Origin of the sequence: Massilia hydrophila, from assembly GCF_020208145.1 — a bacterium.
GTDB classification, from domain to species: Bacteria; Pseudomonadota; Gammaproteobacteria; order Burkholderiales; family Burkholderiaceae_D; genus Telluria; species Telluria hydrophila.
Window position 1 is genome coordinate 56,896 of sequence record NZ_JAHYBX010000008.1, and the last position, 56,445, is coordinate 113,340.

General features: G+C 67.5%; 53 protein-coding genes (2 of these 53 cut by a window edge). 24 read left to right on the plus strand and 29 right to left on the minus strand.

Annotation, left to right across the window (positions count from 1 at the left end; all coding sequences use genetic code 11):
- The 3 genes in view from nadA to LE190_RS17115 are tightly spaced (each overlapping or abutting the next) and all read left to right on the plus strand, a layout consistent with a single transcriptional unit that may run on beyond the window.
- On the plus strand, window positions 1-760 hold the 3' portion of the coding sequence (gene nadA / locus LE190_RS17105; protein WP_225239837.1) for a quinolinate synthase NadA. 389 nt of this gene lie to the left of the window's left edge; the window shows 760 of its 1,149 coding nt (coding positions 390-1,149); the start codon falls outside the window, past its left edge; its stop codon occupies window positions 758-760.
- Window positions 757-1,662, plus strand: a complete 906-nt coding sequence (gene nadC / locus LE190_RS17110; protein ID WP_225239838.1) for a carboxylating nicotinate-nucleotide diphosphorylase — start codon at window positions 757-759, stop codon at window positions 1,660-1,662. The genes nadA and nadC overlap by 4 nt, the downstream gene beginning before the upstream one ends.
- Complete coding sequence (locus LE190_RS17115) at window positions 1,659-1,982, plus strand: hypothetical protein (protein WP_225239839.1); 324 nt, start codon at window positions 1,659-1,661, stop codon at window positions 1,980-1,982. Before nadC ends, LE190_RS17115 begins: the two co-directional genes overlap by 4 nt.
- Before the next feature lie 40 nt (window positions 1,983-2,022).
- On the opposite strand, the gene LE190_RS17120 is transcribed toward LE190_RS17115, so the two are convergent.
- The 4 genes from LE190_RS17120 to nadB form a co-directional block, all read right to left on the minus strand.
- The gene (locus LE190_RS17120) at window positions 2,023-3,069 is read right to left on the minus strand and encodes an alpha/beta fold hydrolase (protein WP_225239840.1); all 1,047 of its coding nucleotides are present in this window, start codon (window positions 3,067-3,069) and stop codon (window positions 2,023-2,025) included.
- Window positions 3,066-3,959 (minus strand): NAD-dependent protein deacetylase, encoded by an 894-nt coding sequence (locus LE190_RS17125; RefSeq protein WP_225239841.1) that lies wholly within the window; start codon window positions 3,957-3,959, stop codon window positions 3,066-3,068. The genes LE190_RS17120 and LE190_RS17125 overlap by 4 nt, the downstream gene beginning before the upstream one ends.
- Window positions 3,960-4,046: 87 nt before the next feature.
- Window positions 4,047-4,946, minus strand: coding sequence for a DMT family transporter (locus tag LE190_RS17130; RefSeq protein ID WP_225239842.1), 900 nt, complete (start codon window positions 4,944-4,946; stop codon window positions 4,047-4,049).
- Between the two features lie 43 nt (window positions 4,947-4,989).
- A complete protein-coding gene (gene nadB / locus LE190_RS17135) occupies window positions 4,990-6,621 on the minus strand; it encodes an L-aspartate oxidase (RefSeq protein ID WP_225239843.1) in 1,632 nt (543 codons plus the stop codon).
- 170 nt (window positions 6,622-6,791) lie between these two features.
- Here nadB and LE190_RS17140 point away from each other — a divergent pair, with 170 nt between their 5' ends.
- Both LE190_RS17140 and pnuC read left to right on the plus strand, forming a co-directional pair.
- A complete protein-coding gene (locus LE190_RS17140; RefSeq protein WP_225239844.1) occupies window positions 6,792-7,307 on the plus strand; it encodes a pyridoxamine 5'-phosphate oxidase family protein in 516 nt (171 codons plus the stop codon).
- Window positions 7,308-7,393: 86 nt separating this feature from the next.
- On the plus strand, window positions 7,394-8,014 hold the full coding sequence (gene pnuC, locus LE190_RS17145) for a nicotinamide riboside transporter PnuC (RefSeq protein WP_225239845.1): 621 nt from the start codon (window positions 7,394-7,396) through the stop codon (window positions 8,012-8,014).
- Between the two features lie 28 nt (window positions 8,015-8,042).
- On the opposite strand, the gene LE190_RS17150 is transcribed toward pnuC, so the two are convergent.
- Both LE190_RS17150 and LE190_RS17155 read right to left on the minus strand, forming a co-directional pair.
- Window positions 8,043-8,417 (minus strand): hypothetical protein, encoded by a 375-nt coding sequence (locus LE190_RS17150; protein WP_225239846.1) that lies wholly within the window; start codon window positions 8,415-8,417, stop codon window positions 8,043-8,045.
- Between the two features lie 99 nt (window positions 8,418-8,516).
- Complete coding sequence (locus tag LE190_RS17155) at window positions 8,517-8,984, minus strand: DUF411 domain-containing protein (protein ID WP_439847498.1); 468 nt, start codon at window positions 8,982-8,984, stop codon at window positions 8,517-8,519.
- 106 nt (window positions 8,985-9,090) lie between these two features.
- On the opposite strand from LE190_RS17155, the gene LE190_RS17160 reads away from it, so the two are divergent.
- Window positions 9,091-10,251: a tyrosine-type recombinase/integrase gene (locus tag LE190_RS17160; protein WP_225239847.1), complete on the plus strand. Its 1,161-nt coding sequence runs from the start codon at window positions 9,091-9,093 to the stop codon at window positions 10,249-10,251.
- A gap of 21 nt (window positions 10,252-10,272) precedes the next feature.
- Here LE190_RS17160 and LE190_RS17165 read toward each other — a convergent pair whose 3' ends face one another.
- Both LE190_RS17165 and LE190_RS17170 read right to left on the minus strand, forming a co-directional pair.
- Window positions 10,273-10,551, minus strand: a complete 279-nt coding sequence (locus LE190_RS17165) for a hypothetical protein (RefSeq protein ID WP_225239848.1) — start codon at window positions 10,549-10,551, stop codon at window positions 10,273-10,275.
- A 102-nt stretch (window positions 10,552-10,653) separates the two neighbouring features.
- A complete protein-coding gene (locus LE190_RS17170; RefSeq protein ID WP_225239849.1) occupies window positions 10,654-12,201 on the minus strand; it encodes a hypothetical protein in 1,548 nt (515 codons plus the stop codon).
- Window positions 12,202-12,977: 776 nt separating this feature from the next.
- Between LE190_RS17170 and LE190_RS17175 the strand changes: the two genes are divergently transcribed.
- Window positions 12,978-13,406 carry a hypothetical protein gene (locus LE190_RS17175; RefSeq protein ID WP_225239850.1) on the plus strand — a complete coding sequence of 143 codons (429 nt, stop codon included), beginning with the start codon at window positions 12,978-12,980 and terminating at the stop codon, window positions 13,404-13,406.
- A 196-nt stretch (window positions 13,407-13,602) separates the two neighbouring features.
- Here LE190_RS17175 and LE190_RS17180 read toward each other — a convergent pair whose 3' ends face one another.
- Window positions 13,603-14,109 (minus strand): YybH family protein, encoded by a 507-nt coding sequence (locus LE190_RS17180; protein WP_225239851.1) that lies wholly within the window; start codon window positions 14,107-14,109, stop codon window positions 13,603-13,605.
- Between the two features lie 270 nt (window positions 14,110-14,379).
- Between LE190_RS17180 and LE190_RS17185 the strand changes: the two genes are divergently transcribed.
- The 5 genes from LE190_RS17185 (at window position 14,380) to LE190_RS17205 (ending at window position 29,020) form a co-directional block, all read left to right on the plus strand.
- Window positions 14,380-16,278 carry an AI-2E family transporter gene (locus LE190_RS17185; RefSeq protein WP_225239852.1) on the plus strand — a complete coding sequence of 633 codons (1,899 nt, stop codon included), beginning with the start codon at window positions 14,380-14,382 and terminating at the stop codon, window positions 16,276-16,278.
- Window positions 16,279-16,434: 156 nt separating this feature from the next.
- Complete coding sequence (locus tag LE190_RS17190) at window positions 16,435-17,394, plus strand: chemotaxis protein (protein WP_225239853.1); 960 nt, start codon at window positions 16,435-16,437, stop codon at window positions 17,392-17,394.
- A gap of 182 nt (window positions 17,395-17,576) precedes the next feature.
- Entirely contained in the window at window positions 17,577-17,774 is a 198-nt protein-coding gene (locus LE190_RS17195) for a hypothetical protein (RefSeq protein ID WP_225239854.1), read from the plus strand.
- Window positions 17,775-18,098: 324 nt separating this feature from the next.
- Window positions 18,099-26,930, plus strand: coding sequence for an Ig-like domain-containing protein (locus tag LE190_RS17200; RefSeq protein ID WP_225239855.1), 8,832 nt, complete (start codon window positions 18,099-18,101; stop codon window positions 26,928-26,930).
- 119 nt (window positions 26,931-27,049) lie between these two features.
- Window positions 27,050-29,020: a peptidase U32 family protein gene (locus LE190_RS17205; protein WP_225239856.1), complete on the plus strand. Its 1,971-nt coding sequence runs from the start codon at window positions 27,050-27,052 to the stop codon at window positions 29,018-29,020.
- Window positions 29,021-29,099: 79 nt separating this feature from the next.
- Here the strand turns inward: LE190_RS17205 and LE190_RS17210 are convergent, their stop codons facing one another.
- The 13 genes from LE190_RS17210 to mltG all read right to left on the minus strand — a co-directional run bounded on the left by LE190_RS17210 (window position 29,100) and on the right by mltG (window position 38,906).
- Window positions 29,100-30,092 carry a Bug family tripartite tricarboxylate transporter substrate binding protein gene (locus LE190_RS17210; protein ID WP_225239857.1) on the minus strand — a complete coding sequence of 331 codons (993 nt, stop codon included), beginning with the start codon at window positions 30,090-30,092 and terminating at the stop codon, window positions 29,100-29,102.
- Between the two features lie 116 nt (window positions 30,093-30,208).
- Window positions 30,209-30,808 (minus strand): NAD(P)H:quinone oxidoreductase, encoded by a 600-nt coding sequence (wrbA, locus tag LE190_RS17215; protein WP_225239858.1) that lies wholly within the window; start codon window positions 30,806-30,808, stop codon window positions 30,209-30,211.
- Window positions 30,809-30,895: 87 nt separating this feature from the next.
- Window positions 30,896-31,795 carry a lipid A hydroxylase LpxO gene (lpxO, locus tag LE190_RS17220; protein WP_225239859.1) on the minus strand — a complete coding sequence of 300 codons (900 nt, stop codon included), beginning with the start codon at window positions 31,793-31,795 and terminating at the stop codon, window positions 30,896-30,898.
- Between the two features lie 162 nt (window positions 31,796-31,957).
- The gene (locus tag LE190_RS17225; protein ID WP_225239860.1) at window positions 31,958-32,185 is read right to left on the minus strand and encodes a DUF6139 family protein; all 228 of its coding nucleotides are present in this window, start codon (window positions 32,183-32,185) and stop codon (window positions 31,958-31,960) included.
- Between the two features lie 128 nt (window positions 32,186-32,313).
- Complete coding sequence (locus LE190_RS17230) at window positions 32,314-32,514, minus strand: hypothetical protein (RefSeq protein ID WP_225239861.1); 201 nt, start codon at window positions 32,512-32,514, stop codon at window positions 32,314-32,316.
- Window positions 32,515-32,770: 256 nt separating this feature from the next.
- Window positions 32,771-33,685, minus strand: coding sequence for a class I SAM-dependent methyltransferase (locus tag LE190_RS17235; RefSeq protein ID WP_224945991.1), 915 nt, complete (start codon window positions 33,683-33,685; stop codon window positions 32,771-32,773).
- Window positions 33,686-33,804: 119 nt separating this feature from the next.
- A complete protein-coding gene (locus tag LE190_RS17240; protein WP_225239862.1) occupies window positions 33,805-34,482 on the minus strand; it encodes an ankyrin repeat domain-containing protein in 678 nt (225 codons plus the stop codon).
- A gap of 4 nt (window positions 34,483-34,486) precedes the next feature.
- Complete coding sequence (locus tag LE190_RS17245; RefSeq protein WP_225239863.1) at window positions 34,487-35,269, minus strand: TatD family hydrolase; 783 nt, start codon at window positions 35,267-35,269, stop codon at window positions 34,487-34,489.
- Window positions 35,270-35,300: 31 nt separating this feature from the next.
- Window positions 35,301-35,819: a GNAT family N-acetyltransferase gene (locus LE190_RS17250; RefSeq protein ID WP_225239864.1), complete on the minus strand. Its 519-nt coding sequence runs from the start codon at window positions 35,817-35,819 to the stop codon at window positions 35,301-35,303.
- A 43-nt stretch (window positions 35,820-35,862) separates the two neighbouring features.
- Window positions 35,863-36,231, minus strand: coding sequence for a PilZ domain-containing protein (locus tag LE190_RS17255; RefSeq protein ID WP_374041157.1), 369 nt, complete (start codon window positions 36,229-36,231; stop codon window positions 35,863-35,865).
- A 19-nt stretch (window positions 36,232-36,250) separates the two neighbouring features.
- Entirely contained in the window at window positions 36,251-37,279 is a 1,029-nt protein-coding gene (locus LE190_RS17260) for a DNA polymerase III subunit delta' (protein WP_225239959.1), read from the minus strand.
- 2 nt (window positions 37,280-37,281) lie between these two features.
- Window positions 37,282-37,911, minus strand: coding sequence for a dTMP kinase (tmk, locus tag LE190_RS17265; protein ID WP_225239865.1), 630 nt, complete (start codon window positions 37,909-37,911; stop codon window positions 37,282-37,284).
- Window positions 37,908-38,906 carry an endolytic transglycosylase MltG gene (mltG, locus tag LE190_RS17270; RefSeq protein ID WP_225239866.1) on the minus strand — a complete coding sequence of 333 codons (999 nt, stop codon included), beginning with the start codon at window positions 38,904-38,906 and terminating at the stop codon, window positions 37,908-37,910. The genes tmk and mltG overlap by 4 nt, the downstream gene beginning before the upstream one ends.
- Window positions 38,907-39,016: 110 nt before the next feature.
- Here mltG and ygfZ point away from each other — a divergent pair, with 110 nt between their 5' ends.
- Genes ygfZ through LE190_RS17285 form a run of 3 tightly spaced genes read left to right on the plus strand, consistent with a single transcriptional unit; the run spans window position 39,017 to window position 41,155 of the window.
- Entirely contained in the window at window positions 39,017-40,111 is a 1,095-nt protein-coding gene (gene ygfZ, locus LE190_RS17275) for a CAF17-like 4Fe-4S cluster assembly/insertion protein YgfZ (RefSeq protein WP_225239867.1), read from the plus strand.
- Window positions 40,112-40,123: 12 nt separating this feature from the next.
- Window positions 40,124-40,402 carry a DUF4936 family protein gene (locus LE190_RS17280; protein ID WP_225239868.1) on the plus strand — a complete coding sequence of 93 codons (279 nt, stop codon included), beginning with the start codon at window positions 40,124-40,126 and terminating at the stop codon, window positions 40,400-40,402.
- 3 nt (window positions 40,403-40,405) lie between these two features.
- Entirely contained in the window at window positions 40,406-41,155 is a 750-nt protein-coding gene (locus LE190_RS17285) for an NRDE family protein (protein ID WP_225239869.1), read from the plus strand.
- A gap of 27 nt (window positions 41,156-41,182) precedes the next feature.
- On the opposite strand, the gene LE190_RS17290 is transcribed toward LE190_RS17285, so the two are convergent.
- The 3 genes from LE190_RS17290 to LE190_RS17300 form a co-directional block, all read right to left on the minus strand.
- Window positions 41,183-42,094 carry an SDR family oxidoreductase gene (locus tag LE190_RS17290; RefSeq protein WP_225239870.1) on the minus strand — a complete coding sequence of 304 codons (912 nt, stop codon included), beginning with the start codon at window positions 42,092-42,094 and terminating at the stop codon, window positions 41,183-41,185.
- 30 nt (window positions 42,095-42,124) lie between these two features.
- Window positions 42,125-42,907, minus strand: coding sequence for an SDR family oxidoreductase (locus LE190_RS17295; RefSeq protein ID WP_225239871.1), 783 nt, complete (start codon window positions 42,905-42,907; stop codon window positions 42,125-42,127).
- Between the two features lie 62 nt (window positions 42,908-42,969).
- On the minus strand, window positions 42,970-43,272 hold the full coding sequence (locus tag LE190_RS17300; protein ID WP_224946003.1) for a Dabb family protein: 303 nt from the start codon (window positions 43,270-43,272) through the stop codon (window positions 42,970-42,972).
- Between the two features lie 307 nt (window positions 43,273-43,579).
- Between LE190_RS17300 and LE190_RS17305 the strand changes: the two genes are divergently transcribed.
- Entirely contained in the window at window positions 43,580-45,280 is a 1,701-nt protein-coding gene (locus tag LE190_RS17305) for an MFS transporter (protein WP_225239872.1), read from the plus strand.
- A 58-nt stretch (window positions 45,281-45,338) separates the two neighbouring features.
- Here LE190_RS17305 and LE190_RS17310 read toward each other — a convergent pair whose 3' ends face one another.
- The 3 genes from LE190_RS17310 to LE190_RS17320 form a co-directional block, all read right to left on the minus strand.
- Window positions 45,339-45,593, minus strand: coding sequence for a hypothetical protein (locus LE190_RS17310; RefSeq protein WP_225239873.1), 255 nt, complete (start codon window positions 45,591-45,593; stop codon window positions 45,339-45,341).
- Window positions 45,594-45,687: 94 nt separating this feature from the next.
- Window positions 45,688-46,266 (minus strand): DUF2939 domain-containing protein, encoded by a 579-nt coding sequence (locus tag LE190_RS17315; protein ID WP_225239874.1) that lies wholly within the window; start codon window positions 46,264-46,266, stop codon window positions 45,688-45,690.
- Entirely contained in the window at window positions 46,263-48,350 is a 2,088-nt protein-coding gene (locus LE190_RS17320) for a 3-hydroxyacyl-CoA dehydrogenase NAD-binding domain-containing protein (protein WP_225239875.1), read from the minus strand. Before LE190_RS17320 ends, LE190_RS17315 begins: the two co-directional genes overlap by 4 nt.
- Window positions 48,351-48,506: 156 nt before the next feature.
- Here LE190_RS17320 and LE190_RS17325 point away from each other — a divergent pair, with 156 nt between their 5' ends.
- Both LE190_RS17325 and LE190_RS17330 read left to right on the plus strand, forming a co-directional pair.
- On the plus strand, window positions 48,507-49,262 hold the full coding sequence (locus tag LE190_RS17325; protein ID WP_225239876.1) for a hypothetical protein: 756 nt from the start codon (window positions 48,507-48,509) through the stop codon (window positions 49,260-49,262).
- A gap of 218 nt (window positions 49,263-49,480) precedes the next feature.
- Window positions 49,481-50,086 (plus strand): PEP-CTERM sorting domain-containing protein, encoded by a 606-nt coding sequence (locus LE190_RS17330; protein ID WP_225239877.1) that lies wholly within the window; start codon window positions 49,481-49,483, stop codon window positions 50,084-50,086.
- 70 nt (window positions 50,087-50,156) lie between these two features.
- On the opposite strand, the gene LE190_RS17335 is transcribed toward LE190_RS17330, so the two are convergent.
- The gene (locus tag LE190_RS17335; protein ID WP_307734721.1) at window positions 50,157-51,821 is read right to left on the minus strand and encodes a 3-(methylthio)propionyl-CoA ligase; all 1,665 of its coding nucleotides are present in this window, start codon (window positions 51,819-51,821) and stop codon (window positions 50,157-50,159) included.
- A gap of 139 nt (window positions 51,822-51,960) precedes the next feature.
- On the opposite strand from LE190_RS17335, the gene LE190_RS17340 reads away from it, so the two are divergent.
- The 6 genes from LE190_RS17340 to LE190_RS17365 all read left to right on the plus strand — a co-directional run.
- Complete coding sequence (locus tag LE190_RS17340; protein WP_225239878.1) at window positions 51,961-53,475, plus strand: protein adenylyltransferase SelO; 1,515 nt, start codon at window positions 51,961-51,963, stop codon at window positions 53,473-53,475.
- Between the two features lie 19 nt (window positions 53,476-53,494).
- Complete coding sequence (gene msrB, locus LE190_RS17345; RefSeq protein ID WP_225239879.1) at window positions 53,495-53,911, plus strand: peptide-methionine (R)-S-oxide reductase MsrB; 417 nt, start codon at window positions 53,495-53,497, stop codon at window positions 53,909-53,911.
- Between the two features lie 11 nt (window positions 53,912-53,922).
- A complete protein-coding gene (locus LE190_RS17350; RefSeq protein WP_225239961.1) occupies window positions 53,923-54,564 on the plus strand; it encodes a septation protein A in 642 nt (213 codons plus the stop codon).
- Window positions 54,554-54,832, plus strand: coding sequence for a BolA family protein (locus tag LE190_RS17355; RefSeq protein WP_225239880.1), 279 nt, complete (start codon window positions 54,554-54,556; stop codon window positions 54,830-54,832). Before LE190_RS17350 ends, LE190_RS17355 begins: the two co-directional genes overlap by 11 nt.
- Before the next feature lie 127 nt (window positions 54,833-54,959).
- A complete protein-coding gene (locus tag LE190_RS17360; RefSeq protein ID WP_225239881.1) occupies window positions 54,960-55,739 on the plus strand; it encodes a peptidylprolyl isomerase in 780 nt (259 codons plus the stop codon).
- 81 nt (window positions 55,740-55,820) lie between these two features.
- Window positions 55,821-56,445, plus strand: partial view of a peptidylprolyl isomerase gene (locus LE190_RS17365; protein ID WP_225239882.1) — the 5' portion only. 167 nt of this gene lie beyond the right edge of the window; 625 of the gene's 792 nt are visible here — the first part of the coding sequence; its start codon is at window positions 55,821-55,823; its stop codon lies beyond the right edge, outside the window.

Here is a 56,445-nt window from a genome sequence, read left to right on the forward strand (position 1 = left end):
GCTGGACCTGGGCTGCCCGGCCGATGATTTCGCCGCCTTCTGCGACCAGCACCCTGACCGCACCGTTGTGGTGTACGCGAACACCTCCGCCGCGGTGAAGGCGCGCGCCGACTGGATGGTGACCTCGTCGATCGGCCTCGACATCGTCAGGCACCTGCATGCGCAGGGCAAGAAGATCCTGTGGGCGCCCGACCGCCACCTGGGCGCCTACATCCAGAAGCAGACCGGTGCCGACATGCTGCTGTGGCAGGGCTCCTGCCTGGTGCACGACGAATTCAAGGGCGTCGAACTCGACCTGCTCAAGCTTGAATATCCGGAGGCGAAGGTGCTGGTGCACCCGGAGTCCCCGGCTTCCGTGGTGGCCCAGGCCGATGTGGTCGGCTCTACCACCCAGCTGATCGACGCCGCGGTGAAGCTGCCGGCGACGACCTTCATCGTCGCCACCGACAACGGCATCCTGCACAAGATGCGCGCGGCGGCGCCGGGCAAACACTTCATCGAGGCCCCCACCGCCGGCAACAGCGCCACCTGCAAGAGCTGCGCGCACTGCCCGTGGATGGCCATGAACGGCCTGAAGAACCTGGCCGAGGTGCTCGAAACGGGCGCCAACGAGGTCCAGGTCGATCCGGAGATCGGCCGCCAGGCCAAGCGCGCGATCGACCGCATGCTCGATTTCGCCGCCGCCAAGAAGGCGCAGGCCCTGCCGAGCGGAGCGCTCGAGCAGAACACGCAACTGTTCAATGGAGTCGGCCCCGCATGACGACCCTGCGTAATCCATTCATTTCCGAAGAACAGTTTGATGAAAAACTGCAATCGGCCTTCGAAGCCAACATCCTGGCCGCGCTTTTGGAGGACGTCGGCAGCGGCGACCTGACCGGCATGCTGGTACCCGTCGCCCCGCGGATTCAGGCACGGGTGATCGTGCGCGAAGAAGCCGTGCTGTGCGGCGCGCCCTGGTTCGAAGGCGTGATGCTGGCCGTCGACCAGGATATCACCATCGACTGGCACTATGCCGAAGGCGACACGATGGCCCGGGATTCGGCGGTCTGCACCATCGAAGGCAACCCGCGCTCGCTGCTTACCGCCGAGCGTGCAGCCCTGAATTTCATGCAGCTGCTGTCAGGCGTGGCAAGCGCCACCCGCAAGTACGTCGAGCTCATTGCCGGCACCAGGGCGGCGATCCTGGATACCCGCAAGACGCTGCCGGGCCTGCGCCTGGCGCAGAAGTATGCGGTGCGCGTCGGCGGCGGCAAGAACCAGCGCATGGCCTTGTACGACGGCATCCTGATCAAGGAAAACCATATCGCGGCAGCGGGCGGCGTCACCCGGGCCCTGCAGGCTGCCGAGGCGCTGGAATCGGGCGTGCCGGTGCAGATCGAGGTCGAGACCATCGCCCAGCTGGAAGAAGCACTGGCCGCCGGCGTGAAATCGGTTCTGCTGGATAACTTCGACCTCGGCATGATGCGTGACGCGGTCAAGGTCAACGCTGGCCGGGCGCTGCTGGAAGCCTCGGGCGGCATCAACATGGACACGGTGCGCGCGATCGCCGAAACCGGCGTGGACCGCATCTCGGTCGGCAGCCTTACCAAGGACGTGCGCGCGACGGATTATTCGCTGCGCATCGTAGGTGCGGTCGGCGCGGTGGACGGGGAGGCGGCATGATGGACTGGAGCCGACTGCGCATCTCGACCGGTGCGCGCATCCTCTGGCTCGTCTTCGGCATGGTGCTGGGCTTGCCCACGCTGGCCAACGGCATGAACACCAACAGCACCGCCGACCTGTGCTTCGGCATCGGCATGGTGCTGGTCGGGGTGCGCGGCTTCCTGCGCCCGGTCATGTTCGGCAAGGCCGTGCGCATGGAAATGGACCCGCGCACAGCGCAGGTGTCGATCGGGTCGCCGATGCTGCATGGCGGCCTGTCGCTGGTGATCTTCGTGGCGCTGGTCGCGGGGATCGTCATCAAGTACGTGCTCAAGGGGTGAACACGTACCCGGTCGCCGGGGAGACGCCCGGCACGGCCGGCTAGACGCCACTCTCGCTCGCCCTGGCCAGCGCCTCCGCTTCCGGCGTTGGCAAGTGCATCGGTTCTCCGGCCTGGGTGGCGATCGTGCCGATCGCCGCCATCACCTTGTCGAGCTCCGCATAGTGGCTCATGTGCCCCACGCCGGGCACCAGTTCGAGCTGGCTCATGGCCAGCCGCTCGCTGAGCCGCTCCGAATTGTGTCCTGCGTCGACGATCTTGTCCTGGGTGCCGGCTACGATCACCGACGGCACTTTCAGCTCCGCATACCGCTTCGACAACGAGGCCGCCGAGGGAATCATGAGCGCGGTCTCGGCCGCCGAGGCGCGCAGCTGTTTGGGCCGCAGGGCCATCCAGACCGGGAAGGCGTCGAAGCGCCGGTCGACCGGCTTCGGCGAGAAGGTACGCTTGGCCATGCCCGGCCACAGCGCCCGTGTGATCAGTGGCGACACCGTGTAGCGCAGCACATCGCCGATCAGCGGCACGGCCGGCTGGGTCAGCGTGGCCACGTCCAGGCGGATGCTCGGATAGTAGTAGCCCGACAGCAGCACCAGGCCGCGCACGAAGTCAGGCTGCTGCAGCCCCATCGCGAGCGCCACCATCGTGCCCCAGGAGTGGCCAAGCACGATGCCGGATTCGACGCCGATCTGGGTGAGGGCGCGGTGCAGCAAAGCGGCCTGCTTGTCCGGGGTCCAGAGCGTGCTGCGCGGGCGTTCGCTGTAGCCGAAGCCCGGCCGATCGAAGGCGATGACGCGATAGTGCTGCGCCGCCCGCTGCAGCAGGCCGCTGGTCTCGAAGTCTTTCGAGTACACGCCGTTCCCGTGCAGGAGCACGAGCGTGGGGCCACTGCCGCGTTCCAGGTAGTGCAGGCGCACGCCGTCGACCTCGACGAACTTGCCCTCGGGCGGATTGTCGCGTTCGGCCTGCCTTGTCCTGGCGCGGACGTAGAAGAACGACGCGGCGAGGCCGATGCCGGCCACGACGGCCCCGATGGGCCAGCCGCCGGCGCGGCGCGATGCGATTGCGGTATTTCGGTAGCGCTTGTTCACAAAATCCCCCTGTGGTCGAGTAATGGTGGTGCCTCCTCCAGCTCCTCCACATGGAGCAGGTCGGCAGCGCGCGGCAGCAGCCGTTCGGCCGACTCTTCTATTTTCAGCTGCATCAGGTGGTCGGCGCGGGTGCGTCCGAGATTGACGGCCGCGATCGGCTTGCCGCTTTCGTGCGCCATGCGGCAGAAGCGGAAACCCGAGTACACCATCAGCGACGACCCGATCACCAGCAGGGCGTCGGCCGCCTCCATCTGCGCCAGCGCGCGCGCGGTGCGCGGCGCCGGAATGCCATCGCCGAAGAATACGACATCGGGCGCAAGCGCGCCGCCGCATTGGACACAGAACGGCAGGTGGAAGTCCTCCAGCGCATCCGGTTCGATCGCGGCATCGCCGTCCGGCAGCGGCGCGGCAAGGACATCCGCGAGGTCCGGATTGACGTCGGCCAGCAGGGTCTGCACGACGGCGCGCGCGAACTGCGCCTTGCAATGCATGCAGACCACGCTGTGCACATTGCCGTGCAGTTCGAGGACGGCTTGGCTGCCGGCCTGCTGGTGCAGCCCGTCCACGTTCTGGGTGAGCAGGTGGGCAAAACGGCCGTTCCTTTCCAGCCGCGCCAGCGCCCGATGTCCGTCGTTCGGCCTGGCCCCGGCCATGATCGGCCAGCCCACCATGCTGCGCGCCCAGTAGCGCCGCTGGATCTCGACCGAGCGCCGGAACTCCGGTCCCTGGATCGGCTCGCGCCCGCGCCGGGTGCCGTCGCGGTCGCGGTAATCGGGAATGCCGGAGGCCGTGGACAGGCCGGCGCCGGTCAGCACCAGCGCGCGCGGATACCGCTCCAGGAATTCCGCCAGCGCCTCGGCCCGGTCGTGAACGGTCGCTACTGCTGCCATCTTGCGAGATCCTCCATGGGCTGGGATCCTAGCATCCGCCTTGCGCGGACGGAAACACGATTCCCTGGCTAAAGTTTCGTGGAGGGCCTAGCGCGCGGAGACCGCGATGCCGCCGACGATCATGCCGAAGGCCAGCACGTGGTAGAGATGGGGCGGCTCGCCGAGGAAAGCCGAGGACAGCAGCGCCGTGAACAGCGGTGTCAGGTTGATGAAGAAAGCGCCGATGCTGGGACCGGCGCGCTGCACGCCGGCGCCCCAGCAGCGCATCGCCAGGATCGCCGGGCCGATCGCGACGTACAGCAGGGCGGCCGCCAGCGGCCAGCTCCAGTCGATGGCGGCGCCGCCCAGCGCCCATTCGCCGCCGGCCAGGGCGGCCGACCATAGCACCCCGTAGCCGACCTGGGCCACCAGGAATGCCGCCCAGTCCGCCCGCAGTCCCGGCACATCCTTTTGCTGCATCAGCATCCAGCTGTAGAAGGACCACGCGATGGTGGCCAGGATCATGTAAAGATCGCCTGCCACCAGGCGCAGCTGCAGCAGGCCGTGCAGGTCGCCGCGGCATAGCACCACCAGCACGCCCGCGATCGACAGCACGGCGCCCACGATCTGCTTGCGCTTGACCGGCACTCCATAGAACAGCCGCCCGACCAGCAGCATCCAGACCGGTACGCCCGACGCGACCAGGGTCACGTTGATCGGGGTAGAGCTTTGCAGGGCCAGGTATTGCAGCGAGTTGTACAGGCCCACGCCCAGCAGGCCGAGCATGGCATAGCGGCGCCAGTTGGCCAGCACGCCGCTGCCGCGCCTGAACGCGGCCTGGCCGAGCGGCACCAGGACCAGCAGGGCGATCGTCCAGCGGATCAGGTTGAGCGTCATCGGCGGCACGGCGTCGCGCACCAGGCGACCGACGATGGCGTTGCCCGCCCACAGCACCGGGGGGACGGTCAGGAGCAGGATGGTCGAGGGCGTGAGGACGGGGCGATTCATGGCATGGCAGCCGGCCCGCGTGCGCAGGCCGGCCCTGTGAGGCTCAGCGGCGTTCCGGCGTCAGCACGCTCGGCAGCGCCTTGGGGAGGGTGTCCGGGAAGTCGCGCGAATAGTGCAGGCCACGGCTTTCGTGGCGCGACAGCGCGCTGTTGACGATCAGGGACGCCACCTCGACCAGGTTGCGCAGTTCCAGCAGGTCGTGCGTGATGCGGAAGTTGCGGTAGTACTCGTCGATTTCTTCCTTGAGCAGCTTGATGCGGTGCTGGGCGCGCTCCAGGCGCTTGGTGGTGCGCACGATGCCGACGTAGTTCCACATGAAGCGGCGCAGTTCGTCCCAGTTGTGGGCGATGACGACTTCTTCGTCCGCATTGGTCACGCGCGACTCGTCCCAGGGCGGCAGGGCAGGGTTCGCGACCGGCGGCGCCGCCGCGATCTGGTGCGCGCAGGCGCGCCCGATCACCACGCACTCCAGCAGCGAATTGCTGGCCAGGCGGTTGGCGCCGTGCAGGCCGGTGCAGGCCGTCTCGCCGACGGCGTACAGGCCGGGGATGTCGGTGCGCCCGGCCAGGTCGGTGACGATGCCGCCGCAGGTGAAGTGCACCGCCGGCACCACGGGAATCGGCTGCTTCGTGATGTCGATCCCGAGCTCCATGCAGCGCGCATGGATGGTGGGGAAGTGCTCCTTGAGGAAGTCTGGATCCTGGTGGCTGATGTCGAGGTGGACGTAGTCCAGGCCGCGCTTCTTCATCTCGAAGTCGATCGCGCGCGCCACCACGTCGCGCGGCGCCAGCTCGCCACGCTCGTCGTGGGCCGGCATGAAGCGGGTGCCGGCCGCCGGTCCCGCCTCGGGCGGCAGTTTCAGCAGGCCGCCTTCGCCGCGGATCGCCTCGGTGATCAGGAAAGACTTGGCGTAGGGGTGGTACAGGCAGGTCGGGTGGAACTGGATGAACTCCATGTTCGACACCCGGCAGCCGGCGCGCCAGGCCATCGCGATACCGTCGCCGGTGGCGGTGTCGGGGTTGGTGGTGTACAGGTAGACCTTGCCGGCGCCGCCGGTGGCCAGCACGGTGTGCTCGGCCTCGAAGGTGAGCACCTGGCCATTGCGCTCATCCTGCACGTACAGTCCGTAGCAGCGCGGCTGGCCCACCAGGTGCGGGATGCCGCCATGCAGCGCGCCCTTGCCGGCCAGCTTGTCGGAGGTGATCAGGTCGATCGCGCAGTGGTGCTCGAACAGCGCGATGTTCGGATGCGCGCGTACTTTCTGCTCCAGCGTGACCTGCACCGCGTGGCCGGTGGCGTCGGCCGCGTGGATGATACGGCGCTGGCTGTGGCCGCCCTCGCGGGTCAGGTGGAAACCAAGTTCGGCCGAGGCGTCGCGGGTAAACGGCACGCCCTGTTCGATCAGCCATTCGATGGCGGCGCGGCCGTTCTCGACGATGTAGCGGGTGGCCGCTTCCTCGCACAGGCCGGCGCCCGCCACCAGGGTATCCGTGATGTGCTGGTCGTGGCTGTCGCCGGAATCGAGGACGGCGGCGATGCCGCCCTGGGCCCAGTTGCTCGCGCCGTCGAGCAGCTCGCGCTTGGAGATGATCGCAACCTTGCGCGTCTGCGCCAGGTGCAGGGCCACCGACAGGCCGGCCAGCCCGCTGCCGACAATAGCGACGTCAAATTTCATGGCAAAGTCAGTTGTACAAAGGTATCACTATAGACGATTTGCCACCCCGGCGTCAGGCCGGCGGCCGCCGGGCACCGTCCGCGACAAGGCCGGGACAGTGTACGCGGCCGCACGGATGGGCCGGGCCGAGCGGGCTAGCATCGCGTTTCAACCAACCAGCGAGGTATGCCATGACAGCACTCACCACCCCATCCATGAACGACCAGGCGCACGCGGCGGCCCTGCAGGACAAGATCGGCTCGATGCGCTTCGCCATGTTCACCACGCGCGACGCGAACGGACACCTGGTCAGCCAGCCGATGACCCGGCAGGAGGTCGATAACGACGGCGGGCTGTGGTTCTATACCCGCAGCACCACCGAGCTGTGGGACAACATCGCCCACCAGCCGGAAGTGAACGTCAGCTTTGCCGACAACGACAACAGCACCTATGTGTCGGTCAGCGGCGCGGCCGAGCGCGTGGTCGACCGCGCCCGCATCCGGGAGCTGTGGAATCCGATGGTCCAGGCCTGGTTCCCCGCCGGCCCGGAAGACGAGCACGTGGTGCTGGTGCGGGTGATGCCGCATGCGGCCGAATACTGGGACTCGAACGACAGCAAGATGGTGCGCCTGTTCGCCATGGCGAAGGCGGCGGTCACCGGCTCGACGCCGGACGTCGACGCCGAGCACGGCAACATCCGCATGTGATCGCGGGAAGCCAGCGACGGCCGCGCTTGCCGCCGGCCGCCCGCTGGCTTACATTGCTCCCTACTCAACAGTCATCCGGGAGCCGCATGACCCCGCTCGAAATCGCCGCCAACGCCTGCGTCGCCGTCTCCATCTTCCTTGCCGGCCGCAACAGCATCCATACCTGGTGGACCGGCATCGCCGGCTGCACCCTGTTCGGCCTGCTGTTCGCCGAGCACCGCCTGTATGCGGACGTGCTGCTGCAAGTCTTCTTTGTGGGCACCAGCGTGCTGGGCTGGTGGCGTTGGGCGCGCGGGAAGGCCGGCGCGCCGTTGCCAGTGACCCATGCCAGGCCGCGCACCCTGGCCTGGATGGTGCCGGCCGGGGTCGCCGCGAGCGCCGCCTACGGCGCGCTGCTGTTCTACAGCACCGACGCCTACGCGCCCTTCGTCGATTCCGCGGTGCTGGTGTTCAGCGTGATCGCGCAGCTCCTGATGATGGGACGTCGCATCGAAAGCTGGCCGGTCTGGCTGCTGGTGAACACGATCGCCGTGCCGCTCTACGCCAGTCGCGGGCTGTACCTGACCGCGCTGCTGTACGCGGCTTTCTGGGTGAACGCGATCGTGTCCTGGCGCTGGTGGCAAAAGCTGGCGCGGCGGCAGGCTGCAAGGGGCGCGCCAGCCACCACGGGCGCGGGCAGCGTGGAGCCGGCCCGGGTGGAATCCTGACGCGGCTGCCAAAGGCTCAGGCGCGGGCTCAGGCGGGCGGCAGGTCGGCCGCGTCCTGGTTGCCGCCGGTCTCCGGCGTCGCGAGTCCGGTGCCGGTGGGACTCGCCTGCTGCGCATGGGTGTCCTGCGGACCGCGTGCCGCGTGCGTCATCGCGCTATCGGCCGGCGCCCGTGGGTTGCCGGCCGCGTCTTCGCTCCTGTCCGGCACCGCCGGGCGCCCGTCCGGGGCGTTGCGCGTCGCGCCGGCCTGGTTGCGGCTCAATCCATCGCCGCCACTGCCTCCGGTCTCTTCCTGGGTTTCGTGGGTGGGCGTGGCGCCGCGCTGTCCGCTGGCCGCGCCGCCGACGCCGAGGGTCGTGGAAGGGTCCTGCCCCCGGTCCTGCACATTGATTGGATGGCTCATCTTGCGCTCCCTGCTTGCTGGACGCCCATTATGCGGCGGCGGGGCAGCGCGCGGCGCGCGGCCCGGAACGGCCGCGGCCGCGGCCGCGGCCGCGTCCATTCAGCGATACGCCTGGTACACGCTGGCCTTGCCGCCATCCTTGACCAGCAGTACGTCGTAGGGATCCTTGCGCGCGCCTTCCATCCCGGGCGAACCCGCCGGCATCGCCGGCACCGCCAGGCCACGCGCTTTCGGACGCTCGCGCAGCATGCGCCTGATCTCGCGCGCCGGCACATGGCCTTCGAGCGCATAGCCGCCGACCCGTCCCGTATGACAAGACCCGTACTGCTGCGGGATGCCGAACTTCTCGCGGTAGTCCGACGGATTGGCGACGTCCTGCGCCTTGACGCGGAAGCCTTCGGCTTCGAGATGCCTGACCCATTCCTTGCAACAGCCGCAGCTGGAGGTCTTGTAGACCTCGATCACGGGCGGCGTCGCTGGCTGGGCTGCGCCGGCATACAGAGGCAAGGACAGCGCAAGGGCGGCGCCCGCGCGAGCCAGGGAGAGGAAGTGGTACGGCATGGACATCGTCGCTCCTGAAAGCAGGGGAAGAACCGCTATTATGCCGTAGCGCCCCTTGGTGGGCACGCGGCCGGCTGTTATACTGTATATAAGCACAGTATCCATCGCCGCCATGCCCAGTTTCCATCCGATCGACCTCGACCCATTGCCGCAGGATTCGCCGCTGCGCCTGGCCGCCAGCGCGCGTGGCGCCGTGTTTCGCGGCATCGCCGACGAACCGGTCACCGATGCCGCCTCGGATGCCGAACTGGCGCGCGAATACATCGGGCAGGGCGAGCTGAGCCCGAAATCGGTCGCCAACACCCAGAAGGAGCTGTACCGCTTCCTCACCTGGTGCCGCGAAGAGGCGCGCAAGCGCTTCCAGCAGCTGACCGTGGCCGACCTGAACGCCTACAAGGAGTTCATCCGCAATCCGCCGCCGGAATGGGTCTCGGCCACCAAGTGGCCGCGCGCCGATCCACGCTACCGGCCTTTCTCCGGGCCGCTCTCGGACGCCAGCCGGCGCCAGGCCATGATTGCCGTCAAGGGCCTGCTGGGCTATGCCGAGCAGACCGGCTACCTGCGGCGCAATCCGGCGCGCCTGGTGCGCAACGTGCGCGCCGCGCAAGGCAGCCGCATCACGCGCTACCTGAGCCCGCAGGCGATCGCCCATGCGCTGGAGGCGGTGGCGGCGCGGGTGGCAGAGACGCCCGCGGCGATCCGCCAGCGCGAGCGCGACCGCTTCCTGCTGGTCGCTTTCGCCCAGACGGGGGCGCGCCTGAACGAGATCGTCGGCGCCAGCATGGGATCGATCTACAGCGAGGGCGATGGCCGCTGGTGGCTGGACGTGATGGGCAAGGGCGCCAGGCCACGCCGCCTGCCGGTACCGCCGGCGATGCTGGCCGCGCTGCGCGACTACCGCCTGGCCTTCGGATTGCCGCCGCAGGCCGGCCGCGCCGACCGCATGCCGCTGGTCCTGTCCAGCCGGCGCGAGGAGCCGGTACGCATCACGGACGAAGCCGCGTCGGAAGCCCTGAAAGCGGTGTTCATGGCGGCTGCCGGGCGCGCCGCCAGCCAGGGCGACCACGACAGCGCCGCCGCGCTGCGCCTGGCCTCGACCCACTGGCTGCGCCACAGCATGCTGACCAACCACGCCAACAGCGGCGTGCAGCTCAAGACGCTGCAGGACACGGCCGGCCACGCGAACATCGCCACCACGGCCGCCTACCTGCACAAGCGCGACCATGAACGCCACGACGAGATCGTCGGTTCCGGCGCGCGCCTGCTACCCTGAGCAGGCGCGGCCGCTTGCGTCTCAGATCGGCAGTTCGGAGCTGCCGCCGGTCGAGCTGCCGAAGTTCTGCAGGTCGTCCAGCGACAGGCGGCGTTCGTTGAGCGCCGCCACGATGGCTTGCAACTGCTGTGGATCCGGATGCAGGTAGACGATGCGCTGCTCGAGTTCGTTGTCCCAGTACTTGGTGTAGGGGACATCGGTTTCCGCCATCACCCGGGCGTCGAAGCTGCCATCCATCATTTCGCCTACCAGCGTGACCCTGGCCGTGTCCGGCGTCGTGTTCTTGACCGTGATGCCCATGCTCGTCCTTTCGCGTGATCAGTTCGCATGCTGCATTCTGGACCACGGAGGCGGGCGGATGCAAACGGCTGGCCGTCATCCGTGCGCACCCGCGCCACCGTTTTATCGCGGCGCGCCCATGCGCAGTGCGCCGCGGGTGCAGACGGGCGGGCCGTCGAGGAAGGTCCAGCCGCCCGGATAGCCGCCGCTGGTGCGCGCGAGCGCGACCTCGCCCCCGGGGCCGCACAGGGTTTCGTGCGCGGCGCGGCTCGTTGCGCTGAAGACGATCTTCACCGGCGCGGCCGGCGAAGGATAGGCCGCCACCACGTCGCCATGCGCGGCGCCGTCTTCTCCGAGCGTACGTTCGATGAAGATCTCGGGCTCCGGTTCGTACCAGCCCGGCAAGGTGGCCAGCACAAAGCGCGCCGCCGGGCTGAACTCGACGTGGGTGTAGCTGCGCGCGTACTTCACCATGCCGGCCTGGGCCAGCAGGATCGCGGCCACCATCGCCAGCGGCCAGCGCGGCAGGCGCTGCAGGTAGACCAGGGCCAGGTAGAACAGCGGCATGCCGCCCCACATCGCATAGCGCATCATGCCGGACGCGCCGGAATTCCAGTTGACCGTGGCCAGCGAGGGAATCGCCATCGCCACGCTGAACAGGATGGTGGCCAGCGCATGCGGCAGCCAGCGCAGGCGTGGCCGGTCGCGCATCGTGGCCAGATGCAGCGCGACCAGCAGCATCGCCACCGGCAGGCCGACGATGGCGCCCTGGTTCAGGTCGAAGAAGAAGGACAGCAGCCGGGCCGGCGTCATCAGCGGCGGATAGGTGGAGAAATGCGCGATCACGCTCGGCATGCCGAACAGCGCCTGGTTGAACAGCACCGGAACGGCCGCCAGCGCCGCCACCAGCACCGATGCCAGCAGCATGGGCAGTCGGAACATCGTGCGCAGCGCGGCGCGCGCGGACAAGCCGTCGTGCGCGTACAGATAGGCGGCGCGAATGAGCGGTGCGAACAGCGCGAACAGCAGCAGCGGCGGATTCTGCATGGCCGCCACGCCGGCCAGCACGGCGCCCGGGAAGGGCCGGCCGGCAAGGCTCAACAGCAGCGCCGAGAGCAGGGCGCAGGCACTGAAGAATTCGGGACTCGACCAGTTCGAATACAGCAGCCCCCCGGAAAGCAGGAAGAATACGGTACCGAACATCGCGCGCGGCGCCGAGTCCGTAAAGCGGAACAGGGCCACCGCCAGGATCGCCAGCGCCGCCAGGTTCACCACCTGGAAGGCCTTGAACGGCTTGCCGCCGACGGCTTCGATCAGCTTGAAGGGCAGGGCGGCCAGGGCCGGATAGGCGAAGAAGTGGATGGCGTAGTAGCCACCGTCGCTGCCGCGGATGAAGCCGGGGAAGGGGTGCGGATCGCCGCGCTGCATGCCGCTGCGCAGCTTATCGTGCACGGCTACGAAGCCGGGTTCGGGCGACAGGGCGGCGGAGCGCTCGAGATCGGCCAGGGTGAAAGCGGGGCTGCCATGGCTGGCGAGGGCGATCGTCATCAACGCGTATTCCTGGAAGTCGCCGCTCTTCGATGGGCGAGTCAGCAGCAGGGCGGCAAGCGACAACAGGGCAATGAACAAGGCCAGGCGGCCCGCGGGGCGGACCGGGAGGAAACGCTGCATGGAGGTGCGCTGCATGGGAATGATGAGGCAGAGCTGCCGGAGGCGAAAGCGGGCCACATGGCCAGGCCGGGCGCTGCGGGATCCTTGTGACGGTAACGAAAACGGGGCAGATTCTAACTTGCTATCTCTACAATAGGAATGTTTCCGGTATGCTTATCGGCTTGCGGCACGCACTGGCGGCACGCAGCATGCTGGATGGGAGATCTCGCTGTCCGGCTGCTTCACTGTTCCACGTCTGCGCGCGAGCAGGAATTTGCTAATTTGAGCATATTCCTGGCATGCCCGTTCCATCTTTCAATCGACATTAGCATATATAATGTCGAGTGAGTGTATGTCGGATCATGTCCCCGGAAGAGGCTAGCCATCCTGGTCTCGGCACAACCGACGCCTTGCGTCACCACTTGCGTCGATCGCGGAGAGCCGTCTACCGCCGACATGGCTCGCGATATCCGGCGCTGCCAACAACACCCACCAGCCGCGGCACTACGGCAGATTCCACACCGCCGTCCATCACGGCGACCGTGCACCGGCAAAGAGCGGCAAAAACACGACGCTGCCAGCACGCTACGCCAGACCCTGGGCGCCAGCACAGCGTGCAGGAATCTCGCTCGCCAGGCAAGCGCCGCCAGGCACGTGCCAGCCCTGGCGCCGCTTCAGTTCACCCGCTGCGCCTGGCCTGCGCGCAGCGGCCGGGCCCGGTTCCGGCCGCAAGTATCGGATAGATTGCGTGCGTCCACGGCGAGCTACAATCGTGCGTTCTGTTCACGGAGGCCTTCATGCGCTTGAATCGCATCATCTTGTTGTTGCCAGCATGCCTGGTCCTCGCAGCTTGCGTGAACTGGTTTCCGAGTGTGAGCGTCGCTTATCGCGGGAACGGCGACGAGCGGATCCTCGCGTTCATGCGCGGGATGTACATGTCCTCGGAAGAAGGCGTTGCCCGCTACCTGCGGCGCGAGCTCGAACATGGATTGCAGCCCGGCCAGGGCATCGACCGGGATTATCTGGCGCGGCGTGGCGCCATCTGTGCCGAAGGAGCGCCACAGGTGTGCCGCTTCAACGGCGTCGCCGACGAACACTTCCGTGGAATGCCGAAGGAGAACGCCCGGCGCGCACGGCGCATTACCGCGATCGAGGCGCGTGTCATCCTGGAACAGCCGGTTCGCATCGAGGTCGCCAAGACGTATCGCCATCCGGACGAGGAGTGACCCGGTTTGCAGGGATTGCGCGCGCATCTCCGGAAGAACAGGGCTTGCGCGCTACCCATCCAGACAGCGTATTTAACATAATATAGATTATGCGCACTTCGGCCATCCAAGCCAAATCTGGCTGATCGCTGTACACAACAACGGGATCACTCCTGTTTTTCCACGGGCGGACAAAAAGCTCTTGCCAGGCCTGGCATCAGGCCGCAGGCTCTACCGCCGCTTCCGGCACCTGCACCGGCGCTGGCGGCTTGGCCAGCGGCCGCTGCGGCGGTCCCATGCGCTGGTTTGCGTTCTCGATGTCCGCGGCGATCAGCCAGCGTCCATCCACCCGGCGCAGCACCAGCACGAACTTGCCGAAGTCCTGCCTCGACTGCGCCGGTCCATAGGCGCCCACCATGTAGGCCAGGTCGCCGGACACGCGGTACTCGAGCGCGCGCAAGGTGGTCGGCTGTCCGCCACCACCGGCATAGGCCCGGCGGATGCTGTCGGTCCCGCGCGCCGGCGCTTGCCCGCTCGGCAGCGCATAGCCATCCGGCGCGAACAGCGCGGCCAGCCCGGCGGCATCGTTGGCGGCCCAGGCACGTTCGTAGGCGCGCAGCAGCTGGTCCACGTCGGCCGGCAGCGTGACCGAAGGCGGCTCCTGGGCGATGGCAGGCGCCGCGAATACGGCGGCAATGAGCGGTATGGCGAACAGCTTGAGCATGGGTGGCCCCCGGCGGTGATGTGCGAATGCCGCCGATTCTAGCCAAGGCCGACGGCCCCGGCTACAGGAATCGGGTATGCATCGGGTGCGACGGCGCTCCACCCATATTTAATGAAATGTCTTCGAGTACAAGTTTTTGGTACACCGTCTGCCTCCCTGATGCGTTGATGGTCCACCGCGGGAGCAAGCCACCTTATCCATCACTTGGCGAAGCCGGCGTTTTCCTTTATACATACCCAGTTTCCATCCGCCGAGCCCACGACAGCCTGCATGAACGCCCTGCCCCCTTCCCTGCGCCTGACGGCCAACACCGTCGTCAGCGCCACCTGCGTCGTCGCCCTGCTGTATTTCGGACGTGAAGTACTCGAGCCGCTCGCGCTGGCCATGATCCTGAGCCTGGTGCTGGCGCCCCTGGTGCGCAGCATGACCCGGGCCGGGCTCGCGCGCATGCCCGCGGTGCTGCTGTCGGTGGCCCTGGTCGCCACCTGCGTGGGCGGGGTCGGCGCGGTGCTGTTCGACCAGCTGGTGACCATCACCCGCGACCTGCCGCAGTACCGGGCCGCGATCAAGACCAAGGTGGCCAAGGTGCGCGAAGTGGTGGAACGCCCGATCACCCGCCTCGAAGCCGAACTGAGCGCAGTGGCGCCCACGCCGGCCACCGAGGCGGCGCGCATCCGGCGCGGCAGCCTGGTGCTCACGCCGAACCAGCCGCTGCCGGTCGAGGTGCGCACGCCGCGGACCATGAAGGACACCCTGGGCCGGGTCATCAACCTGGTCTGGGGCCCGCTCGGCGAGGCCGGCGTGGTGCTGATCCTGCTGGTCTTCATCCTGCTCGAACAGGGGTCGCTGCGCGACCGCCTGGTACGCCTGGCCGGCCAGGCCGAGGTCAGCCGCACCATCCGCACGCTGGGCGACGCCGCCCAGGGCGTGTCGCGCTTTTTCTTTTCGCAGTTCATCGTGAACAGCGCCTTCGGGCTGGTGATCGGACTGTCGCTGTGGCTGGCCGGGGTGCCGCACGCCGTGCTGTGGGGCGTGCTGAGCGGGGTGCTGCGCTTCGTGCCCTACCTGGGCGTGCTGCTGGCGGGCGCCATCATCGCCGTGTTCGTGGCCGCGATCGACCCTGGCTGGACGCTGGCGCTTACCTGCATGAGCCTGTTCCTCGCCTTCGAGCTGGTGCTGGCCAACTTCATCGAGCCGAAAGTCTACGGGCACAGCTCCGGGCTGTCGCCGCTGGCGGTGATCGTCTCGGCCCTGTTCTGGGGCGCGCTGTGGGGGCCGGTCGGCCTGCTGCTGTCCACCCCGCTTACCCTGTGCCTGGTGGTGGCCGGACGCCACCTGCGCGCGCTGGCGCCGATCACCATCCTGCTTGGCGACGCGCCCAACATGTCGGACGCCGAGCGCTTCCACCAGCGCGTGCTGGCCGGCGAGGCCGACGAACTAACCAAGGATGCGCGCACCTACGTGCGCCGCTACAGTTTCGCGCGCTATTGCGACCACGTGCTGCTGCCCGGCCTGCGCATGGCGGTGTCCGACCTTGGCACCGGGGCCATCGACAAGGCTCAGGAAGCGCGGATGCGCCAAGTGATCGCGAACATCGCCGACACGGTGGCGAGCGCGGCCGACAGCAGCGCGCGCGGACGGCGCAAGGCCGTGCCGCTGCTGGATGCGAATATCGGCGCCCATCTGCGCCAGATGCGCGAGGCGCGTTTCGGCCGCTGGCAGGGCTCGCTCGACGTACCGGTCGGCTCGATCGTGCTGTGCGCCGGTCTGCCGTCCGAGCGCGACGAGTTCCTGACCGAGCTGCTGGTGCGCGCCCTGCGCGAAGGCGACGTCGATGCGCGCAGCCTGGTGATCGGTGCACCGCTGGCGCGCCCCGATACCGGCGCCGAGCTGGTGTCGACCGTGTTCATTACCTATCCGCGCCAGGACAACTTCGAGGCCTGGCGCACCGCCGTGGCCGAACTGCGTGCGGATCTGCCGGAAGCCCTGATGGTGACCGTGCTGCTGCCCTACGACGAGCAACTGCCCAAGCGCGCGCTGGTGGAAGCCTACGTCGACATGATCCTGCGCTCCTTCGAGGAAGGCCTGGCCTTCGTGGCGCCTGACCGCAGCGGCGCGGTGCGCACCGCGGCGCCGCCCGCGGTCGCCGCCAGCGACGCCCTGCGTTAATTACAGACGCGGGCGCTGCCACAATTTGTTGTTTTCCAGCGCTTGCGGCTGAGAAATCGCAGGGTTTTCATGGAGTCTTTACGTTTTGCGATGGATCGCACGTAAAATGCTTTCCCGTAGGCATGATTCTTTCACTTTGCATCCATAACGGCAGATATGAAATCGGTTCAACAAGAAGTCGACGAGCGCAGTAACCTCACCAGCAACAACAAGTTCGAGCTCCTGCTGTTCCGCCTCGGCGGCGACGAGACGGGCGAACGCAGCGAACTGTTCGGCATCAATGTGTTCAAGATCCGTGAGATCGTGGCCATGCCCGAGATCACCGCCGTCGCCGGATCGATGCCCCATGTGCTGGGCGTGGTCAACCTGCGCGGCCAGATCATCCAGGTGCTTGACCTGCCCGCCATCGCCGGTGTCAAGCCGAAGACGGGCCTGAACATCATGCTGGTGACCGAATTCGCCCGCACCACCCAGGGCTTCGCCGTGGAGAGCGTGGAAGACATCGTGCGCCTGGACTGGAACCAGGTGATGTCGGCCGAGCGCACCGCCGGCAGCGGAATGGTGACCAGCATCGCGCGCCTGCCGGGCGAGAATGGCGAGCCGGGGCCGCTGGCCCAGGTGCTCGACGTCGAAACCATCCTGCGCAACATGAACCCGGAGTCCGGTCCGGAAATCAACGAGCAGACAGTCGGCGCCAAGATCCAGATCAAGCCGGGCTCGGTGGTGCTGGCCGCCGACGACTCGCTGGTGGCGCGCGCCCTGATCGAACAGGGCCTGGAAGCAATGGGCCTGCCCTTCATCATGGCCAAGAGCGGCAAGGAAGCCTGGGACCAGCTCAACAGCATCGCCAACACCGCCGAGGCCGAAGGCAAGACCGTGCACGACAAGGTCGCGCTGGTGCTGACCGACCTCGAAATGCCGGAGATGGACGGATTCACGCTCACCCGCAACATCAAGAAGAGCGCGCGCTTCGCCGGCATGCCGGTGGTGATCCACTCCTCGCTGTCGGGTACCACCAACGAGGAACACGTCAGGAACGTGCAGGCCGATGCCTACGTCGCGAAGTTCTCGGCCGAAGACCTGGCGGGTACGATCCGCCGCCTGCTGCGCCAGTAATATCCTCCCCAGCCAAACCGGGCGGCGCCGACGGCTGTCGTGGCCGCCCTGTAACACACGCTAACATATTCGATCGCGTCGCTGCCGCCAGCAGATATAATATTGACAACAGGCGGAACAGCGGGCCGCCATCCCGACACGCGGGAAACCGGGCGCCAGCGCCTTTTCCGCAGAGAGCGATCATGCCCCAACGACGACGCGATGACGAGACCGCAGTAACTGCCGAGTACGCCTTTTTCCTGGCGGAGACCCGCGGCCTGCGCTTCGCCCTCGACTACCTCGACAACTGCCGCATTCCGCGCGAAATCCTGCTGCGCGTCATCGACCAGCCCGAACGGCGGCGCCGCATCGAGCGGCGCCGCTTCCCCAGGAACGACTGAGTTCCGCAGCGGCCGCGCCAGCCAACGCTGCGCCGCTCCTGCATCGCCTCCGGCACACAATCACGTCCATCACGTCCATCGTGCTCGCGCAGTCGGCGGCCGTCCCCGGCGCCGGGCCGTGTTGCGCAACGCTGTTCTGCATCTGGCGAGATCATCAAATTTTGTTCTTTCCGGACAGAAAAATAGTTAGAATCGTGCAATTCTATTTGTGGTGGATCAACATGCGCGCCACAAATCGAGCTGCCACGACCCGCGCTGCGCGCTCCAGTTGCATTGCGCCGGCCCGTCCGACATGAACCCTGACCATCTTCCCCGCCCATGACCTTGCCAGCTTCCTCCCCCGCCCCAGCATCCGAACTCGACACGGCGCCTTCCGGCCCGGGTGCACATGCCATCGTTTTCGTCGATACGTCGGTGGAGGGCTACCAGACGCTGCTGGCCGGGCTGTCGGCCGGGACCGAAGTTCACCTGATGGCAGCGGGAGAGGACGGCCTGACGCGCATGGCCGAAGTCCTGGATGGGCGGAGCAGCATCGACGCGCTGCACCTCATTTCACACGGCAGGCCGGGCGTGCTGTCGCTCGGTACCCTGGCGCTGGACGCGGAGACGCTGGCGGCGCGTGCCGCCGACCTGGCGCGCATCGGTGCCGCCCTGGCGCCGCAGGCGGACATCCTCCTGTATGGCTGCGATGTCGGTGCGGGCGCCGCCGGCGCCGGCTTCCTGGCGATGCTGGCGCAGGCCACCGGGGCCGACGTGGCGGCATCCACCGACCCCACCGGGGCTGCTGCCCGCGGCGGCAACTGGACCCTGGAAGCCGCCCATGGCGCGGTCGAAGCGTCGCCGCTGTTGGACGCGGCCGGCGCCGCCGCCTTCGACGGCTTGCTGGCGCCCTTTCCCAGCGGGGTGCAAACCTTCGACGGCTATGACGAGTTCACCGGCGTCATGCAGAACGGTTTCTTCCAGGTGACCGGTGCCATCGGCGGCAACCAGGGCTCGAACGTCTTCAGCGACGGGGACGGCGTCTACATCGCGGAATACAACCCGATGGGAGGCTTCACCGCCTACATCGAGGTCAAGCTGGTCAATCAAGAAGGAGGCAGTTTCAAGCTGCTGGGGATCAACGCCGGAGACCTCACGTACAGTGCCGTCAGCGCCAACAACTTTTCCAACATCCGCGTGGAAGGACTGGCGAACGGACAGCGACAGTACATCACCACCGGCGTGGATAGTCCGAACATGGACCCGCAATACGGGATCGTGCTGGGCGCCAATACCGATCTGCTGATCGATTCCTTCCGCATCTACTTCACCGGGGATGCGGACGATGCACCCAACAGCCTCATCTTCACCAATTTCACCATCGGCAGCGGGTCGACCGCGCCCGTTTCCAATAATACGGCGCCCACCATCAGCGGCGCGACGCCCAACCAGCCCGTCGCCGACACCGGGGCCATCCTGCCGTTCATCGGTATCGTGTTCACCGACCCGGATGCCGGTGCCACCGAGACCGTCACCATCAGGCTCGATTCCGCGGCCAAGGGCGCGTTCACGCCGTCTTCCCTGGCCGCGTCGGGTTTCAGCACCGTCGACGGCGGCCTGACCTACGTCCACGCGCCCGCCTCGCCGTCCGCGATCCAGGCGGCCGTGCGCACCCTGTCCTACCAGCCGGCACAGAACCGCGTGAAGCCCGGCTTGACGGAGACGACCACCTTCACCATCAGCATCAGCGACGGCGTGGCCCCGGCCGCCACCAACAGCGTGACCACCGTCGTGTCGCAGTCGGTGAACGACAACCCGGTGTTCCTCCCGGGCGGCACGGTGTTGTCCCTGGCCCAGAACGCGGCCGCCACCGACATCAAGAGCCTGTTGCGCGTCGCCGACGCCGATCCCGACCAGGCCCTGACCTGGACGCAGTCGGCCGCACCCAGCCACGGCAACCTGACGCTGAGCGGCGCCACGGCCACAAGCGGCAGCGGCAGCATCGCGCCCGGAGGCATCCTGACGTACACGCCGCTGGCCGGCTTCGCCGGCAGCGACAGCTTCACGGTACAGGTGAGCGACGCCAGCGGCACCGCCACCCGCACCATCACGGTCAACGTCATGCCGGCCGCGCCAGGCGCGCCCGACCTTGCGCCCGCCAGCGACAGTGGCAACAGCAACACCGACAAGCTCACCAATGCCAGCACCCTGTCCTTCAGCGGCACCAGCGGCGACGCCGACACCAGCAGCACGGTGCGCGTCTTCGTCGACCGGAACGGCAACGGCGTCTACGATGCCGGCATCGACCCGAGCAATACGGCCACGGTCACGAATGGCAACTGGACGGTCAACGGCATCAGCGTCGCCGGCCTGGCCGATGGCGCCTACCGGGCCTACGCCCAGGTGCAGTCGGCCGACGCCACCCAGACCAGCGCCGCCACTGCCGGCGTCAACCTGACCCTCGACCGCAGCGCGCCCACGCTGGCGATCACCAGCAACCGGAGCACCCTCAAGGCCGGCGAAACCGCGACCATCACCTTCACCTTCAGCGAAGATCCGGGCGCGAGCTTCACCTGGAACGGCAGCAGCGGCGACGTCAGCGTGAGCGGCGGCACGCTGAGCGCCATCTCCGGCAGCGGCACCACCCGCACCGCCACCTTCACCCCCACCAGCGGCGTCAACAACGGCAGCGCCAGCATCACCGTCAGCGCCGGCAGCTATGTCGACGCGGCGGGCAATGGAGGCGGCGGCGCCTCCACGCCGGCGCTGAGCTTCGATACGCTAGCGCCCGCGGTGAGCGCAATCACGCGGGTTGGCCCGGCCATCAGCAGCGCCACGACCGCCAGCTACATCGTGACCTTCGACAGCAGCGTGAGCGGCGTCGATGCGGGCGACTTCCAGCTGACCCCCACCGGCTCGGCCTCCGGCACCATCGCTTCGGTCAGCGGCAGCGGAAGCACCTATACCGTCAACGTGAACGGCATCAGCGGCGACGGCAGCATGCGCCTCGACCTCAAGAGCAGCGGCACCGGCATCATCGACGTCGCCGGCAACGCCTCCGGCGGCTTTACCGGCGGCCAGACCATCGTCTTCGACCATACGGCGCCGGCGGTCAGCGCGGTGTCGGTGCCGGCGTCCCGCACCTATGGCCTGGGAGAGGAGCTGGTCTTCACCGTCAATTTCAATGAAGCGGTCGTGGTCGACACCAGCGGCGGCACGCCCGTGATCAACCTGAGCCTCGACACCGGCGGCGTGGTCCAGGCCGCCTATGCCAGCGGTTCCGGCACCACCGCCCTGCGCTTCAGCTATACCATCGGCGCCGGCAATGCCGACAGCAATGGCGTCGCCCCGGGCGCCGGCATCTCGCTCAACGGCGCCACGATCCGCGACGCGGTTGGCAATGCCGCGGCCCTGGCGCTCAATGGCGTCGCGCCCACGAGCGGCGTGCTCGTGGCGGCGCTGGCACCGAGCGTGCTCGCCATCGAGCGGGTGGGCCAGGCGCTCACCAAGGCCACCAGCGTCGACTACACCGTCACGTTCTCGCAGAACGTCACCGGCGTCGACGCGGGCGACTTCACCCTGAGCGGCAGTGGGGCGAGCGGCAGCATCGCCGGCGTCAGCGGCTCGGGCAGCACCTACACCGTCACCGTCGCCAACATCAGCGGCGACGGCAGCCTGCGCCTGGACCTGAATTCCGGCGCGACCGGCATTGCCAACGGTAATGGCCAGGCGCTATCGGGCGGCTTCACGGGCGGCCAAAGCTATACGATCGACCAAAGCGCACCGCTGCTCGCCGGCGCGATTGCGTTGTCCGACACCGCACTCAGGATCGGCGAGACCGCCACCGTCACCATTGTCTTCACCGAAGCGGTCACCGGCTTCACCAGCGGCGACGTCACGGTGCCCAACGCGTCGCTCACGAACCTGAGCTCGAGCGACGGCGGCCGCACCTGGACCGCCACCCTCACGCCCGCCGCCGGCGCCAGCGCCCAGGCCAATGTGCTGACCCTGAACTACGCCGGCATCGCCGACCTGGCCGGCAACGCCGGCAGCGGCAGCGCCGACAGCGGCAACTACGCCGTCGATACCACGCGACCGAGCCTGGCCGCCGCCATCGCCATCTCGGACACGGCGCTCAAGATCGGCGACACTGCCACCGTGACCTTCACCTTCACCGAGGCCGTGACCGGTTTTACCGTGGCCGACGTGAGCGTGCCGAATGCGACACTTGCCGGCCTGAGCTCGAGCGACGGCGGCATTACCTGGACCGCCACCCTGACCCCAGCCGCCGGCACCAGCGACGCCAGTAATGTGTTGCAGCTCGACTACACCGGCATGACCGACCTCGCAGGCAACGCCGGCAGCGGCAGCGTCGGCAGCGGCAATTACGTTGTGGATACCGTGCGTCCCGCCCTGGCTGTCGGCATCGCGCTCTCCGATACCAGCCTGACAGTCGGGGAGAGCGCCACCGTCACCTTCACGTTCACCGAGCCGGTAACCGGCTTTACCACTGCCGACGTGGCCGCGCCCAACGCCACGCTTTCGAACCTGAACTCGGCCGACGGCGGCCTGACCTGGACCGCGACCCTCACCCCGGCCGCCGGGGTCGACGCCGCTTCCAATGTGCTGGTCCTGAACTATGCCGGCATTGCCGACCTGGCCGGCAACGCGGGCGCCGGCAGCGTCGCCAGCCCCGGCTATGCTGTCCGGACCACAGTGCCGACGCTGGCCGCGCCGATCGCGATCTCCGATACCGCGCTCAAGATCGGCGACAGCGCCACGGTGAGCTTCGTGTTCACCGAGCCGGTCACCGGCTTTAGCGTCGGCGACGTGAGCGTATCGAACGGCACCCTGTCCGGGCTGTCCTCGGGCGACGGCGGCGTCAGCTGGACCGCCACCCTGACGCCCACCGCCGGCGCCAGCGCTGCCGCCAATGTGCTGCGTCTCGACCTGGGCGGGATCGCCACCCTGGCGGGCAACGTGGGCAGTGGCAGCGTCGACAGCGTCAACTATGCGGTCGACACCGTCCGGCCGGCCCTGGCCGCCGCCATCGCCATCTCCGATACCGCGCTCAAGAGCGGCGACAGCGCCACCGTGAGCTTCACCTTCACCGAAGCGGTGACCGGTTTCACGACGGCGGACGTGACCGTGCCCAACGGTACGCTGTCCGGCCTGTCTTCCGTCGACGGCATCACCTGGACCGCCAGCCTTACCCCGGACAGCGGCGTCATCGACGCCAGCAATGTCCTCACGCTCGATTACTCGGGCCTGACCGACCTCGCCGGCAATCCAGGTAGCGGAACGGCCAGCAGCGCGAACTATGCCGTCGATACCGCGGCGCCGCAGCTGGCCGCGCCGATCTCGATCTCGCACACGGCGCTGCGGATCGGTGACAGCGCCACCGTCGGCTTCGTCTTCACCAAGGCGGTCAGCGGCTTCACCGCGGACGACGTGAGCGTGCCGGACGGCAGCCTGTCCGGCCTGAGTTCAAGCGATGGCGGTATCACCTGGAGCGCCACGTTCACTCCCACCGCCGGTGCCACCAGCAGCGGCAATGTGCTGACCCTCGACCTGGCCGGCCTCAGCGACCTGGCCGGCAACGCCGGCAGCGGCACCGCCAGCAGCGCCAGCTACGCGGTCGACACCCAGCGCCCGGCGCTCGCCGCGGCGATCGCGCTGTCCAGCACCACGCTGAAGGCCGGCGAGACGGCCACCGTCAGCTTTGTCTTTGCCGAAGCCGTCACGGGCTTCACCGAAGCCGACGTCAGCGTCGCGAACGGCAGCCTGGCGAACCTGGCCTCGAGCGATGGCGGCATCACCTGGAGCGCCACCCTGTTGCCTGCCGCCGGCGCCAGCGGCAGCGGCGTGCTCAGCCTGGACCTGGGCGGCCTGGCCGACCTTGCCGGCAATGCCGGCAGCGGCATCGCCAGCAGCCCCGTCTATGCCGTCGATACCCAGGGCCCGGCCCTGGCCGCGGCGATCACGATTTCCGACACGGCGCTCAAGGCTGGCGACACAGCCACTGTCCGCTTCGTCTTCACCGAGGCGGTCAGCGGCTTCACCGTGGACGACGTCAGCGTACCGAACGGCGTCCTGACGAACCTGGCTTCGCACGACGGCGGCATCAGCTGGAGCGCGACCCTGGCGCCGGCCGCCGGCGCCAGCAGCGCCGCCAACGTGCTCACGCTGGACCTGGGCGGGATCACCGACCTGGCCGGCAACGCGGGCGCCGGCAGCGCCACCAGCGTCAGCTATGCGGTGGACAGCGCGCGGCCGACCCTGGCCGCGCCCATCCGCTTCTCGCAGACCACACTCAAGAGCGGCGAGCACGCCACGGTCAGCTTCAGCTTCACCGAGGCGGTGAGCGGCTTCACCACCGAGGACGTGCGCGTGCCGGATGGCACGCTGCTGGGCCTGGCGTCGGCCGACGGCGGCCTTACCTGGACCGCGCTGCTGGTGCCGCACGCCGGCGCGCGCAGCAGCGGCAATGTACTGACGCTCGACTACGCGGGCATCACCGACCTGGCCGGCAACACGGGCAGCGGCGTGGCCAGCAGCCCGGCATACGCGGTGAATACCATCGGACCGGGGCTGGCCGCGCCGATCGCCATTTCCGACAGCATGCTGGCCAGCGGCGAGACAGCGGTCGTCACCATCGTGTTCGACGAAGCGGTCACCGGCCTCACGCTCGACCGCCTGAGCGCGCCGAACGCCGTCCTTTCCGGCCTGGCCAGCAGCGACGGCGGCGTGACCTGGACCGTGGCCCTGGCCCCGCTGGCCGGTACCAGCGTGGCGGGCAACACCGTGAGTCTCGACCTGGGCGGCATTCGCAACCTGGCCGGCAATGCCGGCAGCGGCACCGTCGCCGGGGCCAGCTACACCATCGACACGCAGGCGCCGACCGCCACCGTGAGCATCTCGGACACCGCGCTGGCGGCGGGCGAAAGCGCGCAGGTGACCATCGCCTTCAGCGAGCCGGTGAGCGGCTTCGACCAGGCGGCCGTGCAGGCCACGGGCGGCAGCCTCGGTGCCTTCTCGAGCGCCGACGGCGGACGCACCTGGAGCGCGGTGTTCACCCCGGCCGCGCAGACCAGCGCACCCGTCAACCACATCAGCCTCGACCTCGGCGGCGTGCGCGACACGGCCGGCAATGCCGGCGCTGGCAGCGTGGCCTCGCCGGCCTTCGCGGTCAATACCGTCACCACGCCGCAGGTGGAGCCGCCGGTCACCGGCACCGTGGACGGCGTCCCGGTCACCGTCCAGACCGGACCGGTCGATCCCGCCACCGGCCTGTCCGGCACCGTCATCACGGTTCCCATCGTGACGCCGGCCCGCGCAGACGATCCGGCATCCCCGCATGGCGGCCTGGCCGACATTCCGCTCGGCCTGGGCGGCGCATCCGGGCCGCGCACCGATCTGCTGCTCAGCCTGCCGGTCGGAACCGGCATGCGTGCCGAGGGAGCGTCGGGCCTGCTCGACAACGGACAGGCGCTGGTCGACCTGATCCGCCGCATCGAGCAGCATACCGCTGCCGATGCCGGCGCCCGCCAGGACCTGGCCGGGCAAGGCCGCGATTTCCTGTCCAGCCTGGCGCCCGACACCCTGCTGCAGTCCAGCACCCTGGTGCTGTCGGCCGCGCCAGGCATGGGCACGCCGCCGGACATCCTGCTCAACAGCGGCGCGCGCGGCGCTCCCGGCGCGGGCCAGACCGCGATCGGCCTGGTGGTGGACGCCACCGGACTGCCGGCCGGCACCACGCTGCACCTGAATAACGTGGACTTCGCGGCGGTCATCGGCGCGCTTACCCTGCGTGGCGGCGAAGGCCGCAACCACGTGGTGGGCGACGGCGCCAGCCAGAACATCTTCCTGGGCGCCGAGGACGACATCCTGCTCGGCGGCGGCGGCAACGACATCATCGGCAGCGCCGGTGGCAACGACGTGCTGGACGGCGGCGACGGCGACGACGTCGTGGTTGGCGGCATCGGCAACGACCGCCTTGCGGGCGGCGCCGGCGACGACGTCCTGCAGGGCGGACGCAGCAGCATGGGCGGCTGGCAGTTCTACCTGGACGATGCCGGTGTCCTGCAGGCGCGCCACGAGACGGCGCTGTTCGCGCCCGGCCAGCACGAGCGCCTGACGCTGGGCGAACTGGACGGCGCGGCGAAGGGACTGTCCTTCCTCGCCGCCGACAAGGCGGGGCTGTCGGGCCTGTCGCTGCTGTACCACGCGGCCTTCGGCCGTGCCCCCGACCTGGAAGGGCTAGCCTACTGGGCCGGCACCGACCTGGGCACCGTGGCCGGGCAGCTGCTGCGGTCCGCCGAGTGGAAGGATGGCGCCGGCGCCGAGCTGTCCGACGCCGCCTTCGTCCAGGCGCTGTACCAGAACGCCTTCGGCCGCCCGGCCGACAGCGGCGGGCTGGCGTTCTGGACTGCGCAGCTGGCGGGCGCCGCAGGCGCGCCGGCACTGGGCCGGGCCGAGTTGCTGCAAGCCCTGGCCCAGAGCCTTGAACACCGCCAGGCCTGGCATACCGCGGACGGCTACCTGATCGGCCTTGGGCGCGTCGGCCGCGAGCACGGCTGGATCGCCGGCAGCGGCGACGACCGGCTCGAAGGCGGCGCCGGCAGCGACCTGCTGGTGGGCGGCGACGGCGTCGATACCGCCGTCTACGCCGGCAGCATGCGCGACTACCGCTTCGTGATCGATCGCGCAGGCCAGCTGAAGGTAGCGAACGTGGTCGGCAACGACGTCGACCAGCTGTCCGGCATTGAACTGGCCGAGTTCAGCGACGGCACCATCGACCTCGGCTTCCTGCAGGGCAATTCCGCCCAGATGGCGCAGCTGACCCAGCTGGGCTTGTTGTACCAGGCGCTGTTCGACCGCGCCGGCGACCGCGCCGGCCTGCAGTGGTGGATGGGACGCGGCGCCGACGGCGCCCAGCTGGTGCGCGACTTCACCGGCACGGCGGAGTTCAAGGCGCGCTACGCGGGCACCGACGACGCCGCCTTCGTCAAGGCGCTGTTCGACAATGCGGGCCTGGACGCGGCGGCCGCAGGCGGCACGGCCTACTGGGAGGCCTACCTGGCCACCCACGACCGTGCCGAGCTGATCGGCAACTGGCTGCAGAACGGCGAGGTCGCGAACGCCCAGTTCGCCGGCCAGGGCCTGTGGCTGTTCTGATGTGATCCTGGCATGACCGGGGTGGCCCAACACCGCGCCCCGGCCATGCACGCGCGAAGGCGAATGACTTCGGGCCGCCATCTGGCTATAATCTCGCCCTTCGCACCCAGGATTTCGCCATGTCACTGCTCAACCACCAGCTTGAATTGCTGTCGCCCGCCAAAACCGCCGAGATCGGCCGCGAGGCCATCCTGCACGGCGCCGACGCGGTGTACATCGGCGGCCCCGCCTTCGGCGCGCGCCACAATGCCAGCAATCCGCTGGAAGACATCGCGGCCCTGACCGCCTTTGCCCACCGCTACCACGCGCGCATCTTCGTGACCATGAACACGATCATGCACGACAGCGAACTGGAACTGGCCCGCCAGCAGATCTGGCAGCTGTACGAAGCGGGCGTGGATGCCCTGATCATCCAGGACATGGGATTGCTGGAACTGGACCTGCCGCCGATCCAGCTGCACGCGTCGACCCAGTGCGACATCCGCACGGTGGAAAAAGCGAAGTTCCTGGGCGAGGTCGGCTTTTCGCAGCTGGTGCTGGCGCGCGAACTCACCGTCGAGCAGATCCGCAAGATCAAGGCCGAAGTCGATACGCCGCTCGAGTACTTCGTGCATGGCGCCCTGTGCGTGGCGTTCTCGGGCCAGTGCTATATCTCGCACGCAGACACCGGGCGCAGCGCCAACCGCGGCGACTGCTCGCAGGCCTGCCGCCTGCCCTACACCCTGAGCGACGGCCAGGGCCGCGTGGTGGCCTACGAAAAGCACCTGCTGTCGATGAAGGACAACGACCAGAGCCGCAACCTGGAAGCCCTGGTCGACGCCGGCATCCGTTCGTTCAAGATCGAGGGCCGCTACAAGGACATGGGCTACGTGAAGAACATCACGGCCCACTACCGCCTGCTGCTGGACGAACTGCTCGAGCGCCGTCCGGAATTCGCGCGCGCGTCGAGCGGTTCGACCCGCGTGCTGTTCACGCCCGACGTCGACAAGAACTTCCACCGCGGCCACACCGATTATTTCGCGCTGGGCCGCCAGGACGACATCGGCGCCTTCGATTCGCCCAAGTACATCGGCGTCGAGCTGGGCACGGTCACCCGCATCGGCCCGGACTTCATCGAGCTGGCCACCAACGCGCCGATGGCCAATGGCGACGGCCTGAACTACATGAACAAGCGCGAGACGGTCGGCATCCAGGCGAATACGGCGCAAAAACTGGGCGAGGACGAGGACAGCCAGCACTGGCGCGTGTTCCCGAACGAAGTGGTCAAGAGCCTGGCCGGCCTGAAGGTCGGCACCATCGTGCACCGCAACCGCGACCACCAGTGGGAGTCGGCGCTGACCAAGAAATCCTCGGAGCGCAAGGTGCGCGCTGACCTGCTGCTGGCCGAAGTGCCGGACGGCCTGGTGCTGACCATCCATGACGAGGACGGCATCGAGACCGTGACGCGCGCGGCGATCGCCCTACAGCCGGCCCAGCAGGCGGCGCAGGCGGAAGCCTCGCTGCGCGCGAATATCGCCAAGCTCGGCAACACGATGTTCGAGGCCGGCGAGGTGGAGCTGCAGCTGTCGCAGCCCTGGTTCGTGGCAGCGAGCGCCATCAACGCCCTGCGCCGCGACGCCGTCGCCGCCCACGAGGCCGCACGCCTGGCCGCCTGGGCGCGCCCGGAGCGCAAGCCGGCAAGCGAGCCGCCGGCCATCTATCCGGAGCAGCAGCTGAGCTACCTGGCCAACGTCTACAACGAGAAGGCGCGTGCCTTCTACCACAAGCACGGTGTGCAACTGATCGATGCGGCCTACGAGGCGCACGAAGAGCCGGGCGAGGTGTCCTTGATGATCACCAAGCACTGCCTGCGCTTTTCCTTCAACCTGTGCCCGAAGCAGGCCAAGGGCGTGCAAGGCGTGCAGGGCCAGGTGCGGGCCGAGCCGATGACCCTGGTCAGCGGCAACGAACGCTACACCCTGCGCTTCGACTGCAAGCCCTGCGAGATGCATGTAGTAGGTGCGATGAAGGACAACATCCTGAAGCAGCCGCCGCCTTCGGCCGTGCCCTACAGCCCGCTGGTCTTCCACAAGCAGCGTCCGCGGGCCTGATTTGACCAGCTGGTAAAAAAAACAACGCCACCGTCTTGCGCGGTGGCGTTTTGCTTCCTGTGGGTAGCGGTGGGCGGTGTCAGTCCACCGTGGCGCCGCTCTGCTTCACGACTTTCGACCAGCGTGCGTGTTCGGCCTGCACGAACTTTGCGAAGTTCTCCGGCGTGTCGCCCACGAAATCGGAACCGGTATCGGCCAGCACCTTCTGGAACTCGGGTCCCTTCATCACCTTGATCGCCTCGGCATTGATCTTCGCCAGCACCGGCTTGGGTGTCTTGGCCGGAGCAAAGAAGCCGTACCAGGCATACGACTCGATCTGCGGCAGGCCGGCCTCGGCAAAGGTCGGCACGTCCGGCAGCAGCGGCGAGCGCTTGGCGCTCGAGATGGCGATCGCCTTCACCTTGCCGCTCTTAATGTGGGGCATGATCGCGATGGTGCTGTCGAACATCATCGGGATATGCCCGCCCAGCAGGTCGGAGATGGCCGGCGCCGAACCCTTGTAGGGCACGTGGGTCATTTCCAGCTTGGTGACGCTGGCAAACAGTTCGCTGGTCAGGTGCTGCGGCGTGCCGTTGCCCGAGGAACCATAGGAAAACTGGCCTTTCTTCGCCTGGATATGGGCCATCAGCTCCTTCAGGTTCTTGGCCGGCACCGAAGGGTGGGCCACCAGCACCAGCGGCACGCGCAGCAGGTTCGTCACCGGCGCCAGGTCCTTGAGCGGATCGAAGCTCATGTTGCGGTACAGGCTGGGATTGATGACGATCGGCGCACTCGACGTGATCAGGAGGGTGTAGCCGTCCGGCTTGGCGCGGGTGACGGCGGCGGTGCCGATGTTGCCGCCGCCACCGGCCCGGTTGTCGATCACGAAGGACTGGCCCAGCGCCTGGGTCAATCCCTTGGCAAGGGGACGCGCCGCGATGTCGGATGGGCCGCCGGGCGGCCACGGCACCACCACCGTAACGGTCGAGGCTGGCCAGTTCTGCGCCAGCGCGCTGAACGAAACCACCGATGCGGAAAGGGCGCATGCCAGGGCGCAGGCAAGGTGTGTCGCGGTGCCGAAGAGTGCTCGCATAGTCTCCATCCTTTGTTAGAAAATTGACATGAACGGACAGTGTAGCGCATTCGGTGCACCACCCGGCGTGGCGGGCCCGCAACGCTTCCGGGCGGCCCGGCGTGCGGCCTGCTCGCCTAGCCGAACAGCTTGTTCGCGGTGCGGGCGATCAGCTCGCCCTGGTGGCGTGCACCGCCCAGCTCGAGCTGGCTGGGCTGGCGCTCGCCCTGGCCGCCGGCGATGGTCGACGCGCCATACGGGCTGCAGCCGGTGATCTCGTCGAGCGTCATCTGGCCGGCATAGCTGTACGGCAGCCCGACCACGGTCATGCCGAAGTGCAGCAGATTGGTGATGATCGAGAACAGGGTTGTCTCCTGCCCGCCGTGCTGGGTCGCGGTCGAGGTGAAGGCGCCGCCCACCTTGCCGTTGAGCGCGCCGCGCGCCCACAGGCCGCCGGTCTGGTCGAGGAAAGCCGCCATTTGCGAAGGCATGCGGCCGTAGCGGGTGGGCGCGCCGATGATGATGGCGTCGTAGTCGGGCAGCTCGTCCACGGTGGCGACCGGCGCGGCCTGCTCCAGCTTGAAATGGGCTTTGGTGGCGATCTCTTCCGGCACCGTTTCGGGCACCCGCTTCAGGTCCACCGTCGCGCCGGTGGAACGCGCCCCTTCGGCCACCGCATTGGCCATCTGCTCGATATGGCCGTAGGTCGAGTAATACAGCACCAGTACTTTCGACATGCCCGCCTCCTGTCAGTCAATGGCAAAATCCCATTGTGCTGCAAATGCGTCACAGGCGGCACGCGCCTGGCGCGGCGCGGGGAGCGCCTAGATCCAGTAGATGAAGGCCGCCAGCGCCAGCACCAGGCCGACGCGGACCAGGTTGTAGACGCTGCGGTTCCAGGCCTTGAGGCGGCGCCGGTACTGCCCCATGTAGAAGGAAATGCGGAACAGCTTGCTTACCAGGCCGACCTGGTCGCCGGTCTCGTTGGGCGAGGCGGCGGCGGTCATCAGGGTGCGGCCCAGCCAGCGGTTGACCGCCCCCATCCAGCGGTAGCGCATCGGCCGCTCGACGTCGCAGAACAGGATCACGCGATCGCTCTCGCTGCCATTGATGGCCCAGTGAATATAGGTCTCGTCAAACACCACGCCCTGCCCGTCGCGCCAGCTATGGCGTTCGCCATCGACCTCGATGAAGCAGCGGTCGTCGTTCGGCGTGGCCAGGCCCAGGTGGTAGCGCATCGAGCCGGCGAAGGGATCGCGGTGCGGGTTCAGCTTGCCGCCCGGCGGCAGTTCGGCGAACATGGCCGCCTTCACCGAGGGAATCGACTGCAGCAGCGCATGGGTCTGCGGACACAGGCGCGCGGCCGAGGGATGGCTGGCGTCGTACCATTTCAGGTAGAAGCGCTTCCAGCCATTCTTGAAGAAGGAGTTGAAGCCGGCGTCGTCGTTCTGCTCGGCGGCCTTGATCTTCTTCAGCGCCAGCAGCTGCTCGGCTTCGGCGCGGATGATGGGCCAGTTTTCCTGCAGGCGCGCCAGTTCCGGGAATTCGCTCACCGGGATGAAGGGCGTGCTTGGCACCCGGGAAAACTTGTGCATGAAGATGTTGATCGGCGCCATGAACGACGAATGGTCGAAGATCTGGCGCCGGAACGGCAGGCGAACCCGGCCGCGGAAGTGGATATGCAGGATCGACAGGATATAGAACCCGACCACGAACCACTTCATTGCATCCTCCGCCATACTGGCTTGCCCGATAAGGGACGCAGGATACCATAACGACCGGCCGGCCGTACCGGGCAGGTCGCCATTCCGTGGGCCTCAATCGTGCCGGCAAAACCAGGGTCTTGCCGGCAGGGTGATCCGGCGCGCGGCCGGATTCAGGGAAACTCAGTGCTGGACCGAGGTGATCGCATACCCTTTTTCGCCGATCTGGCCGGCCACGTTGCGGATGTCGTAGTCGTCCAGCTGGTCGGCATCGTCGGCCACTTCGATGGCGCGGACCTCGATCTCCCAGTCGGTGTTGGTGGCTTCTTCGGGGATGTTGCGTGCTTCGGGTACTGCCAGGTAGGACAGCTTTCCGTCGGTTTCTGCTCTACGGTAAATATCCAGGCGCATAGTCGTTTCCTCAAAGTCAAAGCCTGCTTTCCCAATGAAAGCCGACAATTCCACAGTAGAAGATCCAGGCACTGTCGTCTGTTAACTGGGCCACGCAGACATGCACTCGGCAAGGGCCGCGCCGCCGCTCAGCGGCCGGGCGAGGCCCCGAGGATCCGGGCCGGCAGCATCACGATGGCGCGCAGCAGTTCGAACACGGCGTCGACACCGATGCCGAGCAGCCGGAACGGCAGCATCAGCAGCCAGACCAGCGGATACAGCACCAGGGCCAGCAGCGCGATCGGCCAGCACAGGAACAGCAGTAGCAACCATAGCAGGAAACCCAACATTGTTCTCGCTCCTTTGGAATGCCGTCACTGCCGGTGCGGCTTGACGGCGCAGGCTTACTGTAGGTTCCTGTTGCGCGGCAGACAATCCATCTGCGACGGACGGGGAAAATGGCGGGGCGAACGGAGGAAATGCGCGCCTGGATGGCACGGCTGGAGGGGGCCGGCATGCAGGCGCGCGGCGGGGCCGCCGCTGCGCCCGCTCCGGCTGGACCAGGGGCTGGCCGGGCTGGCGGGCCGGCCTTGCCGGCCCGGGAGATCAGGCGAACGCGGCCAGCTGTTCGTGGACACGCTGGTTGACGACCTGGGCCCGCAGCGAGGCCTGCAGCGACGGAATCGAGCCGCCTGCGCGGTACTGGAAGGCGATGTGCAGCAGGTCGCCCGCCTCCACCTTCAGCGGCTGGGCCAGCGGCAGGGTCATGTAATGGTTCAGCCAGTCGATCGTGGTGGCGCGCTCCTGCAGCACGGCCAGCACGTTCTTGGTAATGAAGCGCATCGCGTTCAGGGTACCGCTGCGTTCGGCCACGATCCCGCCTTCCCAGGAGAACACGCTGTCCACCTGCTGGCTGAAGTCGATCAGGCTGTACACGGCCGGCTGTCCCAGCTCGACGGTACCCGGATAGACGACCCCCGTTTCCTGGAACTGGACGATGGGTGCGTAGAAGCCCTCGAAATCGTATTCCTGTTCGATCGGCTGGGCCGCCATGATCACCGCTTCCGGCATGAACACCGGCAGCGGGCCGCCGAATTTTGCCAGGTAGCGGCGCTTGAAGGATTCGATCACCTCGACCTGCTTTTCGCGCAGCATGCCGACGTGGATCATCTCGCAGATCACCACGTCCACCGGTTCCGGCGGCAGGTAGTCGAAGGCGTCGGCATGGATCACCTCGACCTTGTGGCCGTTCGGATTCATCGCCAGGAACTTGCGCGCCTCGCGCACCATGTCCGGGTTGAACTCCACGCAGTACACCTTGGCGGCCTGCTGGGCCGCGAAGAAGGACAGCACGCCGGTGCCGCCGCCCAGTTCCAGCACCTTGGCGCCGGGGCGCACGGCGTAGTGGATCGCCGACTTGAAGCTGTGCATCCGGTTCTGGTCCATCAGCATGTTGTGATGGTAGTGCACTGGAATGAACTGCCCCAGGTAGCAGCTTTCGATTTCGCGTTCGTTCAGCATGGTGAGTCCTTGTCCTTCAGGGTCGTTGTACCGTGAAGCCATTATGGCCAAGGATGCATGCCATCCATGCGTGGAGCTGCGGGGTGTTTACCGCCCAGTTTTGAATGAACGTGGAAAACTCAGCGCCCCGACGCCGGAACGGCGGCGGAAATGGCGGCGGCGATGTCGGTGTGGCCGGCCCGTTCGGCGATCCGGGCTGCGCTCAAGCCCTCGGTGTTGCGCAGCCCCGACCTGGCGCCGGCTTCCAGCAGCAGGCGCACCATGCTTGGCTGGCCCTCGCGCGCCGCCATCATCAGCGGCGTATACGCGCCGCTGGCGCGCGGCGACAGGGCGTCGAGCCGGGCCCGGCGCGCGATCAGGAGGCGCGCGATGTCCTCGCTGCCGCTGGCCGCGGCATAGTGCAGCGGCGTCCAGCCCTCGCGGTCGGCCTTCGCGCCCCTGGCGAGCAGGGCTTCGGCGGCGCGCCGGTTGCCCTTGTAGGCCGCCATCATCAGTGCGGTGTTGCCGTTCATGGCCTGGGCTTCGAGGTCGATGCCGGGCAGGCGCAGCAGTGCGTCGAACACCCGCATCGACCCTTCGCGCACGGCCAGCACCAGGGCCGGCTCGCCGCCGAGCGGGTTGACGGTGTTCGGATCGACCTCGTTGCCGGCCAGCTCGCGTACCCCATCGACGTTGTCGAGCTGTACCGCGCGGAAGAAACTGGCCACCTGGGCGGGCGTCGCCGCGGCGGCCAGTCCGGCTTGCAGTGCGGCTGCCGCCAGGCAGGCGAGGAGAATGGCGCGGCGTGGGATCGTCATGGTCTCAAGCCCGGGCGGTCTGAAAAAGGTGGAAGAAATTCGCGCTGGTACGCTCGGCGACCTCGCGCAGCGACACGCCTTTCAGGTCGGCGATGAACTCGCCCACGTGGGCGACATAGCCGGGTTCGTTCATCCTGCCACGGAAGGGCACCGGCGCCAGGTAGGGCGAGTCGGTCTCGATCAGCATACGCTCGAGCGGCACGGCCTTCGCCACTTCCTGCAATTCCCTGGCGCTCTTGAAGGTGACGATGCCGGAGAAGGATATATAGAAGCCCTGCTCCATGGCGGCCTGCGCGACCTCGAGCGATTCAGTGAAGCAATGCATCACGCCGGCCACGCCGCCGGCGTCAAGGCCGGCGCCCTCTTCCCGCATGATGCGGATGGTATCGGCGGACGCGGAGCGGGTGTGGATGATCAGCGGCTTGCGCGTCTCGCGCGAGGCGCGGATATGGGTGCGGAAGCGCTCGCGCTGCCATTCGAGGTCGCCTTCCAGGCGATAATAGTCGAGGCCAGTCTCGCCGATGGCGACGACCTTCGGATGGTCCGCCAGCGCAACCAGCTGCTGCACGCTTGGCTCGGGGGTGTCTTCGTAGTCGGGGTGCACGCCGACCGAGGCGAAGATGTGCGGGTGCTGCTCGGCCAGGGCCAGCACCTGCGGGAAGTCCGGCAGGTCGACCGAGACGCACAGCGCGTGGGTCACCTTGTTCTCGGCCATCTTGGCCAGGATCTCGGGCATCCGGGCCGCCAGTTCCGGAAAATTGATGTGGCAGTGGGAATCGATGAACATGGCGGTATTGTACGCGAGGCCACGGCGGGGCTCAGGCCACCCGCTTGCCGAGAATCACCAGGTCGCGCTCGATCCCGTCCAGGTTCGCCACGCGCGGGAAATGCGCCCATTTCTCGAAGCCATACTTGCCGAACAGGGCCAGGCTAGGCGCGTTGTGGCCGAAGATGAAGCCCAGCAGGGTATGCACGGCCACCTGCGGCGCATGCGCGATCGCCAGTTCCAGGCAATAGCGCCCCAGGCCACGGCCGCGCGCGCCTTGCGCGATATAGATCGAGACCTCGGCCGTGCCGGAGTAGGCCGGGCGGCCGTAGAAATTCGAGTAGGACAGCCAGCCCAGCACTTCCGGCTGCGCGCGCCCGTCATCGGCGGCATGGATCACCCACAAGGGCCGGCGCTCCGGCGTGTGATCGGCGAACCACTGCTCGCGCGATGCGACCGTGATCGGCTCGGTGTCGGCCGTGACTTCGCGCGAAGCGACGGTGGAATTGTAGATGTCGACGATGACGGGCAGGTCGTCGCGGGTGGCGAGGCGGTGGACGTAGGACGGCATGGAAGAAAGAAAAGCGGAAACGGAAACGGAAACGGAAGCGACACTACAGGGTGTGGGTTGCGCGCGCCGAACGCAGCGCCGCGCCGAGGATTTCCTCGATGCGCAGCCTGGCCTTCTGCCCGGCTTCGTCCGCCGGGAAATGCACGCCGATGCCCTGCGCCTTGTTGTGGTTGGCGCCGGCCGGGGTGATCCAGGCCACCTTGCCGGCGATCGGGTATTTGTTCGGGTCGTCCATCAGCGACAGGATCAGGTAGATTTCGTCGCCGATCTTGTAGGGCTTGGTGGTGGGCACGAACATGCCGCCGTTCTTCAGGAAAGGCATGTAGGCCGCGTACAGCGCCGCCTTCTCCTTGATCGCCAGCGACAGCACGGACGGCCGCGGCGGCTGCGGGGCGCTCGGGTCGGCGGGCATGGGGTTCATCGACATCCTTTCAGGCACAGCACGAAGTGTACTCAAGCAACATATCTTCGACAAACAATTTTGCCGACAGGGGGTGGTCGGCCACCGCGCGCCGTTCGCCGGCCGCCTTGATCGCACGGTTCAGGCTGGCTACCGGCACGCGCGCGGCGAGCGCCGCCAGTTCCTTGCGATAGCGCGGATAGTAGCGCACCTGGCCCGACAGCTTGAGCGCGAACACATCGTACAGCCAGCGCTGCTGCCACGCCACCAGCGCCGGCAAGGAGGCTTTCGCCAGCTTCTCGGCCGTGCGCAGGGCGCCATCGACCGCGGGCCGGGCCAGGAACTGGAGCAGGGTGTCGAGCTCCTCGCGGCTGCCGGCTTCGGCCTCGGCCAGGGCGGCCAGCGGCGCCCCGCCCTGCTCGCGCAGCCAGCTGTCGGCGTCCTGCACGCCCTGCGCCGTGAGCCAGGCCAGCGCCTCCTCGTGCGAGGGCGTGGGCAGGGCGAACTTGCGGCAGCGCGACAGGATCGTCGGCAGCAGACGGTCCAGGCTGTTCGAGGCGAGCAGGAACACGGTGCCGGGCGGCGGCTCTTCGAGGGTCTTGAGGAGCGCGTTCGAGGCCGGCATGTTCAGGCTTTCGGCCGGATACAGCAGCACCACGCGCAGGCCCTGCCGGTGGGTGGAGATGTTCATGAAGTCGGACAGGGCCCGCACCTGCTCGATCTTGATCTCTTTCGAAGGCGCCTTGCCGGCCTTCCCCGATTTGCCGGCCGGGGCGGATTCCGCGCCGTCGTCGGCCTCGGCCGGGGGCTCGTCTTCCAGCGCTTCCGGGCGCACCCGGCGGTAGTCGGGATGGTTGTTCTGCGCGAACCAGCCGCAGGACACGCAGGCGCCGCAGGCGTGGCCGTCGGGCCGGCCGTTCTCGCACAGCAGGGCCTGGGCGAAGCTTTCCATGAAGCCGGCCTTGCCGACGCCGGCCGGACCGTGGAACAGGATGGCGTGCGGCAGGCGCGCGCGCATCTGCTGCAGGCGCGTCCAGGCGCCGGCCTGCCAGGGGTACATCGTCACAGCAGTTTCTCCAGCACGTGGCCGAGTTGCTCCTGGATCGCGGGAATGCTGCGGGTCGAGTCGACCACCACGATGCGTCCCGGATCCTGGGCCGCCCGGCGCAGGTATTCATTGCGGCATTTTTCGAAGAAGTCCGCCTCCTCGCGCTCGAACTTGTCGAGGCTGCGGGTGGCGTCCAGGCGTTCGCGCGCCACCGCCAGCGGCACGTCGAACAGCAGGGTCAGGTCGGGTTGCAGGCGCGGGTGCACCCAGGCCTCAAGCGCTTCCAGCTTGGCGCGGTCCAGGCCGCGGCCGCCGCTCTGGTAGGCGAAGCTGGCATCGGTGAAGCGGTCCGACAGCACCCAGTCGCCGCGCGCCAGCGCCGGCTCGATGACCTGGGCTAGGTGCTCGCGCCGGCTGGCGAACATCAGGAGGGCCTCGGTCTCAAGGTGCATCGTTTCATGCAGCAGCAATGCGCGCAGCTTTTCGCCGAGCGCCGTGCCGCCCGGCTCGCGGGTGGCGACCACGCGCTTGCCGCGTCCCGCCAGCCAATCGCGTACGAAGCCGATGTGGGTCGACTTGCCGGCGCCGTCGATGCCCTCGAAGGTGATGAACTTGCCTGTCAATTGCGTTGCGCCCCGCTTCATTGCCTGGTCCGGCGCTGGTACTGGTTCACGGCGCGGTTGTGGTCGTTCAGGTTGTCCGAGAACTGGCTGGTGCCGTCGCCCCGCGAGACGAAGTACAGGGCCTGGGTCTGGGCCGGCGCCAGTGCCGCCGCCAGCGACTGCACGCCGGGCAGCGAGATCGGGGTCGGCGGCAGCCCGGCCCGGGTATAGGTATTGTAGGGCGTATCCGTCTGCAGGTCCTTCTTGCGGATGTCGCCCGCGTAGCGCTCGCCCATGCCGTAGATCACGGCCGGATCGGTCTGCAGCATCATGCCGACCCGCAGGCGGTTGACGAACACGCCGGCGATCATGCCGCGCTCGCTTTTCTGGCCGGTTTCCTTCTCGATGATCGAGGCCATGGTCAAGGCTTCGTAGGGCGTCTTGTAGGGCAGGCTCGGGTCGCGCGTCTCCCAGGCGGCTTTCAGGTGCTCCAGCATGGCCTGGTGGGCCTGCCTGTAGATCGCCAGTTCCGACGAGCCCTTGGCGAACAGGTAGGTATCGGGGAAGAACAGGCCTTCGGGCTGGGTGTAGTCGGACGAGATCTTCTTCATCAGTTCTTCGTCCGACAGCTGCACGGTGTCGTGCCGCAGGCGCGGGTGGGCGGCCAGCGCGGCGCGCATCTGCCTGAAGGTCCAGCCTTCGACGATGGTCACGGCTTCCTGCGCGAACTCGCCGCGCACCAGCTGGCTCAGCAGGCGACGCGGCGACGTATTCGGCTTGAGCTCGTAGCTGCCCGCCTTGATCCGGCCGGCCTCGCCCGTCAGCCGCGCCAGGACGTTGAACAGCTGCGGATTGAGCGGCACGCCGGCCTTGGCCATCTGCTGCGCCGCAGCACCCACGCCGCTGCCGGGTTCGATCGTGAACGGGATCTCCGGCCCGGCCGTCGTCAGGGGACGCTTGGCCCAGTACGAGAAACCGGACCCCGCCACCACCACGACGATGACGCCGGTAACCAGGAGTTTTTTGATGAATGCCATAGATTGTTTTGGTTTGCGCCGTGGCTTTCCGCCCTTCCGGCGCGATTTTGCCGACATCTTTATAATGAGCCCGTAATGATAATGCTTAATCGCTCATACTAACCGGATTTATGCCTAACTGGACAGACACTCTCTCCGCGCTCGGCGCCCGCCTCCACATCGACGAGGCGACCACGGTCGAGGACTTCGGCCGGCCGCTCGCGGCCGCCGAACTGGCCGACGGGTTCGTGGCCGTCGTCACCGACCTCGGCATCATTGCCGCCGACGGTCCCGATGCCGCCAGTTTCCTGCACAGCCAGCTCACCAATGACGTCACCCACCTGGGCCGTCAACAGGCGCGCCTGGCCGGCTACTGCAGCCCGAAAGGCCGCCTACAGGCGAGCTTCCTGGTGTGGCGCGGCGCCGGCGCCGACGCCGGCACCGAGGTCGACACGATCTACCTGCAGCTGCCGCGCGCGCTCCAGGCGCCGCTGCAAAAGCGCCTGTCGATGTTCGTGCTGCGGGCCAAGGCAAAGCTGCGCGACGCCACCCGCGATGCCGCGTTCGCGGCCGTGCTCGGCCTCGGCGGCGCACGCGCCGAAGCCGCGCTGCGTCGCCACGTGCCCACCCTGCCGGACACGCCGTACGGCAAGGCCGAGGGTGCGGCCGGCACCGTGATCCGCCTGGCCGATGCGTTCGGCGCGCCGCGCTACCTGTGGCTAACGAGCGAGGAAACGGCCGCCGCGGCCCTGCCCACGCTGGCCGCCGCGCAGTCAGCGGGACTCGTGCTGGGCGGCAGCCAGGCCTGGCTGCTGGCGGCGATCCATGCCGGCGTGCCCGGCATTACCGCCGCGACCCAGGAGCAATTCGTGCCCCAGATGGTCAATTTCGAGCTGCTGGGTGGCGTGGACTTCAAGAAGGGCTGCTATCCGGGCCAGGAAATCGTCGCGCGCAGCCAGTACCTTGGCAAGCTCAAGCGCCGCACGGCGCTGGCCACGGTCGCCAGTCCGGCCGCCCGCGCCGGCGACGAAGTGTACTCGATGGCCGACCCTGGCCAGCCCTGCGGGATGGTGGTCAACGCCGCCGCGAACGGCCTGGGCGGCGCCGACCTGCTGGTCGAGCTGAAGCTGGGCGCGCTGGGCGAGGACGTACGCCACGGCGCCCCTGGCGGGCCGGCCCTGGCGTTCCAGCAGCTGCCCTACCACCTCGACCCGCTCGAGCTCTAGGGCCCGCCGCCGATGATCGACCTGTACGTCTACTACAAGGTGCGCGACGCCGACGCCGCCCACCTTGCACCCCGGGTGCGCGCCATGCAAGCGCAGCTGGGCTCGCCTGCACAGCTGAAGCGCCGCCCCGAAGCGCGCGCGGGCCTGCAGACCTGGATGGAGGTTTACCCGTCCGTACCAGCCGCGTTCGCCGGCGCCGTCGAGCAGGCGGCGCTGGAAGCCGGCCTGCACTCCTTCATCGACGGGCCGCGCCGGTCCGAAGTCTTCACGGATCTGCCCAGTTCCCTATAAACCATGTGCCTGATCGTTTTTGCCTGGCAAGTGCTGCCTGGCGTGCCCGTCATCGCCGCCGCCAACCGCGACGAATTCTACGACCGCCCGGCGGCCCCGGCCGCGCCCTGGCCGGACCATCCCCATGTCATCGCCGGCCGCGACCTGCAGGGCGGCGGCAGCTGGATGGGCGTGACGACCGTGGGTCCGAACGGCCCGCGCTTTGCCGCCCTCACGAATATCCGCGGTCCGGCCGAGCGCCGGCCGGATGCGCCCTCGCGCGGCGAGCTGGTGGCCGGCTTCCTCACCGGCAGCCTGGATGCGGCCGCCTACCTGGAGCAGGTGATCGCGCGCGGCGACGTCTACAACGGCTACAACCTGGTGCTGGGCGACCGCGATGCCCTGTACTGGTATTCGAACCGCGGCGCGGGCGATCCGCGCAACGGCCAGCCACTCGAGCCAGGCCGCATCTACGGCATCTCGAACGGCCTGCTGGACGCATCCTGGCCCAAGGTGCTACGCACGAAAGCGCAGTTCGCCAGCCTGCTGTGCCAGGGAGCGCCGGAAGACGCGTACTTCGAGATGCTGGCCGACACCACGCGCGCACCGGACCTGCGCCTGCCGGAAACCGGGATGCCGATCGAGGTCGAGCGCATGCTGTCCCCGGTCTGCATCGAGTCCGACGGCTACGGTACCCGTACCTCGACCGTGGTCAAGCTCTACCACGAGGGTGAGCCGGAACTGCACGAGCGCGTGCTCCAGCCCTGCCCTTGAGCGGGTGGCGGCACGGGCCCGGGTGCGTCACGCGCGCCGGGGCTTGAGCGCGGCTTTCAGCATGCCGGTCAATTCCGGCGTGGCGGCGTAGGGATCGGCCGGCTGCTTGCCCTGCACGATGGCGGCGAAGCGTTCCTCGGCCGTGCGCAGCGCCTGTGGATGGGAGTAGATGTAGAAGCGTCCGTCGCGGATCGCATCGAAGGTGATGCGCGCCACGTCCCCGGCCGTCACCTTGCCCGACTGCACCGCCTTCTCGGTCATCGCCTGGGCCGCCATCTGGCTGGCCGTGATGCCTTCCTCGCTGGCCAGGTCGTCCGGCCGGGTGCGGTGCGACCGGGCGATCCCGGTCGGCACGAAATAGGGGCACAGCACCGAGGCCCCGATCGGCGCCTCGACCAGCGCCAGGTCGTGGTACAGGGTTTCCGTGAGCGCCACCACCGCGTGCTTGGACACGTTATAGACCCCCATCGCCGGCGGCGCCAGCAGCCCGGCCATCGAGGCCGTGTTGACGATGTGGCCGGCATAGTCGGGGTCGCGCGCCGCGCACTCGAGCATGACCCGGGTGAACACCCGCACCCCATGGATCACGCCCCACAGGTTCACGCCCAGCACCCATTCCCAGTCCTGCTCCGAGTTTTCCCACACCAGGCCGCCGGAACCGACCCCGGCATTGTTGAACACCAGGTGAACGCTGCCGAAGCGGGCGATGGCGGAATCGGCCAGTTCCTGCACGTGCGCGCCCTTGCTGACATCGCATACCATGGCCAGCACCTCGGCCCCGCCATCCAGCAGTTCCTCGGCGGCCCCTTCCAGGGCCTTGGCCTGCACGTCGGCCAGCACCAGCTTCATGCCCAGGCCGGCGGCGGTGCTGGCGAATTCCCGTCCCAGGCCGCTGGCGGCCCCGGTGATGACGGCCACCTTGCCGTGAAAATCCTTCATGTCCTTTTCTCCTCCATGCCGTGCGCCGGCTCAGACACAGGATACGCCGCCGTCCACCGCCAGCGTCTGGCCCGTGATGTGCTTGCCCGCGTCGGAAGCGAACAGCACCACCGCGCCCTTCAGGTCCTCGTCGTCGCCCAGCCGGTTCAGGGGCGCGTCCTTGGCCAGGCTCTCGGCGCCGAAGGCGGCCAGCACACCCTTGGTCATCTTCGAGGGGAAGAAGCCGGGCGCGATCGAATTCACCGTGATGCCGTAGCGTCCCCATTCGCCAGCCAGCGCGCGCGTGAAGTTCACCACCGCGCCCTTCGAGGTGTTGTAGGCGATGGTCTGCATCGTGCCCGGCGGATTGCCGGCCAGCCCGGCGATCGACGAGATGCTGATGATACGCCCGTAGCGGCGCGGAATCATGGACAGCTTGCCCACCGCCTGGGTCACCAGGAAGATGCTGCGCACGTTCAGGTCCATCACCTTGTCCCAGGCTTCGAGCGGGTAGTCCTCGGCCGGCGCGCCCCAGCTGGCGCCGGCATTGTTGACCAGGATGTCGATCTGGCCGAGGCGCGCCATGGCCTCGGCGACGAAGGCTTGCACCTGGGCTTCGTCGGACAGGTCGGCGGCGATGCTCGACGCGTCGATGCCGCGCCCCTGCAGGTGGGCCACGGCGGCGTCGAGCTCGTCCTGCTTGCGGGCCGAGACGAGCACGCGCGCGCCCTGTTCGCCGAGCGCCTCGGCCATCTGCAGGCCGAGCCCGCGCGAGCCGCCGGTGACGACGGCGGTCTTGCCCTTGAGTGAGAAAAGTTCCTGGGTACTGCGCATGCTGGGTCTCCGTTGATGATCGGTTGCGTTGTTCCTTGTACGACCGGGCCTGTGCCTGCCGCTCAGACCTCGTAATCCATGCACTGGCGTTCGGCCCGCACCGCGCCGATGAAAGGCACGACCGCCTGATGGACCGGATGCCCGGCATAAGCCTGCAGGGCGGCCCGGTCCGCGAATTCCGAATACAGCACCACATCGTAGCTCGCCTCGAGCCCGGGCTGCGCCAGCATGACCTCGAACGCGAGCTGGCCCGGCACGAGCGCCGCGCAGGCATCGAGCCGGCGCTTCATTTCGCGCGCATTGGTGGCCTTGTCCGCGCCCTCGGCTTCGTCCTTGAGCTTCCACATCACGATATGCTTGATCATTCGTCTTCCTTTGTACATGAATAGGCCATCGCCACGCACAGGTCCGGCGGCGGACGGCCGGATCAGCATAGCATGCTTAAGTACGGTCGTTCGTAAAATAATGGCAATCCCGCATTCCGCAATGCAGCATCCGATTCCCTAGAGTGAAACGGTGCGCGGCGCGGCCTTATTGCCATTCCGTCAGCACGATTTTGTAAGCTTCGTGTAAGTTTCAAGTAATTATCGTGTAAGGAAAGCGGCACACACTCCGCGACAGCTGACCGACAATCAGCAATCCGGTGACACAAAAACTTATACGGAGACACACATGGCAATTACACCCGGCATGACCGCCGGAGGGAAAGCTGCACCTTCCTCCGCCGGACTTACCAAAGAAGAGCGCAAGGTCATCTTCGCTTCTTCCCTCGGCACCGTGTTCGAATGGTACGATTTCTACCTCTACGGCTCGCTCGCCGCCATCATCGCCAAGCAGTTCTTCATCGGCGACCCCACTACCACCTTCATTTTCGCCCTGATGGCCTTCGCCGCCGGCTTCATCGTGCGTCCCTTCGGCGCGCTGGTGTTCGGCCGGCTCGGCGACATGATCGGCCGCAAGTACACCTTCCTGATCACGATCCTGATCATGGGCGGCTCCACTTTCCTGGTCGGCCTGCTGCCCAGCCATGCGCAGATCGGGATCGCAGCGCCGATCATCCTGGTCACGCTGCGCGTGCTGCAGGGCCTGGCCCTGGGCGGCGAGTACGGCGGCGCAGCCACCTACGTGGCCGAGCACGCCCCGCATGGCAAGCGTGGCTACTTCACGTCCTTCATCCAGACCACGGCAACCCTGGGACTGTTCCTGTCGCTGCTGGTGATCCTGGGCACCCGCACCGTCGTTGGCGAGGAAGACTTCACGGCATGGGGCTGGCGCATTCCCTTCCTGGTGTCGGTGCTGCTGCTCGGTATCTCGGTCTGGATCCGGCTCTCGATGAACGAGTCGCCCGCCTTCGCCAAGATGAAGGCCGAAGGCAAGGCATCCAAGGCGCCGCTGTCGGAAGCCTTCCTGAACTGGAAGAACGGCAGGATCGCGCTGCTGGCCCTGGTCGGCCTCACCATGGGCCAGGCGGTCGTGTGGTATACCGGGCAGTTCTACGCCCTGTTCTTCCTGACCCAGACCCTCAAGATCGACGCGGCCACGGCCCACATCCTGATCGCCATCTCGCTACTGCTGGCCACGCCCTTCTTCATCGTGTTCGGCGCGCTGTCGGACCGGATCGGGCGCAAGTGGATCATCCTGGGCGGCTGCGTGATTGCGGCGGCCACCTATTTCCCGATCTTCAAGGCCATCACCCATTACGGCAACCCGGCGCTGGAGCAGGCCATCAACAACTCGCCGGTGGTGGTCGTGGCCGACCCCGCCTCCTGTCACTTCCAGGTCGACCCGAGCGGCACCCGCAAGTTCCCATCGTCCTGCGACATCGCCACCCGCATGCTGACCAACGCCTCGGTGAGCTACACGACGGTAGCGGCGCCGGCCGGCAGCGTGGCGCAAATCAAGGTGGGCGAGCAGGTGATCAACTCGTTCAACGCGACCCTGACGCCTGACGGCCTGGACTTCGTCGCCGCCGACAAGGCGCGCCAGACCGCGCTCAACAAGGATGTCGTGGCCACGCTGAAGACCGCCGGCTATCCGGACAAGGCCGACCCGGCCCAGGTCAACAAGCCGATGCTGGTGCTGCTGCTGTTCATCCTGGTGCTGTACGTGACCATGGTGTATGGCCCGATTGCGGCCATGCTGGTCGAGATGTTCCCGACCCGTATCCGCTACAGCTCGATGTCGCTGCCCTACCATATCGGCAACGGCTGGTTCGGCGGCCTGCTGCCGACCATCTCGTTCGCCCTCGTGGCGGCCAACGGCAACATCTACTATGGCCTGTGGTATCCGATCATCGTCGCCCTGGTGACGGTCGTGATCGGTGCGCTGTTCGTGCGCGAGACCAAGGACAACAACATCTACGCGGCCGACTGATTCGCCGCTGGTCAAGGAAGCATGCCGCTGGGAGCGCGAACCGCCCCGGCGGCATTTTTCATGGCTTCGCGCGCGGACGCCGTCCTGGTGCGCTATCGAGCAAGGGGCTCGACGGCCTGGCCACTAGCAGCGCCAGCCAGGCGAGGAAGGAGAAAGCGCGCGTAAAGCCGATGAGGCAGCAAAAGTACACGAGCCATTGCGCAAAACCGTCGGGCGAACCGATGCCCGCCGCGCGCAGGGTCCATAGGGTGCAGGCCACGCCGACCGCCCCCGACAGGGCTGCAAACCACCATTTCCGTTCCAGATTCGACATACTTGCCGCTCATGTTGTGATCGAGTCGACGATGCTAGCACGCGATGCCCACGGAAAAATCCGCATAAAACCACGCTCGCCGCCCGGAGGGCGCTTAATTCGTGCGCGGAAGCGCGATGCCGCCCAGTTTCCAGTCCCACAGGCCATGGCGGTGCAGGATGAAGGCGCCGCCATCGCGGTCCGCGCGTGCGATCGCCACGCGGTCCCAGCTCTGGTATGACAGGGCATAGCGTGCTTCCTGGCGCCCTGCGTCGGCCGGCTGCTCCGCTTCCCGGCCGGCATTGCGCCCGGAATGGCGGGCGACGCGCAGCTCGCCCGCCTCCAGCATGGCCAGCACGCCTGCCGGCGACACCGCCGCATCGACCACCGGGTCGATCACCGCCAGCGCCATCGCCTTGCCAAAGGCGGCGAAGGGATTGTCGCTTGCCGCTCCGGGCTGCGCCGGCCCTTCCATGCTGGCCACCACCTGCGCCTTGACGCTCGCGCGCAGCGCCGGGAAATCGACGAAGGCCGCTACCCGGGCCGCATCGCGCTGCGCGACCGCGCCCTGCAACTGGTGCAGGCGCCACCATGGACTGGCGTAGCTTGTCACGGCCAGCAGCAGCGCCGCCACGGCGACAGCGGTCAGGAGCCGCTTGCCGCCCTTGCGCTCACCCTTGCCGGCCGCGTTCATCCGGCAAAGCCCTTGCCTTCCTGCGCCAGGCGCTCCAGCAGGGGCGCGGGCAGCCAGGCTTCGCCATGGCGGCCCGCCGCGTAGCCGCGGATCGCCTCGAGCACCTTCGGCAGGCCGACCGTCTCGGCGTAGAACATCGGTCCGCCGCGGTGCAGCGGGAAGCCATAGCCGCTCAGGTAGACCATGTCGATGTCCGATGCGCGCAGCGCGATGCCTTCCTCCAGGATCTTCGCGCCCTCGTTCACCAGCGCGTAGACCAGGCGCTCGACGATCTCGCTGTTGGCAATCGGGCGGCGCACCAGGCCGAGCTCGGCGCTATGGCGCTCGACCATGTCCCTCACCCAGGCCGAGGGCTGGGCCTTGCGCTCGCCCGGCTGGTAGTCGTACCAGCCGGCCCCGGTCTTCTGGCCGAAGCGGCCCTGCTCGCACAGCAGGTCGGCGGTCTTCGAATAGGCGATGTGCGGCGACTCGACGGCGCGGCGCTTGCGGATGTACCAGCCGACGTCGTTGCCGGCCAGGTCGCTCATGCGGAACGGTCCCATCGCGAAGCCGAAGCCTTCCATGGCCGCATCGACCTGTTCCGGCAGCGCCCCTTCCTCGAGCAGGAAGAAGGCCTGGCGCAGGTACTGCTCGAGCATGCGGTTGCCGATGAAGCCGTCGCACACACCCGAAACCACGCCCAGCTTCTTGATCTTCTTGGACAGCGCCATGGCGGTGGCTAGCACATCCTTGCCGGTTTCCTTGCCGCGCACGATCTCGAGCAGGCGCATTACGTTGGCCGGGCTGAAGAAATGCAGGCCGATCACGTCCTGCGGGCGCCCCGTGAACGCGGCGATGCGGTCAAGGTCGAGGGTCGAGGTGTTCGAGGCAAGGATCGCGCCCTGCTTCATCACCGCGTCCAGCTGGCGGAACACGCTTTCCTTCACGCCCATGTCCTCGAACACGGCCTCGATCACGATGTCCGCCCCGGCGATGTCTTCATACGACAGGGTGCCGGTGATCAGGCCGATGCGCTGCTCGGCCTTGTCCTGGACCAGCTTGCCCTTCCTGACACTGTTCTCGTAGTTCTTGCGGATCGTGGCCAGGCCCTTGTCGAGCGCTTCCTGCGAAGTCTCCAGGACCGTCACGGGAATGCCGGCGTTGGCGAAGTTCATCGCGATGCCGCCGCCCATCGTGCCGGCGCCGACCACGGCTGCGCGCTCGATGCGGCGCACCGGCGTGTCGGCGGGGACGTCGGGCAGCTTGCTGGCGGCGCGCTCGGCCATGAAGGCATGGCGCAGGGCCTTCGATTCGGGGGTCTGCATCAGGTGCAGGAAGCGGGCACGCTCGAACGCCAGGCCTTCCTCGAACGGCAGGGTCGCCGACGCGGCCACCGTCTCGACGCACTCGAGTGGTGCGGGGAAGGCGCCGGACCTGGCCTTGACCGCGGCGCGCGCCGTGGCCAGGAAAGCGTCGCGGTCCGGGTGGCCGACCGCGCGCGCGCGCACTTTCGGCAGCGGACGCTGGGCCGCTACCTTGCCGGCGAAGGCGATGCTGGCCGCCAGAAGATCGGTGCCGGCCGCGAAGACCTCGTCGAACAAGGCGGTGCCGGCTAGCTTCTCGGACAGGACCGGAGTGCCCGTCACCACCATGTCGAGCGCCATTTCCAGGCCGACCACGCGCGGCAGGCGCTGGGTGCCGCCGGCGCCCGGCAGCAGGCCAAGCTTGACTTCCGGCAGCGCGATCTGCGCGCCCGGCAGTGCCACCCGGTAATGGCAGCCGAGCGCCAGTTCCAGTCCGCCGCCCATGCACACGCTATGGACCGCGGCCACCACCGGCTTGCTGCAGTCCTCGACCACGCGGATCAAGGTGTGCAGGGTGGGCTCGGTGAGTGCCTTTGGAGAATTGAACTCGCGGATATCGGCACCGCCCGAAAAGGCCTTGCCGGCGCCGGTCAGCACGATGGCCTCGATGCCGGGATCGGCCTCGGCGCGGCGGATCGCATCCACGGAGGCGCTGCGGGTTGCCAGGCCCAGCCCATTGACCGGCGGATTATTCAACGTAACTACGGCAACGCTGCCTTGGACGGTATAGTCGGCGCTCATGTCTCTTGTTTCTCCTTGTCAGTGGCCGGGTGCGGCCCGGATCGTTTCACTATACCAAAATTAAAAGAACGTTCGTATTATTCGCTGGCCCGCGCCGCTGCCGGCGCATGCCGCCCGTGTGCCACAATAGCGCCTTCATCCAGCACCGCTACCACCATGGACAAACTGATCGCCGCCCTGACCCGCCTGTACCTGATGCCGCAGGCCGCCACGCCGGAAGCGCTGGCGCAGCACTTCCAGGGCGTGCATCCGCTTGCCGTCCCGCTAGCGTCGGACGAGGGCGACACGCGCGCCATCGTAATCGACTTCCCGCCGCGTCGCGACGTCGGTCCCGGGCAGCACTGGACCGACCTGTGCGCGGTGGCAAACCGCCTGCAGGAAGCCTTCGGTTTTCCGGCACCGTCCGTGAGCATCAGCGGCGCCTCTTCGTTCCGGCTCTGGCTGTCGTTGGCGGAGTCCGTGCCGGTGGGCGATGCGCGCCGCCTGACGGCGCTGCTGCGCGAGAACCATTTTCCCGACCTGGCGCTGCAGGCGCTGGACGCGGTGGAACTACCGCCCTTCCTGAACCCGGCCAGCGGGAAGTGGGCCGCCTTCATCCATCCAGGCATGGGCGCCGCGTTCACGGAAGAGGCGGGCCTGGACATCCGTCCGCCTGCCGCCGCTCAGCTGGCGTTCCTGGAAGGTCTGGACAGCATCGGCAAGACTGCCTTCTTCGATGCGCTCGCCGCGATGAAGCAGGCCGACGCGGCGCCGGCGGCTGTGCAGCCGGCGCCAGCCTTGGCCACCGGGGACGCAGGCCTCCTGCTGAAGGACGCGACCCTGGAAGACATCGTGCGCCACCTGCACGCGCGCGGAATCGAGCCAAGCTTTCGCCATGTGCTGCCGCGTGGCGACCGGGAGCGCACTGCCTGAATCGCCGCTGGCTGAGGGCTGACCCGATCCGGTCGGCGCGCCAGCCGCCTGTCGAAGCAATTTACAGCGGCACCGGCAAGTCCCGGGCGGCTAGCGATAAACCCTTGTTATCAAAAGCGATTTTTTCTTGGGCCCGGAATTTGCATGCGCTTTCACAAGCGCTTGCTGCGACAAGATCCACTTGCCGTGGTTGAAAGGCGAAAAGGGAGGGCGATGCAATGAAGCAATCTCTGCTCAAGTATCTGGTGGCGGCCAGCCTGATGGCCTGTTCCGCCGTGTCACAGGCGGGTGTGATCTTCAGCGACGATTTCGATGCCTCGGCCGGAGGCCTGAACGTCGTTCCCACAGGATGGACAGTGACCGATGGCACGGTCGACGTGGTCGGGGGCGGGTTTTGCCTGGCAGGCCAGTGTGTCGACCTCGACGGTTCGACGCGTGATGCCGGCGTGCTCTCGCGCACCTTCACCCTCATGGGAGGCGTCGAGTATGTGCTGAGCTTCGACCTGTCGGGCAACCAGCGTGGCGGTACCGATGACGTCCTCGTCACCTTCGGCAGCGCCACGCGCCTCTTCGATGACCTGGCCTCGGGTTCGCCGTACACCGGGTATTCGCTGAGTTTCACGCCGGGCAGCGACGGCGAATACACGCTGTCCTTCGCCAACGCCGGTGGCGACAACATCGGCGCGGTCCTGGAGAACGTCGTCATCACGGCGCTCGACGGGGATCCGGGCGAAGTGCCCGAGCCGGCCAGCGTTGCACTGGCCGGACTGGGACTGGCCGCCTTGTACCTGACCCGCCGCAGACGGGCCACGCTGAACAGCTGAAAGGCATCCGGCGAGGACCCGCCTGCCGGCGGGTTCCCGCCTGCCCCGTCTTGCCTCCCTTTCTTACGGCTCAAGCCGTCGGCAGCCGGTGCCCCTGGTACGCCTCGCGCAACTTGTTCTTCTGGATCTTGCCGGTGCCGCCCACCGGAAGGGCGTCGGTGAACACGACGTCGTCCGGGATCCACCACTTGGCGACCTTGCCTTCGAAGAAGCCGAGCAGTTCTTCGCGCGCCAGCGCGGCGCCAGGCCGCTTGACCACCACCAGCAGCGGCCGCTCGTCCCATTTCGGGTGCGCCACGCCGATGCAGGCGGCCTGCAGCACCGCCGGATGCGACATCGCGATGTTCTCCAGGTCGATCGAGCCGATCCACTCGCCGCCGGACTTGATCACATCCTTGCTGCGGTCCGTGATCATGAGGTAGCCGTCCGGGTCGATGGTGGCCACGTCGCCGGTGGGAAACCAGCCATCCTGCAGGATGTCGCCGCCTTCGCCCCGGAAATACCCCGACACCACCCACGGGCCCTTCACCAGCAGGTGCCCATACGTGGCGCCGTCCCACGGCAGTTCGCTGCCGTCGTCGTCTACGATCTTCATGTCGACGCCGTAGATGGCGTGGCCCTGCTTGCGCAGCACGGCCCGCTGCTGCGCGGGCGGCAGCGCGGCATGCCTGCCGAGCAGGGTGCAGGCGGTGCCGAGCGGCGACATTTCCGTCATGCCCCAGGCATGCACGACTTCCACGTCCAGCTCGTCGATCAGGGTATCCATCATCGCCGGCGGGCAGGCCGAGCCGCCGATCACGGTGCGGCGGAAGGTGGAAAAGCGCAGGCCGTGCTGCATCACGTGGTTGATCAGCCCGAGCCAGACGGTTGGCACCCCGGCCGAGAAGGTGACGCCTTCCGCCTCGAACAGTTCGTACAGCGACTTGCCGTCCAGCGCCGGCCCCGGGAACACCAGCTTGGCCCCGGACAGCGGCACCGAGTACGGCAGGCCCCAGGCGTTGACATGGAACATCGGCACCACCGGCAGCACGGTGTCGCGCGCCGAGACGTTCAAGCCGTTCGGCATCGCCGAGGCATAGGCGTGCAGCACGGTCGAGCGGTGCGAGTACAAGGCCCCCTTCGGGTTGCCGGTCGTGCCCGAGGTATAGCACAGCGCGGCCGCGCAGCGCTCGTCGAACTGCGGCCAGGCATAGCCGGGGTCGCCGCTCTCGAGCAGGTCCTCGTAGCACATCAGGCCCGGTATCGCGCCGTCGGCCGGCATGGCGGCGCGCCCGCACAGCGCGACAAAGCCCTTGACCGTCTTGCAGTGGCGCGCCATCGCCTCGATCGCCGGCAGGAAGCTCAGGTCGAAGAACAGGTACCGGCCCTCGGCATGGTTGATGATGTAGGCGATCTGTTCCGGATGCAGGCGCGGATTAATCGTGTGCAGCACTGCGCCCGACCCCGACACCGCATAGTACAGCTCCATGTGGCGGTAGCCGTTCCAGGCCAGGGTCGCGACCCGGTCGCCCATCGCCACCCCCAGCCCCTGCAGGGCGCTCGCCAGGCGGCGCGCCCGGGCCTCGCAGTCGCGGTAGGTGTAGCGGTGGATGTCGCCCTCGACGCGGCGCGAGACGATTTCGCTGGCGCCATGGTGGCGGGCGGCGAACTCCAGGATGCCTGAAACCAGCAGCGGCTGGTCCATCATCTGGCCCATCAATGGGCTGGCGGGAAGGGCGTGTGGGCTGGCGCTCATCGGGACTCCTGGAATGGCTGACAGAAGCAGTCTCATCCGCCGCTTGACCTTACGTCAATGCAATTCGATGCGGCGGCGCAGCAAGGCGCGCCGCAGGCGTGCGCCGAAGGAAGCGGCCCGGTACGGTAGAATCCTGCCCATGCCACCCGCATGTCCGATCCACGACCGCCCGCGCGAAGGAGCCGCCATCACTGCCGACGAACTCCCCTTCAGCAATTCCTTTGCCGAATTGCCGCCAGCCTTCTATACCCGGCTGATGCCGACTCCCCTGCCCGCGCCCTATTTCATCGCGGCCAGCGCAGACGCTGCCGCGCTCGTCGGGCTCGATGCCCAGACCCTGGCGCAGGACGATTTCCTTGCCCTGTTCACCGGCAACCGGGTCGCGCCGCGCTCCCAGCCGCTGTCGGCCGTGTACTCGGGCCACCAGTTCGGGGTCTGGGCCGGCCAGCTGGGCGACGGGCGCGCGATCCTGCTCGGCGAGCTGCCCGGTCCCCAGGGCCCGATGGAGCTGCAGCTCAAGGGGGCCGGCCTGACGCCCTATTCGCGCATGGGCGATGGACGCGCCGTGCTGCGCTCCTCGATCCGCGAATTCCTGTGCTCCGAGGCCATGGCCGCGCTCGGCATTCCGACGACCCGGGCGCTGACCATCACCGGCTCGCACCAGCGCGTGATGCGCGAGTCGGTCGAGACCGCCGCCGTGGTGACCCGTATGGCGCCCAGTTTCGTGCGTTTCGGGTCGTTCGAACATTGGCACTACCGCAACAAGCAGGATGAGCTGCGCCTGCTGGCGGACCACGTCATCCAGCACTGGTATCCGGAACTGGCGGGCGCCGCCAACCCCTACAAGGCATTCCTGGCCGAGGTCACGCGCCGCACGGCGGTCATGATCGCGCACTGGCAGGCGGTCGGTTTCATGCATGGCGTGATGAATACCGACAACATGTCGATCCTGGGCCTGACGCTGGACTACGGGCCCTTCGGCTTCATGGAAGCCTTCGATGCCCAGCACATCTGCAACCATACCGACCAGGGTGGCCGCTATTCCTACGCCAACCAGGTGCCGGTCGGCCACTGGAACTGCTATGCGCTCGGCAATGCCCTGCTGCCCCTGATCGGCACGCCGGAGGATGCCGAGGAAGCGCTGGACGTCTACCGTCCGGCCTTCGGCGCCAGGCTCGACGAACTGCTGCATGCGAAGCTCGGCCTGTTCGACACGCGCGAGGACGATGGCGCACTGTTCGACGCCACCTTCGGGCTGCTGCAGGCCAATCATGCCGACTTCACCCTGTTCTTCCGGCGCCTGGGCGAGCTGCGGCTGGAAGGCGGCCCGGACGGGGACGCCCCGCTGCGTGACCTGTTCATCGACCGCGCCGCCTTCGACGCCTGGGCCGCCCGCTACCGCGCGCGCCTGCGCGCCGAGCACAGCGTGGATGAGCGGCGCCGCGCCGCCATGCACCGCACCAATCCGAAATACGTGCTGCGCAACTACCTGGCGCAGAACGCCATCGAGCAGGCCCAGAACGGCGACTACGCCGAAGTGCGCAAGCTACTCGCCATTCTCGAGCGGCCTTTCGACGAACAGCCGGAACACGACACCTATGCGGCCCTGCCGCCCGACTGGGCAGCCCACCTGGAAGTGAGCTGCTCTTCCTGACGACACCAGCGAGAACGACATGAACGACGACTCCAGCAAGGACACCCAACGCGTAAGCAAGAGCGATGCCGAATGGCGCGCCCAGCTCGACCCGATGCAATACCAGGTGACGCGCCACGCCGCCACCGAGCGCGCCTTCACCGGCAAATACTGGGACCACCACGAGCACGGCATCTACCATTGCGTCTGCTGCGGCACGGCGCTGTTCGAATCGGATGCCAAGTTCGAGTCCGGCTGCGGCTGGCCCAGCTATTTCCGCGCCCTCGACCCGGCCAATGTCATCGAGAAGGAAGACCGCAGCCACGGCATGCTGCGCACCGAGATCATCTGCGCCGTATGCGACGCCCACCTGGGCCACGTGTTCCCCGACGGCCCGCCACCGACCGGCCTGCGCTACTGCATCAATTCGGCCGCGCTGCGCTTCGAACCTCTCTAAGACTAGCCATGATCAAGTTCTTGTTCGACATGTTGCCGGTGATCCTGTTCTTCGGCATTTACAAATACGGCGAAAGCCACCAGGACTGGGCCCACGGCCTGGTCGGCGACTATCTCGGCTTCCTGATCTCGGGCGGCTCGGTGCCGGCCAGCCAGGCCCCGATCCTGCTGGCCACCGCGGTGACGATCGTGGCCACGGTGCTGCAGATCGCCTACCTCTTGCTGCGCCGCCGGAAGGTGGATGGCATGCTCTGGCTGTCGCTGGGCGTGGTGGTGGTGGCTGGCGGCGCCACGATCTACTTCCATGACGACACCTTCATCAAATGGAAACCGACCATCCTGTACTGGGCCTTCGGCGCCGCCCTGCTGCTGGCGCACCTGCTTTACCGCAAGAACCTGATGCGCTCGGCGCTGGGCAGCGCCATGCGCCTGCCGGACGCGGTCTGGACGCGCGTGCTGTACGCCTGGATCGCCTTCTTCGCCGGCCTGGGCCTGCTGAACCTTCTGATGGCCTTCGTGGTCTTCCGCAGCGATACCGGGGCCTGGGTCAGCTTCAAGCTGTTCGGCATCACCGGGCTGCTGTTCGCCTTCATCATCATCCAATCGCTGTTCCTGTCCAAACACATCCAGGAGGACATCCAAAATGGAAGCTAGCCGTACCGAACGCCTGCGCGAACGCCTGCAGGCCGAACTGAACCCCTCCGTGCTCGAGATCACGGACGACTCGCACCTGCATGCGGGCCACGCCGGCGCCGCCGGCGGCGGCAGCCACTACAGCGTGAAAATCGTGTCCGACAAGTTCCAGGGGCTCACGCTGGTCATGCGTCATCGTCTTGTGTATGATGCCGTTCACGAAATGATCAACAAGGCGGAAATCCATGCGCTGGCCATCACGGCCCTCGCCCCCGCCGAACAGGGTTGAACAACGGTCGGCTTCAGCCAGTTTTAAGAATTGGGGCCGACAATCGGTAACGCGAAGTACCAGAATCACCAGTACAAATAATCAACGAATCTCGTCCAAGCTCTCATCCCCCACAGGAATTCCAGAAATGACTTTTAAGCCAGCACGCCTGCTGTTAGCGCTGATCGCCGTTGCCGCGGCCCCTGCCTTCGCACAGAACCTCGCCGTCGTGAACGGCAAAGCCATCCCGTCCTCGCGCGTGGATGAAGCCGTCAAGCAGCTGGTCGCCGCCGGCCAGGGCCAGGATTCGGTGCAGCTGCGCATGGCCATCAAGGAAGAGATGATCGCGCGCGAAGTGCTGATGCAGGAAGCGGTCAAGCAAGGCTACGACAAGAAGCCCGACGTCAAGCAGGCGCTCGACAACGCGCGCCAGGCCATCGTCGTGAACCAGCTGGCCCGTGACTTCATCGCCAAGAACCCGGTGACCGACGCCGAGATCAAGGCAGAGTACGACAAGTTCAAGGCCCAGACCGGCGACAAGGAATACCACGTGCGCCACATCCTGCTGGACAGCGAAGCCGATGCGAAGGCCGTGATCGCCAAGATCAAGGGCGGCGCCAAGTTCGAAGAGCTGGCCAAGCAGTCGAAGGACACCGGCACCGCCGCCAATGGCGGCGACCTGGATTGGGCCACCCCGTCCTCCTTCCCGCCCGAGTTCGCCGCTGGCTTCACCGGCCTGCAGAAAGGCGCCGTCACCGATAATCCGGTGAAGACCTCGAACGGCTTCCACGTGATCAAGCTGGACGACACCCGTCCGGCCAAGTTCCCTGCGCTGGAAGAAGTCAAGCCGCAGATCGCCGATGCCCTGGCCCAGAAGAAGCTGGCGGACTACCGCGAGCAAATGGTCAAAAAGGCAAAGGTGCAGTAAGATGTACTACCGCCGGTGCCCCAGGGCACCGGTTCTTGCCGCCGCGCGGCGGATTTTTCGTGTTTAGATAGGACCTCAACAATGATTTTGAAGCCAGCCCGACTGTCCTTGGCAATCAGCTTCGCCGTGAGCGCACTCGTCGCCGCGCCCGCTTTCGCGCAAAACGTCGCAACCGTGAACGGCAAGCCGATCCCGGCGGCAAAGCTCGACCAGGTGGTCAAGCAGGTGGTCGCACAAGGCCGCGCCACCGACTCGCCGCAACTGCGCGAAGCGATCAAGCGCGACCTGATCGGCCGTGAAGTGCTGATCCAGGAAGCCGACAAGCAGGGCATCGGCGGCCGCGCCGACGTCAAGGCAGCGATCGACAATGCGCGCCAGAGCATCATCATCAACGCGATGCTGGCCGACTACGTCAAGAAGAACCCGATCAAGGATGCCGAGATCAAGGCCGAGTACGACCGCTACAAGGCGCAGATGGGCGACAAGGAATACCACGCCCGCCACATCCTGGTGGCGACCGAGGACGAAGCCAAGGCCATCATCACCAAGCTCAAGGGCGGCGCCAAGTTCGAGGACCTGGCCAAGGCCCAGTCGAAGGACGGTTCGGCGGCCAATGGCGGCGACTTGGACTGGGCAAGCCCGGCCAACTACGTGCCGGAGTTCTCGAAGGCCATGGTTGCCCTGCAAAAAGGCGCGATCACCGATA

Coding starts and splice junctions, on each gene's coding strand:
- nadC (WP_225239838.1), top strand. CDS start 757: ATGACGACCCTGCGTAATCCATTCATTTCCGAAGAACAGTTTGATGAA.
- LE190_RS17115 (WP_225239839.1), top strand. CDS start 1,659: ATGATGGACTGGAGCCGACTGCGCATCTCGACCGGTGCGCGCATCCTC.
- LE190_RS17125 (WP_225239841.1), bottom strand. CDS start 3,959: ATGGCAGCAGTAGCGACCGTTCACGACCGGGCCGAGGCGCTGGCGGAA.
- LE190_RS17130 (WP_225239842.1), bottom strand. CDS start 4,946: ATGAATCGCCCCGTCCTCACGCCCTCGACCATCCTGCTCCTGACCGTC.
- nadB (WP_225239843.1), bottom strand. CDS start 6,621: ATGAAATTTGACGTCGCTATTGTCGGCAGCGGGCTGGCCGGCCTGTCG.
- LE190_RS17140 (WP_225239844.1), top strand. CDS start 6,792: ATGACAGCACTCACCACCCCATCCATGAACGACCAGGCGCACGCGGCG.
- pnuC (WP_225239845.1), top strand. CDS start 7,394: ATGACCCCGCTCGAAATCGCCGCCAACGCCTGCGTCGCCGTCTCCATC.
- LE190_RS17150 (WP_225239846.1), bottom strand. CDS start 8,417: ATGAGCCATCCAATCAATGTGCAGGACCGGGGGCAGGACCCTTCCACG.
- LE190_RS17155 (WP_439847498.1), bottom strand. CDS start 8,984: ATGTCCATGCCGTACCACTTCCTCTCCCTGGCTCGCGCGGGCGCCGCC.
- LE190_RS17160 (WP_225239847.1), top strand. CDS start 9,091: ATGCCCAGTTTCCATCCGATCGACCTCGACCCATTGCCGCAGGATTCG.
- LE190_RS17165 (WP_225239848.1), bottom strand. CDS start 10,551: ATGGGCATCACGGTCAAGAACACGACGCCGGACACGGCCAGGGTCACG.
- LE190_RS17170 (WP_225239849.1), bottom strand. CDS start 12,201: ATGCAGCGTTTCCTCCCGGTCCGCCCCGCGGGCCGCCTGGCCTTGTTC.
- LE190_RS17175 (WP_225239850.1), top strand. CDS start 12,978: ATGCGCTTGAATCGCATCATCTTGTTGTTGCCAGCATGCCTGGTCCTC.
- LE190_RS17180 (WP_225239851.1), bottom strand. CDS start 14,109: ATGCTCAAGCTGTTCGCCATACCGCTCATTGCCGCCGTATTCGCGGCG.
- LE190_RS17185 (WP_225239852.1), top strand. CDS start 14,380: ATGAACGCCCTGCCCCCTTCCCTGCGCCTGACGGCCAACACCGTCGTC.
- LE190_RS17190 (WP_225239853.1), top strand. CDS start 16,435: ATGAAATCGGTTCAACAAGAAGTCGACGAGCGCAGTAACCTCACCAGC.
- LE190_RS17195 (WP_225239854.1), top strand. CDS start 17,577: ATGCCCCAACGACGACGCGATGACGAGACCGCAGTAACTGCCGAGTAC.
- LE190_RS17205 (WP_225239856.1), top strand. CDS start 27,050: ATGTCACTGCTCAACCACCAGCTTGAATTGCTGTCGCCCGCCAAAACC.
- LE190_RS17210 (WP_225239857.1), bottom strand. CDS start 30,092: ATGCGAGCACTCTTCGGCACCGCGACACACCTTGCCTGCGCCCTGGCA.
- wrbA (WP_225239858.1), bottom strand. CDS start 30,808: ATGTCGAAAGTACTGGTGCTGTATTACTCGACCTACGGCCATATCGAG.
- lpxO (WP_225239859.1), bottom strand. CDS start 31,795: ATGAAGTGGTTCGTGGTCGGGTTCTATATCCTGTCGATCCTGCATATC.
- LE190_RS17225 (WP_225239860.1), bottom strand. CDS start 32,185: ATGCGCCTGGATATTTACCGTAGAGCAGAAACCGACGGAAAGCTGTCC.
- LE190_RS17230 (WP_225239861.1), bottom strand. CDS start 32,514: ATGTTGGGTTTCCTGCTATGGTTGCTACTGCTGTTCCTGTGCTGGCCG.
- LE190_RS17235 (WP_224945991.1), bottom strand. CDS start 33,685: ATGCTGAACGAACGCGAAATCGAAAGCTGCTACCTGGGGCAGTTCATT.
- LE190_RS17240 (WP_225239862.1), bottom strand. CDS start 34,482: ATGACGATCCCACGCCGCGCCATTCTCCTCGCCTGCCTGGCGGCAGCC.
- LE190_RS17245 (WP_225239863.1), bottom strand. CDS start 35,269: ATGTTCATCGATTCCCACTGCCACATCAATTTTCCGGAACTGGCGGCC.
- LE190_RS17250 (WP_225239864.1), bottom strand. CDS start 35,819: ATGCCGTCCTACGTCCACCGCCTCGCCACCCGCGACGACCTGCCCGTC.
- LE190_RS17255 (WP_374041157.1), bottom strand. CDS start 36,231: ATGCCCGCCGACCCGAGCGCCCCGCAGCCGCCGCGGCCGTCCGTGCTG.
- LE190_RS17260 (WP_225239959.1), bottom strand. CDS start 37,279: ATGTACCCCTGGCAGGCCGGCGCCTGGACGCGCCTGCAGCAGATGCGC.
- tmk (WP_225239865.1), bottom strand. CDS start 37,911: ATGAAGCGGGGCGCAACGCAATTGACAGGCAAGTTCATCACCTTCGAG.
- mltG (WP_225239866.1), bottom strand. CDS start 38,906: ATGGCATTCATCAAAAAACTCCTGGTTACCGGCGTCATCGTCGTGGTG.
- ygfZ (WP_225239867.1), top strand. CDS start 39,017: ATGCCTAACTGGACAGACACTCTCTCCGCGCTCGGCGCCCGCCTCCAC.
- LE190_RS17280 (WP_225239868.1), top strand. CDS start 40,124: ATGATCGACCTGTACGTCTACTACAAGGTGCGCGACGCCGACGCCGCC.
- LE190_RS17285 (WP_225239869.1), top strand. CDS start 40,406: ATGTGCCTGATCGTTTTTGCCTGGCAAGTGCTGCCTGGCGTGCCCGTC.
- LE190_RS17290 (WP_225239870.1), bottom strand. CDS start 42,094: ATGAAGGATTTTCACGGCAAGGTGGCCGTCATCACCGGGGCCGCCAGC.
- LE190_RS17295 (WP_225239871.1), bottom strand. CDS start 42,907: ATGCGCAGTACCCAGGAACTTTTCTCACTCAAGGGCAAGACCGCCGTC.
- LE190_RS17300 (WP_224946003.1), bottom strand. CDS start 43,272: ATGATCAAGCATATCGTGATGTGGAAGCTCAAGGACGAAGCCGAGGGC.
- LE190_RS17305 (WP_225239872.1), top strand. CDS start 43,580: ATGGCAATTACACCCGGCATGACCGCCGGAGGGAAAGCTGCACCTTCC.
- LE190_RS17310 (WP_225239873.1), bottom strand. CDS start 45,593: ATGTCGAATCTGGAACGGAAATGGTGGTTTGCAGCCCTGTCGGGGGCG.
- LE190_RS17315 (WP_225239874.1), bottom strand. CDS start 46,266: ATGAACGCGGCCGGCAAGGGTGAGCGCAAGGGCGGCAAGCGGCTCCTG.
- LE190_RS17320 (WP_225239875.1), bottom strand. CDS start 48,350: ATGAGCGCCGACTATACCGTCCAAGGCAGCGTTGCCGTAGTTACGTTG.
- LE190_RS17325 (WP_225239876.1), top strand. CDS start 48,507: ATGGACAAACTGATCGCCGCCCTGACCCGCCTGTACCTGATGCCGCAG.
- LE190_RS17330 (WP_225239877.1), top strand. CDS start 49,481: ATGAAGCAATCTCTGCTCAAGTATCTGGTGGCGGCCAGCCTGATGGCC.
- LE190_RS17335 (WP_307734721.1), bottom strand. CDS start 51,821: ATGAGCGCCAGCCCACACGCCCTTCCCGCCAGCCCATTGATGGGCCAG.
- LE190_RS17340 (WP_225239878.1), top strand. CDS start 51,961: ATGCCACCCGCATGTCCGATCCACGACCGCCCGCGCGAAGGAGCCGCC.
- msrB (WP_225239879.1), top strand. CDS start 53,495: ATGAACGACGACTCCAGCAAGGACACCCAACGCGTAAGCAAGAGCGAT.
- LE190_RS17355 (WP_225239880.1), top strand. CDS start 54,554: ATGGAAGCTAGCCGTACCGAACGCCTGCGCGAACGCCTGCAGGCCGAA.
- LE190_RS17360 (WP_225239881.1), top strand. CDS start 54,960: ATGACTTTTAAGCCAGCACGCCTGCTGTTAGCGCTGATCGCCGTTGCC.